The sequence below is a fragment of the Janthinobacterium sp. SUN211 genome (assembly GCF_030587315.1).
Lineage (GTDB): Bacteria > Pseudomonadota > Gammaproteobacteria > Burkholderiales > Burkholderiaceae_D > Janthinobacterium > Janthinobacterium kumbetense.
Map to the genome: position 1 here is coordinate 456774 of NZ_JAPWIC010000005.1, position 57671 is coordinate 514444.

Sequence of the window (57671 nt, forward strand, 5' to 3'; positions counted from 1 at the left end):
GGTGAGCCGCGAATTGATACGCGACCAGGACATGCGCACCCTGGCCGACGCCATGCGCTACATGCCGGGCGTGGGCACGGCCGCAGGCGAGGGCAACCGCGATACGGCCGTGATGCGCGGCAACAGCTCGACCTCGGATTTCTATCTGGACGGCATGCGCGACGACGTGCAGTACTACCGCGATTTCTACAATATCGAAGCGGTCGAGGCCATCAAGGGGCCGAACGCCCTGGTCTTCGGCCATGGCGGCGGCGGTGGCGTGATCAACCGGGCCACCAAGCAGCCGCAGTGGGTCAATGGCGGCGAAGCAACGCTGAGCCTGGGCGCCTGGCGCAACGGGCGCGCCGCCATCGATCTGCAACAGGTCATGAAAGGCGACGTGGCCGTGCGCGTCAACGCCATGGCGGAAAACAGCGGCTCGTTTCGCCAGGGCGTCAAGGTGCGCCGCAGCGCCGTCAACCCCGTCGTGGCCTGGCGCCTGTCGCCGCGCACCACCGTGCAAGCCAGCTATGAACATTTTCGCGACGACCGCGTGACCGACCGGGGCCTGCCGTCGTACCGAGGCCGGCCGTTCGACACGGACCCGTCCACGTTTTTCGGCATCGCCGGCAGCAGCCCGTCGTGGGCTTACATCGACGCGCTGGGCGTGACCATCGAGCATGCGTTCGCCGGCGGTGCGGTCTTGCGCAACCGCACGCGCCTGGCCGATTACGACAAGCTGTACCAGAATGCCTTTCCCGGCCCCGTCAGCGCGGATGGGGCCAGCGTGACGGTGCTGGCGTACAACAGCGCCACCTTGCGGCGCAACCTGTTCAACCAGACGGACGTGGAGTGGACGGTCAGCAGCGGCGCCGTGCGGCACCGCCTGACGGCGGGCGGGGAACTGGGCCGCCAGACGACGGACAATCTGCGCAACACCGGCTATTTCACCACCCTGGGCGAGGGCGTGACGCACATCAGCCTGCCCACTTCGCACCCCGTGACGGACTTGCCCGTGACCTTCCGTCCCAGCGCCACGGATGCCGACAACCACGGCGTGGCCGACACGGCTGCCCTGTACCTGCAGGACCAGGTCCGCTTCAGCCCGCAATGGCAGGCGATTGCCGGCCTGCGCTACGAGCGCTTCGCCGTCGATTTCGTCAACCGCCGCAATGGCGCGCGCATCGCCCGCACGGATGCGCCGTGGTCGCCGCGCGCGGCCCTGATCTATCAGCCCGTGCCCGCGCTGTCGCTGTATGCCAGCGTCAGCCAATCGTTCTTGCCGCGCGCGGGCGAACAGCTGGCGTCATTGACGCCCAGCAACGCCGTGTTTGAACCTGAACGTTTTCGCAATGTGGAAGCGGGCGTGAAATGGGAAGCCACGCCGGACCTGTCGGCCAGCGCGGCCCTGTACCGTTTGACGCGCAGCAAGGTCGCCGTCACCGACCCGAATGACGCCACGCGGGCCATGCTGGTCGATGGCCAGCGCAGCGAGGGGCTGGAACTGGAAGTGAAAGGCAAGGTCCAACCCGGGTGGAACATCGCCGGCGGCTATGCCTGGCAGCGGGCCGTGCTGACGGCCACGCAATCGGCCACGGCATTCGAGGGGGCCACGGTGGCCCATGTGCCCCGGCACAGCCTGTCGCTGTGGAACCGCTACGATTTTTCGCCTGCCTGGGGCGCGGCGCTGGGCATCATTGCCCGCAGCGCCGTGTATGCGTCCGTGTCGAATACGGTGGCGCTGCCGGGATTTGCCCGCGTCGACGGCGCCGTCTACTTCAAGCCGCAAGGAAATTTTCAGCTGCAGCTGAATGTGGAAAACCTGTTCAACAGAAAATATTTTGCCTCCTCCCACAGCAACGACAACATCGCGCCCGGCTCGCCCCGGGCGTTGCGCATGACGGCGCTGTGGCGGTTCTAGTTTTGTCGTACCCAAGCAATCAACGAGCCAGCCAGGCGCCACGGCGCAGTAGCCAGCCATAATTTAATCCATCCGATAGAGTGAAAGATAGCGATGACATTGAAAGACCAAGCGGGCGCCGCCAAGCCGGCAGCCCTCATCCGCAGCCGCAAGCACCACACCACTTCCGCGCCACGCATGCATGGCACGGCCCTGGCCGCGTTTGCCACCCTGGCCATGCCGCTGGCGCTGCACGCGCAAACGGTGGACAAGCCGCAGCAGTTGCAGGAAGTCAAGGTCGTGGGCACGGCTGACCGCCTGATCCAGGCGCCCGTCAAATCGGCCAACGACAAGCTGACGGCGCCGCTGCTGGACACGCCGAAATCCGTCACCGTGATTCCTGCCGAAATCATTTCGCAAACGGGCGCCGTCTCGCTGACGGATGCGCTGCGCACCGTGCCGGGCATCACCATCGGCGCCGGCGAAGGCGGCAACCCTGTGGGCGACAACCTGTTCATCCGCGGCTACAACGCGCAAACGGATACGTATATCGACGGCATCCGCGACACGGGTTCCCAATCGCGTGAAATCTTTGCGCTGGAACAAATCGAAGTCGTCAAGGGCCCGAACTCGGCCTACGGTGGACGTTCGTCCGCGGGCGGCGGCGTCAACCTGATCAGCAAGACGCCGAAAGTCGACAATTTCACCAACGCCACCGTGGGCCTGGGCAGCGCCAAGTACCGCCGCGCCACGGCCGACGTGAACCGCGTCATCAGCGACGACGTGGCCGTGCGCCTGAACGTGATGGCGCATGACGCCCACGTGGCCGGCCGCGACTACATCAATGGCGACCGCTGGGGCATCGCGCCATCGATCACCTTCGGCCTGAAATCGGCCACGCAGGCGACCCTCAGCTACTACCACATGCAGTCGAGCGAATTGCCGGACACCGGCTTGCCGTTCAACAACCCGTTCTCGTCGGGTGCGAATGTATCGAAAAACGGCAACGGCACCCCCGTCAACGTGCCGCGCGACACCTTCTATGGCCTGGTCAACCGCGATTTCCGCGACACGCAAAGCGATATCGGCACCATCGACGTGCGCCACGACTTCGGCAACAAGTTGATTTTGCGCAACGTAACCCGTTACGGCAAGACCAGCAATGACTACGTGTGGACCCAGCCCGACGATTCCAAGGGCAACACCATGCTGTACGGCACCGTCTGGCGCCGCGCCAACACGCGCACGACCGATACGGACGCGCTGGCCAATGCGACCAGCCTGGGCGGCGAATTCCTGGCCGGCGGCGTGAAACACACCTACACGGTGGGCCTGGAAATCGGCCGCGAGGAAACGGATCGCAGCTCCTATATGTTCAGCCCGGGGACGAACAACCCGCTGGAAAAAGTCGGTTCCAACTGCCCGACCTATGGCGCGGCCACCCTGTACAACTGTGCACCGTTGCTCAACCCGAACGCCAACGACCCATGGGTCTACACACGCACTGTGTCGCCGGCACGCACGAACATCGTCACCAACACGCGTTCCGTGTACGGCTTCGACACCATCGAGTTCACGCCGCAATGGCTGCTCAACGTGGGCATCCGCTGGGATGACTACAAGAGTTCGCTGAACACGCCGCAATACACGCTCGACGGCAAGACCACCGCCGCCACCAGCGCCAAGGTGCACGCCACCTTCGCCAGCTACCAGGCGGGTCTGGTGTACAAGCCATCGACCAACAGCAGCGTGTATGTTTCCTACGGCACCTCGTCCACGCCACCGGGCAATGACGGCGGCGACGGCATCGACGGCTTGACGGTCGCCATCCAGAACCTGAAGCCGCAGGAAAGCAAGAGCTTCGAGCTGGGCACGAAATGGGAAGTGCTGCCGGGTGGCCGCCTGTCCGTGAGCGGCGCCTATTTCCAGAGCGACATGAGCAATGCACGCGTGACGGCACCGGACGGCAGCACGCAAAACGTGGGCGACAAGCAAGTCAAGGGTATCGAGCTGGGCGTGAGCGGCAATATCACCAAGGAATGGTCGGTCTTCGGCGGCTATACGCACCTGAACGCCATCGTGGAAAACAATGGCTACGTCAATACGGGCACGACGGCGGTACCCGTGTATGCACCGTCGCCATACAACGGCAACCAGTTCCCCACGACGCCGAAAAACAGCGCCTCGCTGTGGACCTCCTACCTGGTCACGCCCGCCATCACGGTGGGCGGCGGCGTGAACTACGTCGACAAGGTCTATGCGAACGTGGCCAACAACAAGTTTGCCCCGGCCTACACGCGCTTCGACGCCATGGCCAGCTATGTGGTCAACCGCAACGTGACCCTGCAGCTGAACATCCAGAACCTGACGAACAAGCTGTACTTCGACAAGGTTTCCTCGCCGCATTACGCTGGCGTGGCACCGGGCCGCTCGGCAACCCTGACGGCCAACATGAAGTTCTGATGGTTGCCGGTTTGAGGTAGCGCAAGGCGCCGTTCCAGTAGTCGGGAACGGCGCTTTTTTTCATTTCCCGGTTCCCTTTTGCGCTTCTCGCTTGGCAATGTCAGTAGAGCAGAACGCACAAGCGGAGAATCCCATGCAAGACATTCAATACCAGGGCGATGGCCGCGTGTTCGAGCGCTTGCGCGCCGTGCGCCTGCGCCCGACCAGCGCGCGCATCTGCATCTTGCAAGTGCTGGCCGGCACGCAGCGACAAGCGATGAATGCGGAAAGCATTTATCAGCAACTGCTGCACATCGGCATTGCCGTCAGCCTGGGCACGATTTACCGCGTGCTCAAGGAAATGGAGCTGGCCGGCTTGCTGCTGCGCGAGCGCGAGGCTAGCGCCAGCGGCAACAAGGCGCGCTACCTGATCAAGCCGGACCAGGTGGAAACGGACAGTTGCTACCTCGTGTGCCGCGTGTGCGAACGCAGCGTGCTGGTGCAGAATGCGCCGCTGGTGGAGCAGCTGCGCCAGGCGGCGCTGGCGCACGGCATGGACATCGGCGCCAACGTGATTTCCGTGCAGATGCGCTGCAGCCAGTGCGCCGGGGAAGCGCAAGCGGGGCGGGGCAAGCCCCTGCGGGCCGCCTGACGGCGCCGCCTTTTGATGCGGCGCAACATTGCTGCAAGGCCATCCGCCGCCTCGCCGCGCGCATTAGGCGCTACAATAGGGAATCTCTTTATTCTCCCTGACTCGTCTTCTGCTGCCATGACCACTTCCACACCGAATCTCGTCGTCACCCCATCCGCCCACCCCCTGTCCGACGCCGAACGCGCCGCGCGCATGGTCAATCCCGCCTTCGGCCGCATCTTCACCGACCACATGGTGGTGATTCCTTACCGCGACGGTAAATGGCAGCAGGGCGAACTGAAGGCTTACGGCCCTTTGATGCTGGACCCGTCCGCGTCGTCGCTGCACTACGGCCAGGCCATCTTCGAAGGTTATAAGGCGTTCGCGCAGCCCGATGGCAGCATCAAGACTTTCCGTCCGGAACAAAACGCGGAACGCTTCAACCGCAGCGCCGCGCGCCTGGCCATGCCGGCCATTCCCGTCGAGCTGTTCCTGGAAGCGGGCGACGCGCTGATTGCGCAAGACCGCAACTGGGTGCCGAAGAACACGGGCGAGAGCCTGTACATGCGTCCGCTGATGATCGCCACCGACCCTTACCTGGGCGTGCGTCCATCGGAAGAATACCTGTTCGTGCTGTTCGCCTCGCCGGCCGGCGCCTATTTCCCGAAAGGCGTGAAACCCGTCACCGTGTGGATCAGCGAAGACTTCGTGCGCGCCGCGCCGGGCGGCACGGGTGAAGCCAAGTGCGCGGGCAACTACGCGGCCAGCCTGATGGCCCAGTCGCAAGCGCAAGAGAAGGGCTGCGATCAGGTCGTCTGGCTGGACGCCGTGCACCGCGAATTCATCGAAGAAATGGGCGGCATGAACCTCTTCTTCGTGTATAAAGATGGCGAGAAAGTCACCGTCGTGACGCCGGAATTGACGGGCACCTTGCTGCCAGGCATCACCCGCCGCAGCCTGCTGGAAATGGCGAAAGACCTCGGCTATGCAACGGAAGAGCGTAAATTGTCTGTCCAGCAATGGCGCGACGACATCGCCTCGGGCCGCATGACCGAAGTGTTCGCCTGCGGCACGGCCGCCGTCATCACGCCGGTGGGCGTGGCCAAGGCCAATGGCTTTGAAATGACGATCAACAACAATGAAAACGGCGCCGTCACGCTGGCCCTGCGCGAAGCGCTGCTGGGCTTGCAGCATGGCACGGCACCGGACACGCATGGCTGGATGCACAAGGTTTGCTGATCAACTTGTTTGATTGATACCGCGCCGGCACTCAGTTGCCGGCGTTTTATATTCTGAAAGGGAAACCCGATGCAATTGAGAACTGTCTTGCCCGCGCTGGCCGCCGTGTTCCTCAGCCTGTCTGCCGGCGCCGTCCACGCGGCCGACGCCAGCTGCGCCATTCCCCGCAACGTCAGCTACTACGATTACGACGTCAAGCCGTCCGACGAGAAAAACACGTGCTACAAGCAAAGCACCAACGTGCCCACCGATTACTTCATGTTGGCGCTGTCGTGGTCGCCAGGCTTTTGCGACAGCCAGCGCCGCCGTGGCGCCGTGTCGAAGAAGGCTGCCTTCCAGTGCGCCGATAGCAACCACTTCGGCTGGATCGTGCATGGCCTGTGGGCACAGTCGAACAACCCGGCCAGCTGCGACGACATTTCCGTGACGCCGCCACGCAAGACGGAGTTGCATCCGCGTTACTGCAAGGGCAATTTGCCGAAGCTGGCGCCGTCCGAGATCCTGCCCTATATGTGCATGCAGCCGGGCGAAGCCTTGCTGCAGGGCGAATGGGAAAAGCATGGCGCTTGCGATTTCGATACGGCCAAGCAGTATTTCGAGAAGGAACGCGAGCTGTTCCAGGCCTTGAAGTTGCCGGACTCCAGCATGCCCAAGAATGAGTTGTTCCAGTGGATGAAGCAGCATAATCCGCAATTGAAGGGCCGCTGGCTCGGCTATGAAAAGCATTCGGGCGAGTTGCGCATCTGCTACTCGAAAGATTTCAAGGTCATCGATTGCCAGAAATAAGCTGGCCTGTCCTGCAGGTTTCTTACATACATGTTAGTGTATTGGCCGGATCAGCAAGATGAACAGGTAGTGTATGCAGCAGTCTATGCGGCAGCAAACGCAAGCCGTGATGGTGGGCGAGGATGGCTTGCCGCCCGGCGCCCGTGTATGGGCCATGCTGGCGCTGGCCATCGGCGTGGGCATGGCTTCGCTCGATACGGCGATCGCCAACACGGCCTTGCCGGCCATCGCCGGCGAGCTGCACACGACGCCGGCCGCTTCCGTCTGGATCGTCAACGTGTATCAGCTGGCCATGGTGGCGACCCTGCTGCCGTTTTCCGCGCTGGGCGAAATCGCCGGCTACCGGCGCGTGTTTATCTCCGGCATGTTCCTGTTTACGTTGGCCTCGCTCGCGTGCGCGCTGGCTTGGTCCTTGCCGTCGCTGGTGGTGGCGCGTTTGTTCCAGGGCGTCGGCGCCAGCGCCATGATGAGCGTCAATACGGCCCTGCTGCGCGCCCTGTACCCTAAACACTTGCTGGGCCGCGCGTTCGGCAACAACGCGCTGGTGGTGGCCGTCGCGTTCGCCATCGGGCCCACGGCCGCCTCCTTGATCCTGGCGACGGCGTCGTGGCCATGGCTGTTCGCCATCAACGTGCCGCTGGGCGTGGCCGGCTTCTTCCTCGCCAGCCGCATGCTGCCGGCCACCAAGTTGTCCGGGCATACCCTCGATGCGCGCACGGCGCTGTACAACGTGGGCGCCTTCGGCTTGCTGATCCTGTTGTTTGGCGACGCGGCCCACCACGCGGCGCTGTCGACCCTGCTGCCGGAACTGGTGGCGGTGGTGGTGTTCTTTATTTTGCTGCTGCGCCGCCAGGCCGGGCATGCGGCGCCCATGCTGCCGATCGACCTGTTCCGCCGTCCCCTGTTCTTGCTGTCGTCGCTGACGGCCATCTGCACGTTTGCCGCGCAGGGGCTGGCCTTCGTCTCGCTGCCATTCTATTTTGAAGTCACCCTGGGCCGTTCACCCGTCGAGACGGGCTTTTTGATGACGCCGTGGGCCGTGCTGGTGGCCGTGATGGCGCCCGTCGCCGGACGGCTCAGCGACCGCTATTCGCCTGGCGTGCTGGGCGGCATCGGCTTGGCGGCGCTGGCCGGCGGCTTGCTGACACTCGTGTGGATACCGGCCCACCCCAGCGTGTTCGACATCGGCTGGCGCATGGCCCTGTGCGGCATCGGTTTCGGTTTCTTCCAGGCGCCCAATCTGAAAGCCATCATGGGCAGCGCGCCGCCCGAGCGGGCAGGCGGCGCCAGCGGCGTGGTGGCCACGTCGCGCCTGATCGGGCAAGCGACGGGCGCGGCGCTGGTCGCGTATTGCTTCACGGTTTCCGCCAGCCGGGGCACGACGTATGCGCTGTGCCTGGCGGCAGGCTTCGCCGCCGTGGCCAGCATCGCCAGCTTCTCGCGCCTGGTGGTGGCGCAGCCGGCGTGGCTGACAGGCAAGGGCGGCTAAGCCTAGACGTCGATGGCCTTGTCCGACTGCATGCGCTTGCGCAATTCGAACTTCTGGATCTTGCCCGTCGACGTGCGGGGCAGGGGACCGAAATAAATGGCTTTCGGCACCTTGAATCCGGCCAGGTTATTCTTGCAGAAGGCGATCAATTCCGCTTCCGTCACCGTGCCGCCTTCGCGCAGCTCGACAAATGCGCACGGCGTCTCGCCCCATTTTTCGTCCGGCTGGGCGATGACGGCGGCGGCCAGCACTTGCGGGTGGTGGTACAGCGCGTCTTCCACTTCCACGCTGGAAATGTTTTCTCCGCCGGAAATGATGATGTCCTTGCTGCGGTCCTTCAGCTTGATGTAGCCGTCCGGATACATGACACCCAGGTCGCCCGTGTGGAACCAGCCGCCCGCAAACGCTTCCTGCGTCGCCTTTTCATTCTTTAAATAACCCTTCATGCAGATATTGCCGCGGAACATGATTTCGCCGATCTGTTCGCCGTCGGCCGCCACGTGCTGCATGGTTTCCGGGTCGATCACGGCCACGGCGCTTTGCAAGTGGTAGCGCACGCCCTGGCGCGATTTGAGTACGGCGCGTTCTTCCTGCGACAGGGCCGCCCACTCGTCCTGCTCGGCGCAGATGGCGGCCGGGCCATACACTTCCGTCAAGCCATACGAGTGGATCAAGTCGAAACCCATGGCTTCGATCTTCGCCACCATGGCCGCCGGCGGCGGCGCGCCGGCCACCATGCCGCGCACGGTCCAGTCGATGCCGTCGCGCCAGTTGGCGGGCGCGTTGGCCAGCGCCGCGTGCACGATGGGCGCGGCGCAATAGTGGGTGATGCGCAATTCGCGCATCAGGTCGAACACGAGCTTCGGCTCGAACTTGCGCAGGCACACGTTGACGCCGGCGCGCGCGGCCACCGTCCACGGGAAGCACCAGCCGTTGCAGTGGAACATCGGTAACGTCCATAAATACACGGCATGCTTGGGCATGTCCCACTCTAATATGTTCGACAGGGCGTTCAGGGCCGCGCCGCGGTGGTGATAGACGACGCCTTTCGGGTCGCCCGTGGTGCCGGACGTGTAGTTCAGGGCGATGGCGTCCCACTCGTCGGCGGGCGGCTGCCAGTCGTAATCGGGGTCGCCGCTGGCCAGCAAGCTTTCGTAGTCGAGGTCGGAAAAGGCGTCCACTTCCGGTCCCAGCACGTCGTTGACCTGGATCACGCGCAAGCCGGGAATCTGCGCCGCCATCTGGCGTGCCAGCTCGGCAAATTCCGTATCGGCCAGCAAGACTTTCGCCTGGCCGTGGCGCAGCATGAAGGTCAGCGAGGCCAGGTCGAGGCGGATGTTCAGGGCGTTGAGGACGGCGCCGGCCATCGGGACGCCGAAGCTCGCTTCCACCATGGCGGGCGTGTTCGGCAACATCACGGCGACCGTGTCGCCCGTGCCCACGCCCAGTTTGATGAGACCGGATGCCAGGCGGCGCGTGCGCGCATACGTTTCGCGCCACGTCTGGCGCACGGCGCCATGTGCAATTGCCAGGCGATTGCCATATACTGCCGCTGCCCTGGCGATATAGTCGAGCGGGGTGAGGGCGGCGTAGTTGGCGCTGTTTTTGCCGAGGCCGGTATTGAAATCAGGTGTCATGCTTGTCTCCTGGTAAATAAAATTCTATAGCTCCCTGTTTCGGGATTGATACCGGTTAGCATAGCACCGGTGCTGGAAAATCACTGTCATCTTAGTGACAACTGAAGGGTGGAATGGATAGCAACGATAGTGTAGGCCTTGCCGTGCCAGAACTCGACAGCCATGACTGGTTCACGGCCCTCGACGCGCGGCATCAGACCCTGTTGCGCGCCGACAGCGTGCTGCGGCATTACGAGGCGGGCGCCTTCATCACGCGGCGCGGCGAACCGTCGGCGCACTGGATCGGCGTGCACACGGGCTTGATCAAGCTGGCCGTCTACAACGCCGACGGGCGCGGTGCCACGTTTTCCGGCGTGCCGGCCGGCGGCTGGTGCGGCGAGGGCAGCGTGCTCAAGCGCGAACTGCGCCGTTACGACGTGGTGGCCGTGCGCGCATCGAGCATCCTCCTCGTGCCGGTGGACCTGTTTCACCTGTTGCTGGCCGAGAGCCTGTCCTTCAATGCCTTCGTCATCCGCCAGTTGAACGAGCGCATGGGCCAATTCATCGCCACCATCCAGAACCAGCGCCTGCTGGCCGTCGACGCGCAAGTGGCGCAAGCCATCGCGCAATTGTTCCACCCCATGTTATATCCGCGCACGTCCAGCGTGCTTGAGCTGTCGCAGGAAGAAATCGGCTTGTTGACGGGCATTTCGCGCCAGCGCGTGAACCAGGCGCTGGGCCATCTGGCCGAACTGAACTTGATCAGCATTGCCTACCAATCCATCCGCGTCGTCGACCTCGACGGCTTGCGCCGCTACGGCGTGGCGTCACTGTGATGACAGACCCGGCGCGCGATGTGTGGCATGCTGGCGGCTCGTTCACCACCTTGACCTGACGCATGGCCCTCGTTTCCGATCATCCCTTGCACTTGCTGGGCTTGCGCTTTCCGCTCCGGCTGCGCGTTACCGTGCGCCAGGGTTTTGTGACTTTGCACAATGAAATCGCCACCAAGAAACTGGCCAGCGGCGACAGTTTCGTCGTGCCCGCCTTCTTGCGCTTTGCCTGCGACGTGATGCCGGGGCGGGGCAAGCCGGCCGTGTTCACCCTGGCGCTGGAAGGCGAGGAGGCGGAGGGCGGCCACGGCGGCGGCAAGCGCTGGAGCCAGGCGCTGGCGCAGCACATCTTTGATACGCCGCAAGGCAAGTGGACGGCGGCCCGCCTGGCGGCCCTGTGGCAAGTGACGCCGCACAAGGCGCGGGCGCGCCTGTTTGCCGAGGGCGAGGCACTGCTCAGTCTGGTGCGCGAACAGCGCCTGGCGCACGCGCTGCACACGGCGGCGCAAGCGGATGCCGACGGCGAAGACGGCGAACGCGACCTGGCGCAAGTGGCGGCCGGTTCCGGCTTTGCCTCGATCCCCGCGTTTTGCGACGCCTGCGTGGACGTGGCGGGCGTGCGTCCCAGCCTGTTCCTGCGCGGCCAGGCGCCCGGATAGCCAGACTCCGTTATAATCGGGGCCATGGGATCATTATTGAAGCGCAAACAGTGGCATATGTGGTTCGCCTGCCTGGCGATACTGCTCAATGCGCTGTCGCCATCCCTGTCGTATGCGTTTGCCTCGCGGCACGCCAACGCGAACAATGCGGCCGTCGAGATCTGCTCGGCCAGCGGCGCCGTCTACACGCAAGCGGACCTGGCGCCGGCCGCCAAGTCCACCACCGATTCCGTGCTGCACCACATCGAACATTGCCCGTTCTGCATGAGCCATGCGGGCAGCGTGGGCTTGCCGCCGCCGTCGTCATCGACGCTGCCCGTCATCACGGGCCACGATCTGTATCCGCCCCTGTTTTACCAGGCGCCGCGGGCTCCGTTCGCGTGGCTGGCCGCCAGCCCGCGCGGCCCCCCTGCGGCTGCCTGAACGCAGCCGTCACGCTTTCCACGTCTTAACTGTATCCACTACGCCCATCGGGCCAGAATGCCATGAAACGTCGTCTTTTCCTTCTCGCCGGCACGGCGGGATTGCTTACGCTTGCCGCTTGCGAACAAGCGCCCAAACCCCATTACAACGGTCTCGACTTGACGGGAGGCGATTACAAGCCCGACTTCAAATTGAGCGGCCCCGACGGCAAGGTCTACACCCTGGCCGACTTCAAGGGCAAGTATGTGATGGTTTTCTTTGGCTTTACGCAATGTCCGGACGTGTGCCCGACGGCCCTGTCGCGCGCGCTGGAAATCCGCCAGAAGCTGGGCGCCGATGCCGACAAGCTGCAAGTGATCTTCATCAGCATCGACCCCGAGCGCGATACGCCCGAGTTGCTGGGCGAATACATGCGCGCCTTCGACCCCAGCTTCCTCGGCTTGCGCACGGACCCGCAGGCGACGGCGCAGACGGCCTTCAATTACAAGGTCTTCTACCGCCGCGTGCCCAGCGGCAGCTCGTACACGATGGACCATACGGCCATCAGCTATGTGCTCGATAACGAGGGGCGCATGCGCCTGGGCTTGAAGCACCAGTTGACGGGCGACGAGTGCGTGCAAGACATCAAGACCTTGATGAAATCGAAATACACCTTGTAACTATCACGAAAGGAATAATCATGACCCATGTCAAAACCCTGCTGGCCGCGGCCCTGACCGTGCTGTCCTTCTCCGCCGTTGCCCAGACTTCCGTGCAAATCACCGACCCGTGGGTGCGCGCCACCGTGCCGCAGCAAAAAGCCACGGGCGCCTTCATGCAGATCACGGCGCCGAAAGCCATGCGCCTGCTGGAAGTGCGCTCGCCCGTGGCGGGCGTGGCGGAAATCCACGAAATGAGCATGACGGACAATATGATGCGCATGCGCCAGGTCAAGGAAATCGCCTTGCCAGCCGGCAAAGCCGTCGAATTGAAGCCGGGCGGCTACCACGTCATGCTGCTGGAACTCAAAGGACAGGTGAAGGCGGGCGACAAGATTCCGCTGACCCTCGTCGTCGAAGGCGAGGACAAGCGCCGCGAAACCATCGAAGTCAATGCCGTGGCCCGTCCGCTGGGCGCCGCCTCGGCCCCGATGCCGGCCATGAAGCATTAAGCTGCCGATACGCCCTTGAAAAGCCCGGTTCGCCGGGCTTTTTTGCGACCGCCTGAAAGTTAAACGGCTGTTTGATATAATTCCATACTGTATTAAACAGCTGTTTAAACGATGGGAATGGCATGACGGAAGAAAAGAGAAGCGAGCAGGAAACGGAACCGGCCCGCGCGCGCATCCTGCAGGTGGCGGTGCAGCTGTTTGCCGACGAAGGCTACCGGCTCGCGTCCGTGCGCCGGATTTGCGAAGCGGCCCACGTCAACGTGGCGATGGTCAATTATTACTTTCATGGCAAGGAAGAGCTGTACCTGGCCGCCTTCGACCATGCGCGCGCGCTGGCGCGTGCCTCGGCCGCTGCCGCGCCGGACGCCGGCACTGCGGCAGCCGTGGCGCCCGTGGAACAGTTGCGCCTGGCGATACAATCGATGGTATTCGACATGCTGCGTCCGGGACCGGCTTCGCTGTTCAGCCGCCTGGTGGCGCGCGAACTGATCGAGCCGACGGCCGCCATCCACATGCTGGCAGACCGCGATGTGCGTGCGCACCATGCGCTGTTTACGGGCTTGATCCGTGGCGTGGTGGGGCAGGCCATGCCGGCGGACGTGGTGCAGAAATGCGTGTTCAGCGTGATCGGCCAGGCCGTGTTCTACGCCCGTTCGCGCATCGTGCATGAACTGGTGGCGCCGGAAATCACCTATGACGAGGCGGGCACGGCCAGCATCGCGCAGCATGTCGCCGCGTTCTCGCTGGCCGCCCTCGATGGCTTGCGCCGTCAGCATGCCGCGCAGGCGCTCGCATGAAGGCGCGCAACCTGACCCTGGTGCTGGCGGGGCTGGCCATGCTGGGCCCGTTCGCCACGGATACCTTCCTGCCGTCGTTTCCCGCGATCGGCACGCATTTCGACGTCAGCAGCGTGCTGGTGCAGCAGACCCTGAGCGTCTACCTGGCCGCGTATGCCTTCATGACCTTGTTCTACGGCACTTTGTCCGACTCCTTCGGCCGCCGTCCCGTGATCCTCGCCTCGCTGCTGATCTTTGCCGTCGGCTCCATCGGCGCCGCCTTCGCGCCCAGCTTTGGCTGGCTGTTGTTCTTCCGCGGCATGCAGGGCGCCTCGGCGGGGGCGGGCCGGGTGATCGGGCAAGCCATCGTGCGCGACAGCTTGTCGGGCGCGGCCGCGCAAAAGATGCTGGCCAATATCATGATGGTGTTCGGCATCGCGCCCGCCATCGCGCCCATCATCGGCGGCTGGCTGCACGTGGCGTATGGCTGGCAATCGACGTTCGTCTTCACGTTTTCCGTCACGGTGCTGCTGGCGCTCGCCTGCCTGAAAGGCTTGCCGGAAAGTCTAGCCGTCGAGCAACGCCAATCCTTCCACCCAGGCAACATCGCGCGCAATTACTGGCTGGCCTTGCGCCACCGCGCTTTCCTGCTGCGTTCGCTGGCCGTGGCCTTCGCGTTTGGCGGCTTTGCCCTGTACATCGCGTCCGCGCCGCATTTCATCCTGGAATTGCTGCGCTTGCCGGAAACGGCGTTCGGCTGGATGTTCATCCCCATGGTGGCGGGCCTGGTGGGCGGCTCGGCGCTGTCGGGCAAGCTCGCCCATGCGGTGAAAAGCACCGTGCTGGTGCGCTGGGGCTTGCTGGCCATGGTCGCCACGGGAGCGCTCAACATTGCATATAACCATTGGTTCGCGGCCAGCATCCCGTTCGCCGTCGTGCCCGTGATGCTGTACGCGTTCGGCATGTCGCTGGCCTTGCCGGGCATGACCATGTCGACGCTCGACATCTTCCCGCAGATGCGGGGCCTTGCCGCCTCGTTGCAAAACTTCGTGCAAATGCTCGTGTTTGCGCTGGTGTCCGGTTTTGTCGCACCGTTGCTGTTCGACAGCGCATTGAAATTGGCGCTGGGACAGGCTTCGGCCGTGGCGCTGGCCGCGTTTTTCTGGTGGCTGGGCACGCGCCAGGACGCGGCGCAGGGCGTCGCTGGGAGTTGCCAAAACAGCATGAGCGGAGTTTGAAAAGGATGGCATGCTTTCTGCTTTGTTACACTGTGACAATCAGACCCGCGAGGGTCTAAGCAGTTTTGCAACTTTACCTTTGGCTATCATGCACTTGATTAACTCCAGTTTGAACCACGCCTTGCGCGTGCCGCTGGCCGCGGAAATCCACTCGCGGCCATTCTTGCAGCTCGACGCCCCCGAGCTGATCACCCATCTGGCCGTGTATAAAGATGACAGCGCGGCGCCGGGTGCGTCGAATATGGCGGCCCAGCACGCCACCCTGGCGGCCCTGTGCACGCATTTCGGCGTCACGCCGCCAAGCACCGAAGCCAAGTATTTTTATTACGACTTCGGCCGCTTCCGCCTGAAATGGGAATGCCACACGGAATTTGCCACGTTCACCTTCGCCGAGCATCCCGGTAGCGCCTTGCCCCTGGAGCAGGCGTTCGAGCGCATGCCTTTGGCGCAATTGCCGCAGCAATGGCTGGCGGGCTTGAAGGGCAAGCTGATGGTGGCGGCGCACGTGGTGCTGGAGCAGGCGACCGAGCCGGCCGAGATTTTCATGCAGGGCTTGTCGCGCGTGTTCGAAGGCAATACCCTGGCCGGCAGCAAGGTGCTGCAGGGCGGCGAATTGTGGACGGATTTCACCATCCAGTCCGACGGCTTCAGCCGTTTCGTCATCCGCGATGCGGGCATGCGTTCGCAGCAGTCGGGCCGCTTGGTGCAGCGCGTGCTGGAAATCGAAACCTACCGCATGATGGCCTTGTTGGGCTTGCCTTACGCCATGCAGGCGGCGCCATCCTTGAATGCCATCGAGAACGAATTGGCGACCCTGGCGGCCGCCATGGTCGATACGGACGACGCGCCGGGCCTGGTCAAGGCCGACGAAGGCGTGGCCGAACAAACCTTGCTCGACCGCATCACGCGTTTGGCGGCCCGCATTGAAAAGCTGTCGCTCGACAATAGCTACCGTTTTTCCGCCTCGAAAGCCTACATGGGCCTCGTCAAGGCGCGCATCGACGAGTTGCGCGAAGTGCGCATCGAAGGCATCCCCACGGTCGAGGAATTCATGGACCGCCGTTTGACGCCCGCCATGAATACGTGCGCTGCGATGGCCAGCCGCCAGGAAGCGATGGCGCAGCGCATCGCCAACACGAATGACTTGCTGCGCACGCGCGTGGGCATCGTGCAGGAATTGCAGAACCGGCAAATCCTGCAATCGATGAACGCCCGCGCGGCGCAGCAGCTGCGCCTGCAGCAAGCGGTGGAAGGCTTGTCCGTGGCCGCCATTTCGTATTACGTGATCGGCCTGTTCAGCTACACGGGCAAGGCGGCCAAGGTGCTGGGCTTGCCCGTGAATCCGGAAATCCTCGTCGGCGCGCTGGTGCCGTTCGTGGCGGCCGCCGTGTGGCTGGGACTGCGCCGCATGCACCACAAGCTGCACGCGGACTGAACAGGACGACATCGCGCTGTCATTTTTGCTATCTTTCAACATTCGACCGTCAGGTGTTTTGAAAAGGAAGTTGCGTGCTAGCGAATGTTGGAGATGTTTACAGTGTGTTTTCGCCCGAGCTGCAGCAGTATGTGGCTTGCCAGGTCACCCGCATCAAGGATGCATCCTCGTCCAGGCCGGTAGCTGCCGTGCTGGAGCTGGACTGGACCGGCGACGCCTTGCCCGATGCGGCGGCCGTGCAAGCCATGCGGCCGCTGCTGTGCGATTATTTCTTCTGGAACAATCGCCACGATCACTGCTATGCCACGGCGAACGTGCCGCCTGGCTATACGCTCGTTGGCAATATCGCGCCGCTGGTGGATGTGGAAGTGAACAGCTACCGCAGCGCCTGGTACGTGGGCGACAGCGTGCTGCGCCAGCGCAACTGGGAGCGCATCGATCCGCTGCGGCGCCAGCAGTTCAAGGCCGCGTCGGACAAGCGTGAAGTGACCTTGGGCGGCCAGGTCTTCCGGCAAGACGCGACGAAAATCAATGACAGCGTCTTGCAGGCGCTGGGCGACGTGTCCGAGCTGGAGCAACTGCCTTGCCTGATGTCGATCGAGACTGGCAATGGCACGCAAGCCTTGATGGAGTTTATCCAAGGCAACCCCTTCATCAATGAGCTGGACTGGCAATCATCGACGGTGCATGCGCTCGATTTCAGCGGCAGCGGCCTGGAACGCCTGATCCTGCAGCCCGATGGCGTCACCAGCCTCGTCTTGAACGAAGGCTTGAACCTTCTCGCGCTGGACAGCGCGCCATCGCCGGCGCTGCGCATCGAAGATGGCGCAGATGGCCGCCACCTGACACTGCAGTGCAAGCACGCGCTGCCGCCGTTCCACGGTCTCGGCCAGCTGGGCGGCCTGTCGCTGATCGGCATGAAGGAAATTGATCTGGCGCAAGTGGCGCGGCGTTTTCCCCATCTGACATCCTTGCGCATCTGGGGTAAACCGGGAATGGCGTCGCAGATGGCCAGCCTTGCGCAGCTGGCCCGGCTGCGGACGTTCACCGCCTATGACTTGTTCGGCTTCACGGAGGAGGAGTTCCCATCGGCCGCGCAATTGCCGCAGCTGTCCGCCTTGTGGCTGACCAGCTTGCCAGCCGATGTCGCCAAGGCCATCAAGGCCGGCTACAAGAAAGCGGCGGCGCAGGGACTGGACTTATCGGTCACCAAGGCGCGCAAGCCGGAATGGCTGGCTGAAAACCTGCTCAACCCATTCCGCGACTGGGATGGCCGCGAGCAAATTTCCCCTGCGTATGCGAAAAAGGCGGCGCTGGCCTACAAGAACATGCTGGCCGTGACGCGCAGCCTCGATGCGGCCATGGCGGAGACGGCCGCCGCCGCCGCGCTGGAAGCGATGGTCGCCGCCTATGTGGAGGCATTCAACAAGATCGAGCGGCGCGCCAGCATCATCGAGACGGTCGAGCGCGAGGAAATCTACACGGTGCTGGCGGAATTGCTGGCCCAGCTGCGGCAGCAATTGCAGCAAGCGGGCGGGCAGGGGGCCGCGCTCGTCGACGAGGCGGCCTTGCTGGACTTGTTCGACCGCTTGCGCGAATTCTAGGCTTGCCGGCAATCTAGAAAAAAAGTTCTAGACAGGACGTTCTAGACTGGGTATTCTAGCGTCATGCTAAAAAATACCTCCACTCCCCATCCCACGGCCGCCGAACTGGACCTGCTGCGCATCCTGTGGCAGCGCGGTCCGTCCGACGCCCGCGCCGTGTATGACGCCCTGGCCGCGGAGCGTGCCGACGCCAGCTACGCCACCGTGCTGCGCCAGTTGCAATTGATGCATGGCAAGGGTTTGCTGAGCCGCGATGAAAGCCAGCGGCCGCAGCTGTATGCCGCCGTCGAAGCGCAGGAAAAACTGCAGACCAGCCTGCTCAAGGACTTGATCGGCAAGGTGTTTTCCGGTTCCGGCAAGGCGCTCGTGCTGACGGCGCTGCGCGAGCACGTGAGCGACGCGGAACGCCTGGAAATTGAAAAAATTCTGAGCAGCAAGGATGGCAAGGCGCCATGAACGTGGACATGCACCTCGGCATCGATGTGGGCAACCTTGTCCCCGCGCTGGGCTGGGTCTTGCTGTATTTCGTCTGGCAGGGCTTGATCGTCGGCGCCGTATCTGCCGTAGTGCTCCGGCTGCTGCGCCACGCCAGCGCGCGCTGGCGCTATGCCGTCTGCGCGCTGGCGTTGCTGTTGTGCCTGTGTATTCCCTTTGTGCACCTGCTGTCTCTGTTGTCGGGCGTCTCGCCGGCCCGGCTGCCGGTGGACGCGCCGCCCGCCTGGCGCGCCGCGCTGCAAGCGTGGATGCCGGCCCTGGTGCTGGCCTGGAGCGCGGGCGTTGGCCTGATGAGCTTGCGCCTGTGCCTGGGCCTGGCCTGGGTCGGCAAGCTGCGCCGCCAGGCGGTGGCCGCACCGTCCATCTGGCAGGCGCGCGTCGATGCGCTGGCGCAGCGCATGGGCTTGCACCGCAGCCGCCAGGTGCCGCTCAAGCTGCATGCGGGCTTGTCCAGCCCCGTGACGGTGGGGTTCTGGCGCCCCGTCATCCTGCTGCCGGCCGCCTTGCTGAGCGGCATGCCCGTCGCCTTGCTGGAAGCGCTGCTGGCGCATGAGCTGGCCCACGTGCGGCGCTGGGATTATCTGGTCAACCTGTTGCAAAGCGTGGCCGAGGCGCTGCTGTTTTTTCACCCCGTCGTCTGGTGGCTGTCGGCGCGCATGCGGGCCGAACGGGAGCAGGTGGCCGACGCCCTGGCGGCGCAAGCGCTGCAAGACCCGCAGCAGCTGGCCACGGCGCTGCATGCGCTGTCCCTGCACGCTGCCGCGCCGCATCATTCCGGCTTGCTGATGTCGGCACGGGGTGGAGCCTTGCTGACGCGCATAGAACGCCTGATGGCGCCCGGCCCGGACACGGCCGGCTGGAAACTGGCCGTGCCCGCCTTGCTGCTGGCTTGCGCCACCTTGCTGCTGCAGGTGCAGGGCAAGCCCGCCGTCAACGGGGCGACCCTGGCCGAGGCCGCCTCCGGCATGCTGGCCTTGCCCGTCAGCGCGAAACACATGCTGGTGTTCGATGACGCCAGCGGCAAGGTGCTGATGGCGAAGGATGCGGACACCGTCGTGCCCATCGCCTCGATCACCAAGTTGATGACGGCCATGGTGGTGCTCGATGCGGGCCTCGACCCGGAGGAACAGCTGCGCATCGTGCGCGCCGATGGCGACGCTTCCATGCAGCGCCACAGCCTGCTGGCCGAGGGCGTGGCCGTGTCGCGCGGCGCGCTGTTGCAACTGGCGCTGCTGCCATCCGAAAACCGCGCCGCCGCCGCGCTGGCGCGCACTTATCCGGGCGGCGGCGCGGCGTTCCATCAAGCCTTGCAGGCGAAGATACGCCAGCTGGGCTTGCGCCGCACCACCTTGACGGACCCGGTCGGCAGTTCGCCGGCGAATACGTCCACGGCCAGCGAAGTGGCGAAAATCGTCGCGGCGGCCGCGCGCTATCCGGACATCGCACGCATCACCAGCCACCCGCAGGCGAGCGTGGCCGTCAATGGCAGGACGCGCACCTTGCACAATACCAACCCGCTGGTGGGCGGCAAGGGCTGGGACATCTTGCTGTCGAAGACGGGCAGCAGCAACGCGGCGGGCAGCTGCCTGACGATGCGCATGCGCAGCGGCGGCAAGCACGTCACCGTGGTGCTGCTGGACGCCGCCGGCGCGCAGCGGCGCTCGCTCGACGCCGGACACATCCGCGACACCCTGGCCGACAGGACCGGCCGCATGCATTGATACCCCCCCCGGGCGCGCCAGTGCGGGCGCCCTTCTTTTTGACACTCTGGAGATGAAGATGACACTATTGGCGAAGTTGATGCTGGCTACGGTTGCGACCATGGCGGCTGGCACGGTGCAGGCGAAGACGCCCGCACCGGTGCAGGACAAACCTGTTAATTGCGACAATTGCAAGGAATGGAACGCGCCCGTCAAGCCGTTCAATGTCTTTGGCAATACCTGGTATGTGGGCACGGCCGGCCTGTCCGCAGTGCTGGTGACGAGTCCGCAGGGCCATATCCTGCTCGACGGCGCGCTGCCGCAATCGGCGCCCCTGATCATCGCGAATATCCAGGCGCTGGGCTTTCGCATCGAGGACGTGAAAGTCATCCTCAATTCGCATGCCCATTGGGACCATGCGGGCGGCATTGCCGCGTTGCAACGGGCCAGCGGCGCCACCGTGATGGCCAGCGCCTCGGGCGCCCTTGGCCTGCAAAGCGGCACGAATGGCAAGGACGATCCGCAGTACCAGGCCAATCCCGTCGTGCACGTCGCCAAGGTGCGCAAGGTCAGCCTGGTGGGCGAGGGCGATACCGTCAAGGTCGGACCGTTGACTTTGACGGCCCACATGACGCCGGGCCACACGCCAGGCGGCACGACGTGGACGTGGACCTCGTGCGAAGGCGACCGTTGCCTGGACGTCGTGTATGCGGACAGCCTGAACCCGTATGCGAGCGGCGATTTCACGTACACGGGCAAAGGCAAGGGAAGTTCGCCAGATATTTCGGCTTCGTTCGAAGCGAGCATCGCCAAGGTGGCGGCCTTGCCATGCGACATCATCATCCCCGTGCATCCGGGCACGACGGACGTGCTGGGCAAGGCCTCCAGACGCAGCGGCACAGACAATCCCCTGATCGACGCCAGCGCCTGCCGCGCCTATGCGGCCGAAGCGGGCGGCTTGCTGGCCAAGCGCCTGGCGAAGGAGCGGGGCGAAACGCTGCCTGCGGAGGCCAAGGGCGCGGCGCACGCGCACTAAGCCGTTTTTACTGTGCCGCCTGCTGCTGTTTTTGCAGGCGTTTCAGGAATACCGTCATTTCCTTGACGGCTTGCAAGTCGCCTTGCTGCTGGGCCACCGTCATACCGGTGGTCCAGGCGGCTTGCGCGTCATCCAGCCGGCCCAGCTGGTGCAAGGCCTTGCCCAGCAGCTTCCAGGCGGCGGAATAGCCCGGTTGCTGCGCGGTGGCTTGCGCCAGGTGCAGGGCCGCTTGCTGTGCGTCATGCTCTTTCAGGCAGGCATCTCCCAGACCAAAGCGCAGCAGCGCGTTGTCGCGCCCCTGCGCCAGGAGTTTTTCCAGTTTTTCACGCATGCCCAGCCTCATTAATATGCAAGTATACCCTTGTATATTAACGCTTCCGCGTGCCTGTAACAAGCCGACGCGTTCACTCGTGCAAGCGTTCGTGGATTTTCTGGCGCAGATCTTCCATGGCCGGCACGCATCCGAGACTTCGCTGTGTTACCATAAATGAGAATTATTCTCATATGGAGTAGGGCGTGGTATCGACTGTGTGGACGCGGCAACTGTCTTCCGAACTGACCTTGTCGGCCGGTTCCGTGCTGTCACCCACTCCCATCACCGTCAATACGCCCGTGTTCGAGGGTTTGCAAGTCATCGTCTCGCTGAACGGCAAGTTGAGCGGCAGCGTGGATGGCCGCGCGCCGTTCGCCATTACCGATGCGGGCGTCTACCTGGTGCTGGCGCGGGGCCGCCACGAAGGCTGCGACCGCTTTGAAGCGAATACCCTGCAGCGCTACGTGAAAGTGGGACTCGACGCCGGCCATGCGCAGCGCAGCGGTTTCGACCTGGAACGCCTGGCCGTCACGGGCGGCCAGCAGCTGCACCGTGATGGCGTGCTGGTGATGCGCCAGGTGTTGACGCCGGCCCTGCGGGCCATCGCCACGCAGATCCTGATGTGCCCCTTCGACGGCGCCGTGCGCGACATGTATATGGCGGGCAAGGCGCTGGAGATGGCGGCCGTGGCCAGCGACCGGGTACTGGGACGGTCGCGGGGCGGCGCTGGCGGCGCGGATTTGAGCGCCTTCGAGATTGAGCGCCTGCAGCAGGCGCGCGAGCTGGCCGAGCAGCATTTCCAGCAACCGCTGGGTTTGCCTGAAATAGCCAGATTGAGCGGCTTGAACGTGAAGAAGCTGACGGCCGGCTTTCGCCAGCTGTTTGGCGTCAGCGTGTTCGAGCATGTGCAGGATTACCGTCTGCAGGAAGCCTATCGCATGCTCAGTGCGGGCGGTTATACGGTGACCCAGGTGGCGTGCTTTGTCGGCTATGCCATTCCGCATTTTTCCACCTTGTTTCGCAAGCGTTTCGGCATGCCGCCCAGCCAGCTGGCGCGCGCATAGCCGGCTGCATCTTTTCCGTTTTTCGTAAGCCGAAGGCCCGATAACGAAAGCAGCCGGTGCTTCCAGATTTTATGATGAATGATATTCATTCTCATTTAAAGCCTGGAAGGACACACCGTATGTCACGCTCGCAGTCCCACCGTTTGCCGCGCCTTGTGCGCGCCGTTCCCATTCCTCTCGTGCTGGTCCTGGCTTGCCGCGCCGCCTATGCCGCCGCAGCGCCGGAGGCGCCGCAAGCCATGCAAGGCGTGACGATCGAAGCGCAGCGCTTGAAAATCGCCACGCAAAGCACGACATCGAGCAAGACGGATACGGCGCTGATCGAAACGCCCGCTTCCGTTTCCGTCATCACGCGCGACCAGATGGATGCCCAGGGCATCCAGTCTGTCGGCGAGGCGCTGCGTTATTCGGCCGGCGTGCTGGCCAGTCCGTCGATGGCTGCGTCGCAGCGCTATGATCGTTTCGATAACGTCAAGATCCGCGGCTTCGACGTGGGCAGCAACGGCATGCTGCGCGACGGCTTGCGCGGCACCACAGTGCAAGCCTGGCCCAAGGTCGAGCCGTATGGCCTGGAAGCGGTGGAAGTGTTGCGGGGACCCAGTTCCGTGCTGTATGGCCAGAATTCGCCGGGCGGCATCGTCAACCAGATCAGCAAACAGCCGCTGTTTCAGCCATACCGGGAGCTGCAATTGCAGACGGGCAACTTCCACCGCAAGCAGGTGCAGGGCGATGTGAGCGGCCCCGTGGGCGAGGGCGGCGACTGGGCTTACCGCATGACGGGCTTGCTGCGCGATAGCGATTCCCAATTCACAGGCGTGCCGGACGACAAGGTATATTTCGCGCCCGCACTTGCCTGGCGCCCCAGCGCGGCCACCAGCCTGACCTTGCTGGCCGATTACACGCGCGACAAGTTCGGTCCGCCCGCCGTGGTGGCGCCCATCCAGGGCACCCTGTTGCCAAACCGCCATGGCCGCCTTCCCTACAACCAGATGCTCAACGAAAAGGGCCTGGACAATCACCGCGTGCAATACTCGCTGGCCTATCTGCTTGAGCACCGCATCGACGACGTGTGGAGCGTGCATTCCAAGGCCCGCTACGGGCGGGTCAATCTGATCACGGAAACCATCCAGGGCCGCCTGCTGGCCGACCAGCGCACCTTGCGCCGCACGCCATATTTCTTCGATATCGATGGCGAGAGTTGGTCGCTGGATAACAATGCCAAGGCCAGCTGGCGCAGCGGCGGCGCCGAATTCGAAACCCTGGTGGGCCTCGACTATCGCCACACGAAAGAGGATTATGTGCTCAATGGCGGCCCGGCCGGCGCCGAGATTGATATATATCAGCCTGTCTACCTGGGCCATATGCTGCCCACGCCGGAGCGCTATGCCAGCACCGTGCAAAGCTCGGACCAGTACGGCCTGTACGCGCAGCAACAGATCAAGCTGGCGCGGCAATGGGTGCTCAGCGCTGGACTGCGCAAGGATTGGTCGGACACGTCCACGCGCGACCGCCTGGACGGCGTCACGCCGCCGTCGCAAAAGGATGACGCGCTGACGTGGAAGGCGGGCGCCGTCTATCTGGCCGAGAATGGCCTGGCACCTTATGTCAGCCTGATGACCTCGTTCAATCCCGTGCTGGGCAACGATTTCTATGGCAAATCCTACGACCCCACCAAGGGCAAGCAGGCGGAAGTGGGCGTGAAATACCAGCCGCCCGGTTTCGACGGATTTTTCACGGCATCCGTGTTTGATTTGCGTCAGGAAAACGTGCAGACCCTGGACCCGAACAATTCGCTGAACCGTTTGCAGACGGGCGAAATCAAATCGCATGGCGTGGAACTGGATGCGCTGGCCAATCTCACGCGCAATTTCAACGTGGCGGCCAACGTCACGTGGAACCGCCTGGAAGTGAGTAAAAGCAATAACGTCAATGAAGTGGGCAAGCGTCCCGTCGGCATGCCGGAGACCATGGCCAGCGTATGGGGCAAGTACAAACTGGTGCAAGGCCCGCTGGCGGGACTGGGCATAGGCCTGGGCTTGCGCTACACGGGCGCCACCAAGGCCGACGTCGCCAACCGTATCGACGTGCCCTCCTACCTGCTGACGGACCTGGCGCTGGACCTGGATCTGCTGCGGCTGTCGCCGTCCCTGCGGGGCACGCAGCTGGCGTTGAACGTGACGAATCTGAGCAACAAGCATTATTACGACAGTTGTTCATCGAGCAATTGCAGCACGGGCGATGCGCGCCGCTTGCTGCTGACCGTCAAGCATGCGTGGTGATGCCATGAGAAAAATCGTATCCATGCTGGCCGCCGCGTTGTTGTCCTGCATCAGTTTGTCGGTTGAAGCCGTCACCGTCACCGACCTGGCGGGACGCACGGTGAACGTACCCGACAAGGTGCAACGCGTCGTGCTGGGTGAGGGCCGCCTGATCTACACCTTGTCCATCTTGGAAGGAAAAAATCCCTTTGCCCGCCTGGCGGGCTGGCAGGGCGATTTCCGCCACCTGGATGTGCAGGGCTACGCGGCCTACCGCAAGGTCTTTCCGCAAGCGGAGCAGGTGCCCCTGGTGGGCGCCACGTCGGCCGACAGTTTTAGCGTGGAAAAAGCGCTGTCCTTGCGGCCCGACCTGGCCATCCTGGCCCTGTCGGGCGGTCACGGCCCCGCGCCGGGCAGCGATGCCGTGCGCCAGTTGGAAGCGGCCGGCGTGCCCGTGATCTTTGTCGACTTCAGCAACCATCCGCTGGCAAATACCGTGCCCAGCATGCGCCTGATGGGCAAGGCGCTGGACCGCCAGGCGCAGGCCGCCGCCTTCATCGCTTTTTACGAAGAGCAGGTGGGGCAAGTGGCGCGCGCCGTGCAAGCGGCGCAGGCCAGACCGGGCTTTCGCCGTCCCGGCATCTTTGTCGACATGCTGGCGGGCTTGCAGGGCTGTTGCGGCTCTCCCGGCACGGGCAATTTCGGCGAGATGATCGCCCTGGCCGGTGGCGAGAATATCGGCGCCGGCAAGATTCCCGGCCCCATCGGCACCCTGAACCCGGAATACATCCTGTCGCGCGATCCCGACGTGTATGTGGCGACGGGCGTGTTCGCCAGCGGGCAGGGCGGCGTGACCCTCGGTTACCAGGCCACCTTGCCGCAGGCGCGCAGCAGCCTGCGCGCCGTGGCCTCGCGCACGGAAACGGCCCAACTGAGCGCCGTGCGCGAAAAAAATGGCAGGCGCTCGCACGGCCTGTGGCATGTGTTCTACGACTCGCCCGAACACCTGGTGGCGGTGCAGGCGCTGGCCAAGTGGCTGCATCCTGAGCTGTTTGCGAACCTGGACCCGGCCCGCACGCGCCTTGAAATGTATCGCCGCTTCATGCCGATTCCCGCCACGGGCGTGCTGTTCGTGGACATGCAGCCGTGAGCGCGGTGCTGACACAAGCGCCGCCTGCCATGGCGGCGGGCGTGGCGTACCGCCAGCGCCATGTGCGCCGCGTCATGCTGGTGGGCGCGCTGCTGTGCGCGCTGGCCGTCTCGCTGGCGCTGGACATCGCCACGGGACCGTCCGGCATGGGCATCACCCGCCTGTTCCAGGTGCTGCTGCAGCCCGATGGCGTGCCGCGCATGGAGCAGGTCATCGTGTGGGATGTGCGCCTGCCATATGCGCTGATGGCCGTGCTGGTGGGCGCCGCGCTGGCGCTGGCGGGCGCCGAGATGCAGACCATCCTCGTCAATCCGCTGGCCAGCCCGTTCACCCTGGGCGTGTCGGCCGCCGCCTCGTTCGGCGCCGCGCTGGCCATCGTCCTGAACTGGAGCTTGCCCGGGGTGCCGCCCCAGTACGTGGTGTCGGCGAATGCCTTCCTGTTTGCCTTTGCGTCGGTCGGCCTGCTGCACCTGCTGACGCGCTGGCGGGGCTTCGGCGTGGAAAGCCTGGTGCTGTTCGGCATTGCGCTGGTGTTTGCCTTCAATGCGCTGGTGGCCCTGCTGCAGTTTGTCGCCAGCCAGGACAGCTTGCAGCAACTGGTGTTCTGGACCATGGGCAGCCTGTCGCGCTCTTCCTGGGACAAGATCGCCATCCTGGCCGCGGCGCTTGCCGTGATCGCGCCCTGGGCCGTGCGCGACAGCTGGGCCATGACGGCGCTGACCATGGGCGAGGACCGCGCGCGCAGCTTCGGCGTCGATGTGCGCCGCTTGCGCATGCTGTCCCTGCTGCGTATCAGCCTGCTGTCGGCGCTGGCCGTGTCCTTTGTCGGCACCATCGGTTTCGTCGGCCTGGTGGCGCCGCATATCGCGCGCCTGCTGGTGGGCGAGGACCACCGCCTGCTGTTGCCCGCGTCCGCGCTGGCCGGCGCGCTGATCCTGTCGCTGGCCTCGATTTGCAGCAAGACGCTGATCGACGGCGTGCTGATCCCCGTCGGCATCGTCACGGCGCTGGTCGGCATCCCGTTTTTCATGGCCATCGTCATGCGCCAGCGGGGAGGTGCGGCATGAGTGGCTTGCTGGTGCGCAATGCCTGCGTGGCGTATGGACGGCGCGACGTGCTGCTCGGCGTCAGCCTGCCGCCCTTGTTGCCGGGCAGCGTGACTGCCCTGATCGGCCCGAACGGGGCCGGAAAATCGACCCTGTTGCGCGGCATTGCCGGCTTGCAGGCGATGCAGGGCGCCGTGCTGCTCGATGGCGTGGACCTGGCCAGCGGGCCGCAAGCCCGGCGCGCGCAAAGCATGGTGTACCTGCCGCAAAGCCTGCCCTCGCGCACGCGGCTGGGCGTGTTCGAGGCTGTGCTCAGCGCTGCGATGGCGGGGCGCAGCGAAGGCTGGCTGGGGGCGAAGGTCGATGCGGGCGCCGTGGCCAGGGTGGAGGCCGTGCTGGCGCGCCTCGACTTGCTGCCCCTGGCCAGCCGCCAGGTCGAGGCGCTGTCGGGCGGCCAGCGTCAACTGGTGGGCCTGGCCCAGGCATTGGTGCGCCAGCCCAAGGTGCTGCTGCTGGACGAGCCCACCAGCGCGCTGGACCTGTATCACCAGTTCCAGGTGATCGAGGCGATAGGGCGCGCCACGCGCGAACATGGCTTGATTACCGTCATCGTCCTGCACGACATCAACCTGGCGCTGGGCTGCGCCGACCAGGTGATGGTGCTGCACGATGGCGTGCTGGCGGCGTCCGGCGCGCCGCATGCCGTGATTGACGCTGCCCTGATCGCTCGCGTCTACCGGGTACGAGCCAGGGTACGCCAGCTCGACGCGGGTGCCGTCGTCTGCGTGGAGGGGACGCTGTGAGCGATTGGCGCGAGTTATCGGCCTTGCTGGCGCCCGTGCGGGGCCGCTTGCTGGGCGCTGGCGCGCTGCAGGCGCTGGCCGCCCTGTGCGGCGTACTGCCATATATTGCCATGGCGCAATTGGGCGCCTTGTTATTGGCATCGGATGTCGATGCTGGCCGCGCCCGGAATATGCTGTGGCTGGCACTGGCGGCGCTGTGCCTGCGTCAGCTGACGACGGTGCTGGGGCTGCACCTGACGCACCTGGCCGATGCGGACTTGCAGTGCCAGTTGCGCCTGCGACTGGCGCGGCAGTTGTCCAGGGTGCCGCTGGGCTGGTACGCGGGCAGCAATGCGGCCAGGGTCAACGAAATCGTGCACGGTGACGTGGCTGCGCTGCACCGCCTGGTGGCGCATGCACCGTCCGACCTGGCCGCCGTGGTCGTCGCTCCCGTGGCATGCCTGGCCTGGCTGCTGCATGCGGACTGGCGCATGACGGCCATCACCTTGATCGCGCCAGCCCTGGCCTGGTGGCGCTATTGGGGCATGGCCGCGCCAGCCTTCCGCGAGGGGCTGGCGCAGTTGCAGCGCACGGGTGGCGAGCTGGCGGCGGCGATGGTGGAGCTGGTGCAGGGCATGGCTGTCTTCAAGACGTATGCGCGGCAGACATTGCCGCAAGCACGCTTTGATGCGGTGGCGGGACGCCATGCGCGGCAGTTTCTGGCCTGGGTGCGGCGCTGGGGCGGCATGGGCGCGCTGGTCGATGTGCTGCTGTCGCCGCCCGTCGTGCTGGCTTTTGTCGTGAGCGGCGCCTGGCTGGGTGCGCAAACCTGGGCGATGGCGCCCGCGCAGATGCTGCCGTTTGCCTTGCTGGGCATGGCCTTGTGTGCGCCCGTGGCCGCGCTGGGACACGGCGCCGATGGCTTGAAGGGCGGTTTGGCGGCGGCGCGCAGGATAGGCGCCTTGCTGGCCGAGGCGCCCATGCCGCAGGCGCAGACGCCGTTGCTGCCCGCCGGCGACGATGTGTGTTTTGAACAGCTGCGTTTTGCCTATCCGGGCGGTACCGAGGTGTTGCACGGCATCGATTTATGCCTGCCTGCGGGCAGCGTGACAGCCCTGGTGGGGCCGTCGGGCGGCGGCAAGTCGACCCTGGCCATGCTGTTGCCGCGCCTGTGGGACGCGACGGCCGGCGCCGTGCGCGTCGGCGGCGTCGATGTGCGCCAGATCGATCCCTCCGTATTGTATGCGCGTGTGGGGTTTGTCTTGCAGCACACGCAAGTGCTGCGCCTGTCCGCGCGCGACAACATCCGCCTGGGCCGGCCGGAGGCGAGCGACGCCCAGGTGGAAGCGGCGGCGCGCGCCGCGCACATCCATGCCCGCATCACCGCCTTGCCGCAAGGGTATGACACCTTGCTGGGCGAAGGCATGGCGCTGTCGGGTGGCGAGGCGCAGCGCCTGGCGATCGCCCGCACCCTGCTGGCCGATCCCCGTATCGTCGTGCTGGACGAGGCGATGGCGGCCCTCGACCCCGAGTCGGAAGCGCAGGTGCAGGCTGGCCTGTCGGCCTTGCTGGCGGGACGCACGGTGCTGGTGGTGGCGCACCGGCTGCAGACCATCGTGCAGGCCGACCAGATCGCATTGCTCGACGGCGGCCGCCTGTGTGAGCTGGGCACGCATGCGCAGCTGCTGGCCGCGCGGGGCGCGTATGCGGCCCTGTGGGCGGCGCAAAGCCGGGTTGACGAGGTGGCGGCATGATCGCCGCCGTGCGTTTGCTGTTGCGCCTGCTTGATGGCGCGGCCGCCGGCAAGTTGCGCCTTGCGCTGGCGCTGATGGGGGCCAACAGTATCCTGAGTGCGCTGGCCCTGTGCATGCTGCTGCCGCTGCTGCGCGCCTGGCTGGCGCCGCAGCCGGGGCAGGCGCAAGGTGCATGGCTGGTCCTCTTTCTGCTGTTGGCAACGGCCAGCGCCGCGCTGCGCCATGTCACGCGCTTGAAAGGCTACGCGGCCGGCGCCCACTGCGCGCATGCGCTGCACCGGCGCCTGGCCGATAAAATCGTGCGCCTGCCGCTGGCCTGGTGCACGCCGCGCCGCGCCGGCGATATGCGCCAGCTGGCCTCTGGCGGCGTGATGACCGTGATGGGCGCGCCCGCGCATTTGCTGCAGCCGCTGTTCGATGCCGTGCTGGCGCCGCTGGTGGTCGGCTTGCTCTGGCTGGCCGTCGACTGGCGCCTGGGTGCGGTGCTGCTGCTGGCCATGCCGCCCTTGCTGTTCGTGTATCGCTGGGCGCTGGCCTGCGGCAGCCGGGCCGAGACGGCGCTGGCGGCCAGCAGCGCCGAGGCGAACGGCCGCGTGCTGGAATATATCGCGGCGCAACCCGTGCTGCGCGCTACGGGCCGGTCCGGGCTGGGCAGCGCCATGCTGGAACAGTCGCTCATGGCGCAGCGCCAGGCGGAAAGGCGTTCCCAGCGTTTGCTGTTCCCCGCCGCCCTCGGGTTTACCGTGGCGGCGCAGCTGGCGTATGCGCTGTTGCTGGCCATCGGCTTGCGCCAGGTGTTGGCCGGCGCCCTCGATGTGCCGGCGCTGCTGGCGACATTGATCGTCGCCACCGTGCTGGCCGAGGCGATGGCCGCCGTCGTGCACACGGGCGCTGCCCTGCAACAGGTGGCCCACGCCCTGCGCCAGTTCGATGGCGTGCTGGCGGAGCGGGAATTGCCCGTGCTGGCCTTGCCCGGCCGCGCGCCGGAACATGGCGCGCCAGTCGTCCAGGCGCGCCATGTCTGCGTGCGGCGCGGCGGACGTCCTATCGTCGACGCCGTCTCGCTGGAGATTGCTCCGCGTTCCCTGACGGTGCTGGCGGGCGCCTCCGGCTCGGGCAAGACGACCTTGCTGCAATTGCTGTGCCGCCAGCTGGATCCCGATAGCGGCGTGCTGCTGGCCGGCGGCGTCGATATGCGGACCAAGGACGACGCCGCGCTGGCCAAACTGGCGACACCGATGTTCCAGCATGCCTGGCTGCTGCCGGCCAGCTTGCGCGACAATCTGCGCCTGGGCCGGCAGATCGCGGCGCAGGATCTGCTGGCGGCGCTGTCGGCGGCCGGCCTGGCATCGCTGGCGCAGTCCTTGCCGCAGGGCCTGGACACGGTGGTGGGCGAGGGCGGCTGGACCTTGTCGGGCGGGGAGCGCCAGCGGCTGGCGTTCGCCCGCGCCTTGTTGAAACCCGCGCCGCTGATGCTGTTCGACGAACCGCTGTCGGCGCTTGACGCCATCAGCGAACGGCGCGCCATCGCCACCCTGGCTGGCTTGGCGCGTACCCATGCCGTGGTGGTCGCCACGCACCGGCTGGCGATTGCCGCGCAGGCGGACCAGATCCTGGTGATGCAGGCGGGGCGCATTGTCGAGCGGGGCACGCATGCGCAATTGCTGCGGCAGGGCGGCGTGTACAGCGGCATGCTTCGCCAGGCGGGCCAGGCACGGGGCTGGCATCTGGGAGTCTAGGTCTTTATTGAGAGTGAATTATCATTTATAATGCAATTCATTTGCATGTAATTTTCTTTCAGGAATCCCCATGTGCCTCTTTTTACAGCGTCCGATGGCGCTGCTGCTGGCCGCTGCCAGTCCGCTGGCCCTGGCGGACGGACCCGCTGGGCAGGATGTCGTCACCGTCAGCGCGGAGCGCCAGCATTACCGCAGCCTGTCGGCCACGGGTGCCACCAAGACGGATGCCTTGCTGATGGATTTGCCGCAAAGCGTGCGCGTGCTGACCGGCGACTTGCTGCGCGACGCGGGCGTGACGACCCTGGCTGGCGCGCTGGACCTGGCCAGCGGCATTGCGAAGCAAAGTCCGCTTGGCGGCCTGTGGGACAGCTATGCCATGCGCGGTTTCACGGGCGACCCGAATTTCGGTTCCGACTACATGGTCAACGGTTTCAGTTCCAGCCGCGGCTACAACGGCATGCGCGACGGCGGCAATACGCAGGCGGTGGAGGTGCTGAAAGGCCCCGCTTCGGCCCTGTACGGCAGGGGCGAGCCGGGCGGCACGGTGAACATCACGACGAAAAAACCGAAATTCGCGCCCGAATATGGCGCGGATTTTTCACTCGGCAGTTTCCAGACGCGCCGCGCCGCCGCCGACTTGACGGGGCCTTTGAGCGGCACCGTCGCCTACCGCCTCAACGCGGCGCATGAAGAAGGGCACAGCTTCCGCGATACCGTGAAGGTCGAGCGCAGCCTGTTTTCGCCTTCCTTCCTCTGGCTGCTGGGCGAACACACGACCGTGTCGTATGAAATCGAAGCGGTGCGGCAGCGCGCGCCGTTCGACCGGGGCGTGGTGGCCGTCAATGGCCAGCTGGGTCTTGTCCCCGTCTCGCGCTTCCTGGGCGAACCGGGCGACGGCCCCATGACGGTCAAGTCGCTGGGACAGCAACTGTTCATCCACCACGCGCTGTCCGACGACTGGACGGTGCAGGCGGGTGCTTCTTACCGCGACAGCGAATTGACCGGCTATTCGACCGAGGCGAACAAGCTGCTGGCCGATGGCCGCACCTTGAACCGCCAGCGCCGCCACCGCGATTTTTCGGCCACCGACGCGTCGGCCCGCGTCGAGCTGCTGGGCAAGTTCAGGACGGGGGCCCTGGAGCACGAGGTGCTGGCCGGTGTCGACGCCTATCATTTCGACGACCACCGGGTGCAGCTGCGGCGCAATCCGTCCGCCGCCAACGCCTATGCCATCGATATCTTCCATCCCGCGTATGGCGGCAAGGCCGATCCGCTGGCCCTGTCCATCTATACGCAGGAAGGGCAACGGGCGCGCGGCCTGTATGCGCAGGATCAGGTCGACCTGGGTGCGCAGTGGAAGGCGCTGGTCGGTGTGCGCCACGATACGTACACGCAGGACGTGACGAACAGGCGCCTGAATGTCAGCAACCGCCAGTCGCTGTCGGCCACCAGCCCCCGCGTGGGCCTCGTCTACCAGCCGACGAAGGCATGGTCGCTGTATGCGAGCGCGGCGAAGGGCTTTCGGCCCAACAGCGGCATCAGCATCGCCAACCAGGCTTTCCCGGCCGAGCGCAGCCGCTCGTATGAACTGGGCGCGAAGCTGGAAACGGGCAAGCTGACAGGTACCGTGGCCGTGTACGACATCCGCAAGCGCAATGTGCTGACGACAAATCCCGCCAACACGGACTTCGCCATCGCAGCGGGCGAGGTGGGCAGCCGTGGCCTGGAGCTCGACGTGTCGGGCGAAGTGGTGCGCGGCTTGCGCGTTTCGGGCGCCTATGCTTATACGGACGCCAGCGTCACGCGCGGCGACAATACGATCGTGACGGGCAGCCGCTTCGCCAACGTGCCGCGCCACAGCGCCAATGTCCTCGCCACGCAGCAGTTCGCGCTGGGTACGGGCACGGCCAGCGTGGGCGGCGGCGTGCAGTACGTGGGCGAGCGCCTGGGCGACGTCGCCGTCAGCAGCAGTTTTACCTTGCCGGCCTACACGACGGCCAAATTGCTGGCCTCGTATTCGCCCAACGCCAAACTGCGCCTGGCGGTGAATGTGGAAAACCTCTTCAACCGCAGCTACTATGCGAGTTCCTATAGTCAGCTGTGGGTGGCGCCGGGGGCCGAGCGCACGCTGACCCTGAATGCGCATTACCGTTTTTAAGCTATCACCATGACATCGACTTCTTCTGCTACCCTGCGCGCCCGCATCGCCGTCATCGACGTATTGCGCGGCCTCGTCATGCTGATCATGCTGTTCGACCATGTGCGCGAAACGGTCTTCCTGCACCACCAGGTGAGCGACCCGATGGATGCTGCCAGCGTCGATCCGGCCCTGTTCTTCACGCGCCTGGCGGCCCACGTGTGCGCACCCATGTTCGTCTTCCTGACGGGTTTGTCCGCCTGGCTGTACGCGCATCCGGCGGCCGGGTCCCGCAGCGCCAGCGGTTTCCTGTTCAAGCGGGGCTTGCTGCTGGTGCTGCTGGAACTGGTGTTCGTCAACTTCGCCTGGAGCGGGGCGTTTCCACCGGCCGTGCTGTATCTGCAGGTGATCTGGGTCATCGGCCTGGCCATGATGGCGCTGGCCGTGCTGCACCGGCTGCCATTGAAAGTGCTGGCGCTGCTGGGCGTGGCGATCATCGCGGGCCAGCATCTGTTGACCGGCTTGCGCGCGGAAGAGGGCAGCTTTGCCTATTATCTGCTGACGGTGCTGCTGCAACGGGGCTACCTGGTGGCCGACGGCGTCATGAAAATCAAGGTCAGCTACCCGCTGCTGCCATGGATAGGCGTGATCGTGCTCGGCTATGCGGCCGGGCCCCTGTATGCGCGCGGCCGGTCCGCCGAAGGACGGCGCCGCCTGTTGCTGGCGCTGGGCGGCGGCAGTTTGCTGCTCTTGGGCCTGCTGCGCGGTTTGAATATCTATGGCGAAACCTTGCCGTGGGTGGCGGGCGACACTGCCTTGCGCACGGCCATGAGCGTGCTGAACTTCACCAAGTATCCGCCATCGCTGGATTTCCTGCTGTTCACCCTGGGCCTGGGCCTGCTGGGCCTGGCCTGGCTGGAAAGCGTCGACAACTGGTTCACGCGGGCATGCGCCACCTTTGGCGGCGCGCCCATGTTTTACTATCTGCTGCATTTATACCTGCTGCTGGCCATCGGCCTCGCCTTGACGGCCGTGCTGGGCGCCAACCACGGTGCCCGGTATGGCGTCGAGCATGTCTGGCAAGTGTGGCTGATCGCGCTGGCTCTGATGCCCTTGCTGTACTTTCCCTGTCGCGCGTTTGCCCACTACAAGCGCACCTCGCAACGGGCGTGGGTGCGCTATTTCTGAAGCATGCCTACTTGCAGTACAGCCTGTCGATGCTGTGGCTGGACGCCAGATAATGCCGCGTCTGCCACGAAATCGCCACGCGGTAGGCGCATGGCGGATCGAGCGCCACGTTGACGGGGAAGCCGCCATTGTTGCCCGATAAATGCGGTCCGCCCGCACCGCCGCGGAACAGATAGTTGCTCGGTGGCGGCGGTGGGGTAAAGCTGGCGGCCGGCAGCGGTGGCGGCGGATGCTGGATGCCGTTGTTGTTGGAAATTGTGATATTGAAAAAGCGCAAATGCGGATGGTCGATCGTGTACAGGATATGCACGAGGCCGCCCGCGATGGGGTTGCAGGCATTGCTGCGCAGCTCTTCCAGATCCAGCGCCACGATGACGGGGGAGTTGTCGAAGACGATGGAGTCGAGCCCGTCCGTCGCCACCTGCGCAAGGCTGATGCCGTCGCGCACTTCGAAGCCCAGGCGGTAGCGGCGTATCGGTTCGCTCTCGGCCGCCGTCAGGCTGCGGCCTGCATCGAGGATGGGCAAGCCGCCCGGCAACTTGGCCGGATGCAGGCTGGTGATGGCCGGCGTATTCACCGTCAGTAGATCAAACGTGCGCAGGAAGATGTTGGGCGCCACGTTGACGACGGCCGTCGTGCCATCGCGCATGTCCACCGTGACGGGCTTGCCGTCCACCCGTATCCAGCCGCCCGCTTGCAGATCGCCCGCGTCGATGATGACGGGCGCCGAATCGGCGAGGCCCAGTCCGTTTGTATAAAACACATAGCCGACGTGCGTGCCCAGGATTTGCGTCAACGGCGCCAGGCTGGCCGGCGCCACCGTGGGCAGCGCCGTGGGATCGTCCGTGCCGCCGGGCCAGGACCATTCGCCGATCAGGAAGCGGTATTCGAGCGGGTTGGCGGGGATGGCGCTGTTGCGCAGCGGACAATTGCCCTTCAGGGTGACGCCGCCGGCGAAGACATACGAGGCGCCCGCGCCGCCCGCATAGCCTTGCGGGGAAAAGCCCGCCAGCGAGGGAAACGGGTGGATGTCGAAGATTTCCACCTGTTGCCAATGGGGCACGCCTTCCACGTCGGGCGGCAAGACTTCTTTCGAGCACAATTCGACGCAGAAACAGTGGCCCACGTTTTCGCGGCCCGGCTGGCGGCCGTTGGCCTGCGTTTCCGACAGGATGGTCACGCTGCCCAGCTGCGCCGTGAAATACACGTCGGGGCCGCTGGCGAACTCCACGTTGATGAAGGGCGAGAAGGGCGTCAAGGTGAAGTCGGACGTCAGGTAATCGATGCGGAAGCGTCCGCCGGCATCGGTGATCGCCTGGCCCAGCGCGTCGTCCTGCAGCCAGTCGGCGTCGAACGCCCGCACGGTGGCGCCGGCGATCGGCGCATGCGGCGCATCGCAGGTGCGCAGCCGGCCGCAGATGGTCCAGGCGCCGAAGCGGGCGCGCACCAGGCACCAGAAGCGTTGCGGCAGGCAATAGTCCCAGACGGCGAGGAAATCATTGTCGGCCTGGCGCCAGCGTGGCTGGAGCGTGGTGATGGAAAACTGCAGCGGCACGGGGTCTTTCGGCCCCGGTTTCAGATGCGGCACGGTAGGGCACAGGATGTCGACTTCGACGGCCTCGCCCTGGTAATCGCCTGCCAGGGTAAAACTGTAGTTGCCATCGTCGTCCGTGCGCGTTTCGGCCAGCAGAAAGGGGGCCTTGGCCTGCACTTCGTCATCGGTGAGGATGGCGAAGGTTTCCTTGGCGCTGGCCACGGCCAGGGCCGTGACGTTTTGCGACGCGCGCGGCCGGTACAGGCGCACGATGACGTGGGATAAGGCTTCAGGACACTCGGCGCAGATCAAGCCGCACAGCTTGCCTCGCAGGATATAGGCCATGATGGTTCCCTTGCTGAGATGGACGGCGCGCCGCTCGCAATGGCGGCGCTGTTACCAAGCTAGCAAATGGGCCGCCGAAGGGCTTGATCTGGCTTAAACCTCGCGTATTATTTAATTAACGCCAGCACTTCGCGGAAACGCGGATGCTTGCAGTCGCGCAACCACTCGAAGGCCAGCATCTCGACCGTCACCAGGTGGGCGCCCAGCTTGTCCAGGCGGGCCAGCGCCGCGTCGCGGCTGGCGGCCTGGCGCGAACCGACGGCGTCGATGGCGATGCTCACGTCATAGCCGCGTTCCAGCAGGCCGATGGCCGTCTGCAGCATGCACACATGGGCTTCGCAACCGGTGACGACGATCTGCCTGCGCCCGGCGGGTAGCATGTCCTGCAAGTCATCAAAACAGGCGCCGAAATGCGTCTTGTGCAAGGTCCGTTCGCACAGGGCGGCGATCTCTTCCACGTTCGGCCCCAGCCCCTGGCGGTTCTGTTCCGTGCCCAGCACGGGCACGTCGAGCAGGCGGGCGATCTTCGCCAGGCGCAGGTTTTGTGCCAGCACCAGGCCGGCATCGTGGATGGCCGGCATCAAGCGGCCTTGCAGGTCGACAATGACCAAAACGGCCTGGTTTGCATCCATCAGCATGGCGTTCTCCCTTATTCATTTGTGGCGACAGTGTAGCGCGCAGTCAGCTTGGCCAACTGGGCGTGGCCGTTTCGCCCATCAGGTAGGCGTGATTGAGGTCGATGGCGATGCGCAGGTAGTTCCACAGGGCGCTGACCCGGGCGATATTGCGCCGCTCGCTGGGCGAGATCATCCAGAAGGCGCGCAGCAGGTCGATCTCGCCGTCGAGCACGGGCACCAGTTCGTTCGACTGCTGCGCCACGAAGCATGGCAGGATGGCCAGCGCCTGTCCCGCGCGCGCCGCGTGGTACTGGGCAATGACGCTGGTGCTGCGAAACGCGCGCAGGGAATCGGGCGCCACGTTATCCATGTAGCGCAGCTCCGCGCTGAAGACCAGGTCGTCCACGTAGCCGATGATCGGGTGCAGCGCCAGCTGCGCCACGCTGGTGATTGGCGCGTGGCGCGCCAGGTAGCCTGGCGTGGCGTACAGTTTCAGGCGGTAGTCGGACAGCTTGGTCACGACATACGGCCCGGACAGGGGGCGCTCGATGGAGATGGCCACGTCCGCTTCGCGCTTGGACAGGCTGACGAAACGGGGCACGGCGATCAGGTCCACGCTGATGTGCGGGTATCTGCCGCAAAACTGCGCCAGGTGGGGCGCCAGCACGATGGCGCCGAAGCCCTCGGTAGCGCCCAGGCGCACCTGGCCCGACAGCAGGCGATTGTGTTCGCCCAGTTCCTCGGTGGCGGCAAACACCGTGCTTTCCATGGTTTCCGCGTATTCCATCAGGCGGTGGCCTTCGGGCGTCAGCTGGTAGCCCACGTAGTTGCGGTCGAACAGTTGCGTGCCCACTTGCTCCTCGAACTTGCGCATGCGCCGCGACACGGTGGAATGGTCGATGCCCAGCTTTTTCGCCGCATCGACGAGGCCGGCGCTGCGCGTCAGTTCCAGGAAGACCCGTACATTGTCCCAATCGAGCATGGCAAACCCTCTCTGTGCATTTTTGCAAAGGAATTATGCATTAATTTCACTTGAGTGCATATTTTTACACATGCAGAATGCAGATATACATATAAGAAAACCCATCCACCTGGAGACACGCATGAAAAAAACCGTTCTGGCCATGGGCGCGCTGGCGCTTTCCCTGTCGTTCACCGGCGCGCACGCGCAGATTTCCGATGGCGTCGTCAAGGTCGGCATCCTGACCGACATGTCCGGCCCGTATTCGGCCATGGGCGGGCGCGGCTCCGTCGTCGCCAGCCAGATGGCCGTCGAGGATTGTTTAAAAGCCGAATGCAAGGGCATGAAGATCGAGATACTCTCGGCCGACCACTTGAACAAGGCCGACATCGCCGCTTCCAAGGCGCGCGAATGGATAGACCGCGACAAGGTCGACGCCATCGCCGATCTGACCAATTCCTCGGTGGCCCTGTCCGTGCAAAAGCTGATGAAAGAGAAGGGCGGCATCGCCATGTTCAGCGGCCCCGCCACGGGGCGTCTGACGAACGAGGATTGCTCGCCGAACGGCTTCCACTGGATGTTCGACACCTATTCGCAGGCGGCCGGCACGGCAGCGGCGCTGACAAAACTGGGGCAGAAATCGTGGTACTTCGTCACCGTCGATTACGCGTTCGGCCATTCGCTGGAAAAGGATGCCAGCGAAGTCGTCAAGCGCAACGGCGGCACGGTGCTGGGCGCCGTGCGTCATCCGCTGAACGCGTCCGACTTTTCGTCCTTCCTGGTGCAGGCGCAAGGGTCAAAAGCGCAGGTGATCGGCCTGGCCAACGGCGGCGCCGACACGGTATCGGCCATCAAGCAGGCGCGCGAGTTCCGCATCGGCAGCGGCAAGGACCAGCGCCTGGCCGCCTTGCTGGTGTTCCTCTCGGACGTGCACGCGCTGGGGCTGGAAACGGCCCAGGGCCTCGTCTACGCGGACGGCTTTTACTGGGATTACGATGACCGCAGCCGCGCGTTTGCGAAACGCTTTGAAGCGCTCAACAAGGGCGCCAAGCCGACCATGGTGCAGGCGGGCGTGTATTCCAGCGTCTACCACTACCTGAAATCGGTGGCAGCCGCGAAGAGCGACGACTCGAAGGTCGTCGCCCAGAAGATGCGCGAGCTGCCCATCAAGGATGCCGTCATGAACAACGCTTCCATCCGCCCCGACGGCCGCGTGATCCACGACATGTATCTGGTGCAGGTCAAAACCCCGGCCGAATCCAAAGGCGCGTGGGATTACCTGAAGGTGCTGTCGACCATCCCCGCCGACCAGGCCTTCAAGCCGATGGATGCGGCGGCGTGCAACCTGGTCAAGAAATAATTTTCGGCGGATCAGCAGAGTGCCGGGGTCAGACCCGCCGGGTCTGACCCCAGATTTCCGCTGCTGTGACGCGACTTTCGCGTATCGAATTAATGGAGCCTCACATGAACCAAGCCCTCACTCACGCAGTCACCCCGGTCCCCGCCGTCCCCCTGCACATCGGCGGCAAGCACCATGCGTCCAGCAGCAGCGAATGGCGCGACGTCGTCAACCCGGCGACGCAGGAAATCGTCGCCAAGGTGCCGTTTTCCACGCCCGACGAAGTCAACCTGGCCGTCGCCACGGCCAAGGAAGCCTTTAAAACCTGGCGCAATACCCCGCTGGCGGCGCGCATGCGCATCATGCTCAAGTACCAGCACCTGATCCGCGAAAACATAGTCGCCCTGGCCGAACTGATCACGCGCGAACATGGCAAGACCTTGCCCGACGCGGAAGGGGAGGTCATGCGCGGCCTGGAAGTGGTGGAGCACGCGTGCTCAATCGCCACCCTGCAGCTGGGCGAAATCGCGGAAAACGCGGCCACGGGTGTCGATGTCTACAATATCTACCAGCCGCTGGGCGTGGGCGCCGGCATCACGGCCTTCAACTTCCCCGTCATGCTGCCGTGCTTCATGTTCCCGATTGCCATCGCCTGCGGCAATACGTTTGTCCTGAAACCGTCCGAGCAAGACCCGTCCTCGACCATGTACCTGGTCGAACTGATGTACCAGGCGGGCTTGCCGGCCGGCGTGCTGAACGTCGTGCATGGCGGCGCCGACGTCGTCAACATGCTGTGCGACCATCCCGACATCAAGGCCGTCTCCTTCATCGGTTCCACCCACGTGGGCACGCATGTGTACCGCCGCGCCAGCGAATCGGGCAAGCGTGCGCAATCGATGATGGGCGCGAAAAACCATTGCGTGGTGCTGGCCGACGCCAACAAGGAACAGGCGATCAATAACCTGATCGGCGCCGCCTTCGGCGCGGCCGGCCAGCGCTGCATGGCCAATTCCGTCGTGGTGCTGGTGGGCGAGGCCCGTTCCTGGCTGCCGGAAATCGTCGCCCGTTCGCAGGCCCTGAAAGTGGGGCCGGGCAGCGACCGCGATGCGGACCTGGGGCCGATGGTGTCGAAAGCGGCCATGCAGCGCGCGGAAAAGCTGATCCAGGCAGGCGTGGACGAAGGCGCGCAATTGCTGCTCGACGGCCGCGGCCACAAGGTGGCCGGCTACGAGGGCGGCAATTTCATGGGACCGACGATTTTCTCGAAGGTGGCAGCGTCGAATTCCGTCTACACGCAGGAAATCTTCGGCCCCGCCATGTGCGTGGTGGAGACGGACACCCTGGACCAGGCCATCGCCTTCATCAACGCCAACCCGAACGGCAACGGCACCTCGATCTTCACCTCGTCCGGCTGGGCGGGGCGCAAATTCCAGAACGAGATCGACGTGGGGCAGGTGGGCATCAACGTGGCCATTCCCGTACCCGTCGCGTATTTCAGTTTTACGGGGTCGCGCGCGTCGAAGCTGGGAGACCTGGGCCCGAACGGCAAACAGGCCCTGTACTTCTGGACGCAGACCAAGACCGTCACGGCGCGCTGGTTCGCCCCGGACGACGGCGGCAGCGGCGTCAATACCACCATCTCGATGAAGTAAGGAGGCGGCGATGAGCACCAATATCGTTTTCATCGGCCTGGGCAACATGGGCTTGCCCATGGCGCAGAACCTCGTGCGGGCCGGCCATGCGGTGACGGGTTTCGACTTGCTGCCGGCCAGCGTGCGGCAATTCGCCGATGGCGGTGGTCTGGTCTCCGATGACCAGGCGGCGGCGATAGGCCAGGCCGACATCGTCATCACGATGCTGCCGGCCAGCCGCCACGTGCTGGGTGCTTATTTGGGTAACCCTTTGGGGGACTCTGGCATCCTGGCGCAGGCGCGGCCCGGCACCCTGCTGATCGACTGTTCGACGATTTCCACCGAAGCGGCGCGCCAGGTGGGCCGCGCGGCGCAGGACAAGGGCATGCCGATGCTGGACGCGCCCGTGTCGGGCGGCACGGCGGGCGCCACCAACGGCACCCTGACCTTCATGGTGGGCGGTGAAGAAGCCGCGCTGGCGGCGGCGCGGCCTTACCTGGACGTCATGGGCAAGGCGATTTTTCACGCGGGCGGCTCAGGTTGCGGCCAGACGGTCAAGATCTGTAACAACATGCTGCTGGGGATACTCATGATCGGCACCAGCGAAGCGATACGCCTGGGCGTGGCCAATGGTCTGGACCCGAAGGTGGTGTCGGACGTGATGGCGAAAAGCTCGGGCCGCAACTGGACCCTGGAGGTGTACAACCCATGTCCGGGCGTGGCCGAGAACGTGCCCGCGTCGCGCGGCTACACGGGCGGCTTCGGCGTCGATTTGATGCTGAAAGACCTGGGGCTGGCCGTGGAAAGCGCGCTGGCCAGCGGAGCGAGCGTGCCGCTGGGCGCCTTGTCGCGCAACCTATATAGTTTGCACAGCAAGGCAGGAGCGGGCGCGCTGGACTTTTCCAGTATTTATCAACTGCTGGGCGAGAAGGCTTAAGGCTGTTGCGCCTGCAGGGCCGCCAACTCGGCCCTGGCTTTTTCCAGCTTGCCTTCCAGCTTGGCGATCTTCTTCGGCTCCTTGTTCGCTTCCTGGGCCAGGCGCAGCGAACGCTCCGTCTGGTTCACCTTGGCTTGCGCCTTGACGATTTTCTTGTTGTGGCGCTCGATCAGGGTACTGTCGCGGCAGTGGGCGTTGACTTCGTCGAGCGCGCGCGTCAGGCCCGCGACCTTGTCGGACAGGCCCTGTTCCTGCGCCTGGTGCAATTCGCTGCGGATGCTTTCGCGCTTGGCGGCGCAGCCGGCCAGCTGGGTGTCGGCGGCGCTGGCGCCCACGGAGGCTGCGGCGAGCAGCAGGGTCAAGGCGGTTGTGGCGAGGCGGTTCATGGCATTCCTGTGTAAGTGGTGGGCTCGTGCAATGTAAGCCTGCCGGCTTGCCCTGTCAAACTTCTTGTGCAGTGCGCGCCTGTCTGGCATGGCATCGGCTACCATGCGTGTTTTCTTCTTCCCGACACCTTCGCATGCCCAAGAAACTCCTCTTGCTGATTCCTTTCCTGCTGCCGTTGCCGCTCCTGGCCCAGACCCCGCCCACCTTGCTCGACCTGCAGCTGCTCGCCATCAAGGTCAGGGCGGATGCGGCTAGTCATAGCCCGGAAAGCATCGCCGAATTTGAGCAGGCACGGCGCGTGGCGGAAACGGGCGACGTGGAGGCGCAGCTGGACCTGGCGCGCATGCTGCAGCTGGGCGTCGGCACGCCGCAAGATACGGCACAGTCGATGGCCTGGATACGCAAGTCGGCCGAAGGCGGCTATGCGCCGGCGCAGGCGGCCATGGGGGTGGCCTACACCTTGGGCGGCAAGGTGCCCATCGACCGCGTGCAGGGCGAATACTGGCTACGCCGGGGCGTGGCGCAGGGCGATGCAGAGGCGCAAACCATCCTGGCGATGGAATACATCGATGGCGACAGCAGTGCCGAAGAGCAGGCGCTGGCCATCACCTGGCTGAAGGCGGCGGCGAACGAACAGCACTTTGTGCCCGCCTACAATGCGCTGGGCGAGCACCTGATGCGCGCAGCCGTCGATGAACAAGATCGCGGCGAGGCTTTCCACTGGTATTACAGATCGGCGCGTGAAAAGGAGCCGGCTGGCATGCGCAACCTGGCCCGCGCACATGAACTGGGCCTGGGCGTGGCGCAGTCGGACAAGTGGGCCCTGGTCTGGTACGAGCGGGCCGGATGGAGCGGCGACTTGCCCGCCATGCGGCGCATGATCGAGGTATATGTCAAAGGCGAACTGGGAGAACAGGCGAATGCCGAAGACGCGGCCGAATGGCGCGCCAAGCTGGCAGAGAAGGAAAACAAATGAAGACCATCCTGTTGATATTGAGCGTGGCCCTGGCGCAGAGCGTGCTGGCGCAGCCAGCGTCCACGAACGCACCGCGCCAGCATCCGGCGCTGGCCGAATTCGATATGTCCGGCCTCGATGACATGCGCGCAAGGGTGCGGGCCGTGGTCGACCGTCCCGCCGACCTGTCGCCGGACAAGGTCGCCGCCTTCGGGAAGGCGCGCCTGGCCGCGGAAGGGGGAGATACGGCCGCCCAGCTGGAGTTGTCGCAGATGCTGCACGGCGGCGAAGGCACGCCGCGCGACCGCGACCTGGGCCTGGCGTGGCTGAAGAAGGCTGCCGAAGGCGGCAACGGTCCCGCGCAGGCTTTCCTGGGCGTCGCTTATACGCTGGGGCAGGGCATGGCCATCGACCGCAAGCTGGGCGAATACTGGTCGCGCAAGGGCGCCGCGCAAGGCGTGGAGCTGGCCAACTTCACGGTGGCCATGCACTTTGAAAATATCCGCAGCAGCCCGGAAGAACAGGCGCATGCGCTGCACTGGCTGAAATATTATGCGGAAAACGGCTTCATCCCCGCCTACAATGAAATCGGCTACCGCCTGATGATGACGGCGCAGGACGAGGCGCAGCGCAAGCAGGCATTCACCTGGTACATGCGGGCGGCCAAGGCGCTCGATCCCTCCGGCTTGAACAATGTGGCGTACTCGTATGAAGTGGGGCAGGGCGCGCCGCAGAGCGACGAGGCGGCCCTGGGCTGGTATGAAATGGCGGCCATCGCCAAAAGTCCGCCCGGCCAGACGGGTTTCGCGCGGCTGCTGGAGCAGGGCCGGGGCGGCCCGACCCGGCAAGGGCCGGCGCCCAAGCCTTTCGCGTTGTACCTGCTGGCGGCGAAGCAGGGCGACCTGGAAGCCATCGAACGGCTGGTCAAGGTGTACGATAAGGGCGAGCTGGAACAGGCGGCCGACCCCGCGCAGGCGGCACTGTGGCGCGAAAAGCTCAGGCTGGCCAAGACTCCCTGAGCGGGCATGACGGAGCCAAGACGGCATGCTATCATCATTGTTATCGATAACAATATCATGAGAGACCCATGAATCCCGATTTCCGCTCCAGGGACATGCTCGAAAAGCATATCCAGCACACGATGCACTTTTATCACCCGCGCGCGTTTGACCCGAGCGGCGGCTTTTATCACTTCTTCCTCGATGACGGCACGGTGTACGACGCCAGTACGCGTCACCTGGTCAGCAGCACGCGCTTCATCTTCAATTACGCCATGGCGTACCGCCACTTCGGCGATGACGCTTACCAGGCGGCCCTGCGCCACGGCGTGGCCTTCCTGCGCGACGTGCACCGCGACCCGGCCACGGGCGGCTACGCCTGGCAACTGTCCTGGAAAGACGGCGTCAAAACGGTGGAAGACGGCGCCAATCACTGCTACGGCCTGGCTTTCGTGCTGCTGGCCTATGCGCACGCCTTGCAAGCTGGCGTGACGGAAGCGCGCGCGTATCTGGACGAGACCTTCGAATTGATGGAGCAGCGCTTCTGGCTGCCCGAACACGGCCTGTATGCGGACGTGGCCAGCGCCGACTGGTCCACCCTGGACGGCTACCGGGGCCAGAACGCCAATATGCACGCTTGCGAAGCCATGCTGGCAGCGTTCGAGGCGACGGGCGAAGCGAGATATCTGCACCGCGCCGAAACTCTGGCGCACAACATCACGGTCCGTCAGGCGGGCCTGGCGAACGGCATGATCTGGGAGCACTACAAGCCCGACTGGTCGATCGACTGGGACTACAACCTGCACGACAAGAGCAATATCTTCCGTCCGTGGGGCTACCAGCCCGGCCATTTCACGGAATGGGCCAAGCTGCTGTTGATCATGGAGCGCCACAGCCGGTTCATGGCCGGCCCGTCGGACTGGCTGCTGCCGCGCGCGCGCGCCCTGTACGACACGGCGTTGGCCAAGGCCTGGGATGGCGCGCATGGGGGCATCCACTACGGTTTCGGTCCGCAGGATGAGATCTGCGACGGCGACAAATACTTCTGGGTGCAGGCGGAAAGCTTCGCGGCGGCCGCCGTGCTGGCCGCGCGCACGGGCGACGAGGCTTACTGGCATAGCTACGACAAGATCTGGGACTACAGTTGGACGCACTTCGTCGACCACGAACACGGCGCCTGGTACCGCATCCTGACGCCTGAAAATCAAAAAATCAGCAACGAGAAAAGCCCGGCCGGCAAGACCGATTACCACACCATGGGCGCCTGCTATGAAGTGCTGAACGTGATCGGCGGTGCCGCATGAGCGCCGCCAATTTCCCACGCTTTGTGTCGGCCGGCGAAGCGCTGACGGACATGCTGCGCACGGGCGCCGACTCCTGGAACAGCCAGGTGGGCGGCTCGACCTGGAACGTGGCGCGCGTGATGGCGCGCCTGGGCGTGCCCAGCGCCTTTGCGGGCGGCGTCAGCCTGGACGTCTTCGGCGATGCGCTGGCCGCTGCCACCGGGGCGGCGGGCCTGGACATGCGCTTCCTGCAGCGCCATGCGAAGTCGCCGCTGCTGGCCATCGTGCATGAACTGCATCCGCCTACCTATTACTTCATCGGCGACGACAGCGCCGACCTGCATTTCGACGCGTCGCTCCTGCCGGCCGACTGGATGCAGGGGGCGCAGTGGGTGCATTTCGGCGGCATCAGCCTGGCGCGCGAACCGCTGGCGGGCAAGCTGGTGGCGCTGGCGCAGGAGCTGAAGGCGGCTGGCGTGAAGATCAGCTACGACCCGAATTTCCGCATCATGATGGATGAACGCTACGACGCCACCTTGCGCCGCATGACGCAACTGGCCGACGTGATCAAAGTGTCGGACGAAGACCTGGCGGGCCTGTTCCGCCATGACGACATCGATGGTGCGTTTGCCACCCTGCGCAGCTGGAATCCGCAAGCCACGTATTTGTATACGCGCGGCGCGCAAGGCGCGGCGCTGTACCGGGGCGAGCAGACATGGCAGGCGGCGCCGCCCGTCATCGAGGTGGTCGATTCGGTGGGGGCAGGCGACGCCAGCATCGGCGGCTTGCTGTACAGCCTGATGTACCGGCCCGAGGCCGATGGCGGCCAGCATTTGCGCTTTGCCGTCGCGGCGGGCGCGGGCGCCTGCCTGGCGGCCGGTGGCGCCCCCCCTTCGGTGGAGCTGGTGGAGTCGCTGGTGCAGCGCACGGTGGTGCGCTAAGGGGCGCTCGACGGGTTGGTGGGGGCAGTCACTTTGCGACCGGAATGTGCCCTACTGGAGCACATTCCCCCGTCGACGCCCGCGCCATCAAGGTAAACGCCATCAAATGATGCGTGGCGGGCGCCGTTTCTCCGGCACGGCGCTGGCGGATTTCGTTGATGACGAGATTGACGGCGGCGCGGGCCATGTCGGCGATGGGCTGGTGGATGGTGGTCAGCTCGGGCCAGACGGTGGTGGCGACGGGCGTGTCGTCGAAGCCGCACACGCTCAATTCCGTCGGTACCTGCAAGCCCATGCCGTGCGCCACGGCCAGGGTGGCGGCGGCCATGTCGTCGTTGCTGGCGAAGATGGCGCTGGGATGCGGTGCTTGCGCCAGCAGTTGGCGCGCCGCGTCGAGACCCGAACGATACGTAAAGTAACCTTGCGCCACCCTGTGCGGCGCTACCCGCAAACCCGCTTCCCGCATGGCGTCCTCGAAAGCCTGGCGGCGCAGCAGGGCGGGCGTGTGCGCCGGATCGCCCTCGATGAAGCCGATGTCGCGGTGGCCCAGCGCGAGCAAATGGCGCGTCATGGCCAGCGCGCCCTCGTAATCGTCGATGCGCACGGCCGAAACGCCGGGCGAGGGGCGCGCCGTGGCCACGGCGATGGCGGGGATGCCCATCTGGTTCAGCTGCGCCAGCACTTCCGGCGAATCGCACAGGGGCGGCGGCACGAGGATGCCGTCCACGCCGGCCGCCACCAGGCAATCGATGCCGGCGCGCTGGCTGTCCAGGTCTTCGCAGCGTTCCAGCAGCAACTGGCCGCCGCCCTGGCGGCATTGATCCATGGCGCCAACTAAAAATTCGCTGAGGAAGGCCGCGCTCGGATTGCTGTACAACAGGCCGATGCGCAGGGTGCCCGTGCGGGCCGCCCTGGCCGCCAGATTGGGCTGGTAGTGCAGGCTGGCGATCGCCGCCTCGACCTTGTTGCGCGTAGCCGCGCTGACGCTGGCGCGCCCGTTAATCACGCGCGACACCGTCATGGCCGACACGCCGGCCACGCGCGCCACGTCGTGCACGGTGGCGCCGCTGGCGGCGTCGGAGGAGGTGGGGGCGGCGTGCGCCGCCTTATTCGAGGTGGCCACCGAATTTCAGCTTGCCGCTGATGCGCATGCCGTGCAATTGCCCCTCTTCCAGCTGGGCGGCGCTGGTGCGCTGCGCCGTGTCGCGCCGCGCCAGTCCCACCGACAGGATATCGAGCATCATCAGCTGCAGCAGGCGCACGATCATGGGCACGAAATTGAGGTTGCCTTCCGGGTGGTTCAAGGTCAGCAGCACGTCGGCCAGCTTGGCCAGCGGCGAACCGCTGGCCGTAATCGCCAGCACGCGCGCGCCGCAGCCTTGCGCCACCTTGACGGTGCGAAGCAGGTCGGGCAGGGCGCCGGAACGGGAAATGACCAGCGCCACGTCGCCTGGTTTCAGCATGGCGGCGCTCATTTCCTGCGCCTGCGGATCGGCAAAGAAGCTGCTGACGATGCCCAGGTTGAGCAATTTTTGCTGCATGTCGTCGGCCACCACGCGGGCGCTGCCCACGGCCAGCAATTCCACGCGCTGCGCGCCACGCAGCAGTTCGATGGCGGCCGTCAGCGCTTTGACGTCGAGCATGTCGCGCAGGGCCAGCGCGGCCGAGGCGTTATTGCCCAGCACCTTGCGCGCCAGTTCGGCGTCGGAATCCGATATCTCCACGTGGCAGTGGGCCACCGTGATGGCGCCGCCCGTCAGGCCGGACGCCAGCTTCAATTTGAAGTCGGCCAGGCCCTGCACGCCGATCGAGCGGCAAAAGCGCATCACGGTCGGCTGGCTCACGCCGACGCGCTGGGCGATTTCGGCGATCGGCAGGGTCAGCATGGCGTTCGGCTCCTTCAAGACCCAGTCGGCCACCTTGCACTCCGAGGGGCTCATCCTGCCGCGCGCCTGGCGCACGGATTCGAGCACGGGCGCGCCGGAATGGGCGCGCTTGAGCTTTTGCGCCAGGATGGCGGCGATGCCGAGGAAAGTCGGCAGTTCGGCCGTGATCAGAAAGGTGGGGATCTGCGCCAGGTATTCGTTCAGGCGGCCCTTTTGCTCGAAGCGGGCGCGGAACTGCGACTGTTCGAACAGGGGGCCCAGGCGCGGCACGATGCCCCCGCCTATATAGATGCCGCCCAGCGCGCCCAGGGTCATGGCCACGTTGCCGGCGATGGAGCCGAGGATGGCGCAGAAGCAGTCCACCGCTTCGAGGCACACGTCGCATTCATTGTTCAGGGCGCGGCTGGTGATTTCGGCGGCCAGCAGCGGCAGCGCATCTGGCTTGCCGGCGCGCTCGGACAGGGCGCGGTAGATCAGTTCCAGGCCGCGCCCGGAAGCGAGGCGTTCGGCCGAGACGTGCGACAGCTCGCGCCAGGCGAAGGACAGCACGTCCATCTCGCGCTGGTCGCAGGGCGCGAAGCTGACGTGGCCCCCTTCGCTGCCCAGCGCGATCCAGCGGTCTTCGGCGGGGATCATGCCCGACACGCCCAGGCCCGTACCCGAGCCGAGCAGGCCGATGACGCTGTCGGCGCGCGCCATGCCGCCGCCGATCTGCAGGCGCTGGTCGGGCCGCAGATAGGGCAGGGCCATGGCCAGCGCCGTGAAGTCATTCACCACCAGCAGAGTGTCGAGGCCCAGCGTGGCGCGCATGGCCTCGATCGAGAAGAACCAGTGATGGTTCATCATGCGGATATTGTCGTCGTCGATGGGATTGGCGATGGCAATGGCCGCATGGCGCACGCGCGCGGAACCGGCGGCGCGCGCCTCGCTGCTATCCATATAGGCGGTGATGGCGTCGAGCAGCGAAGCGTAGTCGTCGCAGGGCAGCACGGCGACCGCTTCCAGGTGGCCCTGGCGCGTTTCGAGCACGAAGCGGGCGTTGGTGCCGCCAATGTCGGCCAGCAAGCGCGGCCCTTCACTGAAACGCTCCGCCGGATCGCTGCCTGCTACTTCCATTTTTTCATCTATTTTCATGGCGGTGCCTAGTCTCGTCTGCGTGCGCTGTCTTGGCGGCGCACTGTCGTTATGGCAAAAACCAAGGATTTTAATTCGTATACGTGCCGCGTGCCGAAAAATGCGGGACGCCTGCGTAAATGCTTGTCCGCAGTGCCGGAAACGGGCGGCGCCGGCGGAAAAAACAGGGCAGTCAACGCGCCTGTCGGTACGCAAATAAAGTGTCGCAGAGTAGTCGTAGGATTACAACATAATATGTTGATATTTGTTCGTAGTATAGTTACTATGTCCCTGCTGGAAAGAATTCTGGCCAGTACATTCGGCCACGAATGACTAGATAAAAAATAAATTACTGAGGAGACTTACCATGCTGCATCGCACCATGTTGAAGGCCGTGTTGAAAACGCTGCCAGCTGCCATCGTCTTAGCCATCGCCAGCGGTTCCGCTGCCGCCGACCCGATGTACCCATCCGACTCCGAAGGCTTCCACGGCTACCTGCGCGCCGGCGCCGGCAGCAATACGTCGGGCGGCGGCGGTTCGCAAGGCTGCTTCGGCCTGGGTGGCAATACCATGAAATACCGTCTGGGCAATGAGTGCGACGCCTACACGGAATTCGGCTACACAAAATCCGTCGCCAAGTCCGGCGGCGTGAACTACCTGGCCACCATCTGGGTCAACGCTTATGCGCCAAACTCGGATTTCGGCGACAACAAGCTGGGCATCGTCAAGGCCTACGTCGAAGCGCAGGGACTCGATTTCCTGAACGGCGGCACGGCCTGGATCGGTAAACGCTTCTACTACCGTCCTGACATCCACATGCTGGACTTGCAATACATCAATATGAACGGCACGGGCGCCGGCCTGGACCGCATTCCCGCTGGCCCGGGTAAATTCTCGTATGCCTTCTTCAAGGACAACGACGTCAAGGTCGCGTTACCGAACGGCGGCGTCAACACCAAATCGGCCGTGCGCCAGAACTTCATCTACGGCGAGATTCCCGTCAATGAAAACGGCACCCTGGACCTGGCCGCGACCTACATCATCGGCGAAGGCAAGGATGACGTCGCCACTGGCAAGCGCAATAACGGCTGGCAGCTGTCGGCATTCCACCGTCAAGGTAAAGTGTTTGGCGGCGGCAATACCTTCGGCGTGCAGTACGGCGTCGGTCCCGGCACCGGCCAGGGCGCGCAGTTCGGCGCTTCGGGCGACACCAATTTCGGTTCGGACGTGAAACGCACGCGTATCTTCAATGACATGGCGATCCAGCCAATGGCCAACTTCGGCATGGAATTCGTCGCTCTGTGGCAAAAAGACGAGTCGAACGCCAAGGGTTCGTCGACCTGGACCTCGGTCGGCGTGCGCCCCGTGTACGCATTCACCGACAATTTCAAGCTGGTGGGCGAACTGGGCACGGACCGCGTGACGCAAGCGGGCGGCCTGCCGGCCAAGCGCCTGACCAAGCTGACCATCGCCCCGACGATCTCGGCCGGTCCTGGCCTGTGGTCGCGTCCTGAGCTGCGCGCTTTCGTGACCTACGGCAAATGGAACGATGCGGCCACCGCCTCGGTCAATGCGTCGAACAACGGCGGCCCGATCTACAACAACAATACCAGCGGCACCTCTTATGGTTTCCAGGTAGAAACTTGGTTCTAAACACCGAACCAAACCTGCTGCGCGGCGCGCTTTGCGGCCTGCGATGCTCACCGTGCTCTAGCACGGTTGCGCTTCTTAGCCACAAATCACTGCCGCTCGCGACGGTTTTGTTCAGTGTTGATGTTTGTAATGCAGATCAACCTGGCGCATCCTTCGCGGATGCGTTTTTGGCGCCGTCCCGTGATATAAATGCAATGTAGTCGTTTCATGGATCACGGCGCCGTCTTTACACCAAGATGATGCCCGTTTGCAAGCGGGTCTGAGCACAAGAGCGCCGGTACAGGCGCAGATTTCACCTTTTTCGGCCCCCGTATGCCGAAGCCCCCTAAAAGCTTGATCAAAAAAGGAATGTGGAGATGAAACTGAAATTCAAGATTACCCAACTGGCCGCGTTGACCACCCTGGCATTTGCCGGCAGCGCCTTTGCGACCGACGTGGAAGTGTTGCACTACTGGACCTCCGGCGGCGAAGCGAAATCCGTGGGCCAGTTGCAGCAAATCGTGAAGGAAAGCGGCTTCGGCTGGAAAGACTTCGCCGTGGCCGGTGGCGCTGGCGAAAACGCCGCGACCGCGCTGAAAACCCGCGTCATTTCCGGCAACCCGCCAACGGCCGCCCAGATCAAGGGCCCGTCGATCCAGGAGTGGGGCGCGGAAGGCGTGCTGGCCAATATCGATGATGCCGCCATTCCAGGCAAATGGGATGCCGTGCTGCCGAAAGTCGTCGCCGACATCATGAAATACAAGGGCCACTACGTTGCCGCCCCTGTCAACGTCCACCGCGTCAACTGGATGTGGGTCAACCCGGAAGTGTTGAAAAAAGCCGGCGTGGCCACCACCCCGACCACCTGGGATGCATTCTTCGACGCGGCCGAGAAAATCAAGAAATCGGGCGGCATCGCGATTGCCCACGGCGGCCAGCCATGGCAGGACGCCACCGTGTTTGAATCCGTCGCGCTGGGCGTGGGCGGCACGGAATTCTACAAGAAGGCCATCCTCAAGCTGGACCAGAAGGAATTGACCGGCCCGACCATGCTCAAGGTGTTCGACACCCTGGGCAAGGTGAAGACCTACATCGACAAGGATGCGGCAGGCCGCGACTGGAATCTGGCCACCGCCATGGTCATCAACAACAAGGCCGGCTTCCAGTTCATGGGCGACTGGGCCAAGGGCGAGTTCACGGCAGCCGGCAAGGTGCCGGGCAAGGACTACCTGTGCGTGGCCGCTCCTGGCACGGACAAGGCCTACACCTTCAACATCGATTCGTTTGCCATGTTCACGCAAAAGGATGCGAATGCGAAGAAAGGGCAGATCGCCCTGGCCAACGCCATCATGAATCCGAAGTTCCAGTCGATCTTCAACCTGAACAAGGGTTCCATCCCCGTGCGTTCCGGCGTATCGAAGGACAAGTTTGACGCTTGCGCCCTGAAATCGATGGAAGACATGGACGCCACCAACAAGAACGGCGGCCTGGTGCCATCGTTCGCCCACGGCATGGCGCTGGCATCGGCCACGCAAGGCGCTGTGACCGACGTCATCGCCAAGTTCATGAACACCAACATGAGCTCGAAAGACGCGGTTGCTGCATTGGCCAAAGCGGCAAAAGTGAAGTAATCACGACGGCGCCGGCACTCCCGCCGGCGCCCTCTGCATCGCATGCATCGCAGGCGTCCGCCCTGGCATTCGTCCAGGCCGGCGCCACACGCAGTTCTACTTCTACGGCTGTCCTATGTCCATACGCAAGCAATTCGACCGATGGATACCGCAGATGGTGCTGGGCCCCACGCTCATCGCCAGCTTGGTATTCGTCTATGGTTTTATCTTTTTGACCGGTTGGCTGTCGCTGACCGAATCGCGGCTGATGCCGAACTACGAGTTCGCCGGCTTGGTGCAATACGTCGAGCTGTTCGACAACGAGCGCTGGTGGACCTCGCTCAAGAACCTCGGCATCTTCGGTGTCCTGTTCATCGGTTGCAGCATCGCCATCGGCCTGTTCCTGGCCATCCTGCTGGACCAGAAAATCCGCGCCGAAGGCGCGCTGCGCGCCATCTACCTGTATCCGATGGCGCTGTCCTTCATCGTCACCGGCACGGCGTGGAAATGGATGCTCAATCCCAGCCTGGGCCTGGAAAAGGTCATGCACGACTGGGGCTGGACCTCGTTTACCTTCGACTGGCTGGTCAATTCCGACATGGCCATCTACACGGTGGTGATCGCCGGCGTGTGGCAATCGTCGGGCTTCGTCATGGCGCTGTTCCTGGCGGGCCTGCGCGGCATCGATGATGAAATCATCAAGGCGGCGCAAGTCGATGGCGCATCCCTGCCGACGATCTACTGGCGCATCGTGATTCCCGCCATGCGACCCGTGTTCTTCAGCGTGCTGCTGATCCTCGCGCATATCGCCATCAAGAGCTTCGACCTGGTCATCGCACTGACGGCTGGCGGACCTGGCAATTCGTCGTCCGTGCCGGCCATCTTCATGTACCAGTTTTCCTTCACCCGCGGCCAGCTGGGCCTGGGCTCGGCATCGGCAATGATGATGCTGGCCACCATCGTGGCCGTGCTCGTGCCGTTGATGTACCTGGAAACGCGCAGCGCAAAGGCGATGAGATGACACCTACACGCAATAATCGCCTCACCCTCGGACGGGTGGTTGTATATCTGCTGCTGATCCTGTTTGCGGTGTACTACATCGTGCCCCTGTACGTGACCCTGTCGACGTCGTTCAAGTCGCTCGACGAGATCCGCAGCGGTAACCTGCTGGCACTGCCGCATGTGTGGCAGTTCGACTCCTGGTCCAAGGCCTGGTCCTCGGCCTGCACGGGCGTCACCTGCGACGGCATGCAGCCGTTCTTCTGGAACTCGATCAAGATGGTGGTTCCCGCCGTGCTGATCTCGACCTTCCTGGGCGCCTTCAACGGCTACGTGTTCGCGCACTGGCGCTTCCGCGGTTCGGAAATCCTGTTTGCCGCCTTGCTGGTGGGCTGCTTCATTCCGTTTCAGGTGGTGATCCTGCCGATGGCGCGTTTGCTGGGCGAATTCGGCCTGGCCAACACCACTACCGGCCTGGTCTTCGTCCACGTGGTGTATGGCACGGCGTTCACGACCCTGTTCTTCCGTAACTACTATATCGGCGTGCCGGAAGAATTGATCAAGGCGGCCCGCATCGACGGCGCCGGCTTCTTCTTGATCTTCCGCAAGATCGTGCTGCCGATTTCGGGTCCGATTTTCGTCGTCTGCATCATCTGGCAATTCACGCAGATCTGGAACGACTTCCTGTTCGGCATCGTCTTCGCCAGCGGCGATTCGCAGCCGATCACGGTGGGCTTGAACAACCTGGTCAACACGTCCACGGGCGTGAAGGAATACAACGTCAACATGGCGGCCGCGGTGATTGCCGCGCTGCCGACCCTGCTGGTCTATCTGGTCGCAGGCCGTTATTTTGTGCGCGGTCTGACCGCAGGCGCAGTCAAAGGTTAAGGAAAGAATATGTCCAGTTTATCGATACGCAGCATCCGCAAGGTGTACACGAATGGCGTCGAAGTCCTCAAGGGCATCGACATCGAGATCAAGGATGGCCAGTTCCTGATCCTCGTCGGCGGCTCCGGCTCCGGCAAATCGACCTTGCTCAATATGGTGGCCGGCCTGGAAAGCGTCACCTCGGGCGAAATCCTCATCGACGGCAAGGTGGTCAACGACCTGCCGCCGAAGGACCGCGACATCGCCATGGTGTTCCAGTCGTATGCGCTGTACCCGTCGATGACGGTGCGCGAAAATATCGCGTTCGGCTTGAACGTGAAAAAGGTGCCGAAGGCGGAGCAGGAGGAAATCGTCGCCCGCGTCGCCGAAACCCTGCAGATCACGCATTTGCTGGACCGCCGCCCGGCGCAGCTGTCCGGTGGCCAGCGCCAACGGGTCGCCATGGGCCGCGCCATTTCGCGCAAGCCGTCGCTGTTCCTGTTCGACGAACCGCTGTCGAACCTGGACGCCAAGCTGCGCGTGGAAATGCGCGCCGAGATCAAGCTGCTGCACCAGCGCCTGAAGGCCACCATCGTCTACGTCACGCATGACCAGATCGAGGCGATGACCATGGGCGATTTGATCGCCGTCATGAAGGATGGGGTGGTGCAGCAACTGGGCACGCCGCAGGAAATCTACGACAATCCGGCGAATCTGTTCGTGGCCGGCTTCATCGGTTCGCCATCGATGAACTTCATCACCGTCAAGCCTGTCGTCGAAGGCAACGAGGTGTTTGTCGCCATCGAGAACGCAGGCAAGAGCATGCGCCTGGCCTTGCCGTTCGCCGCTGACAAGCTGCGCAGCTATGCGGGCCGCGACGTGATCCTGGGCGTGCGCCCGGAGCAGATCACGGACATGAGCAGCGCGCACGGCGACGTGGGCCAGGAACTGGGTTGCCTGATCGACCTGGTCGAGCCGACCGGCCCGGATACCCTGCTGACGACGCGCCTGAACGGCGCCGCCGTGACTTGCCGTACGCATCCGCGTGAAGCCGTGCTGCCAGGACAGACGATGCAGCTGTCGTTCAACCTGTCGAAAGCGGCCCTGTTCGATCCGGAGAATGGTGAACGCATCGCGTAAGCGACGTTGCCCATGAAAACGGCCCGCCTGTCAGCTGACAGGCGGGCCGTTGTCGTTTGCGCCGCCGAGATTATTTCGGCAGCGCTTTCTTGTAGGCGATGGAGTAGCTCAGCTTGCCCGTCGGCGTGACCAGGTCGTCCAGCGCCGCCTGGCTGAAGACGCCCGTCCAGCCCAGGGTTTGCGCCGTCACGCCGCGGCTGACGATATCGTTCGCCTTCAGGCCCGCCATCGCCGTCGATGCGCTCTTGATGGTGGCCATGTAGCTGGCAACGTCGCGCGTGTCCGTCTTGGCCAGGTCGATGCCGGGCTGCGTGCGCAGCCAGTCGGCCCAGTAGAATTCGAGGAATTCCGTGGCCGTCGACGGCACCACGTAGCCGGCGTCGCGCGTAAAGTAGACGAGCGAGCGGTACGGGTCGTTACCCAGCGACTTCAAACCGATGGACGCGGGCAGCTGGCTGGTGGCGATGGCCTTGTTGCCGCCATCCTTCAGCCAGACCTTGTTGACCTTCTTCATCTGCGCCCAGAAATCGTATTCACTGAGCTTGCTGAAATTGTCCGTCACCTTGACCCACACTTTCAACTGCAGGTTCTGGCCATTGTCGGCATCCCGGAAGGCGCTGAACGTGTGGTGGCCGTCCGTCAGGTACAGGGTGCCGTTCGGGCCGATGACGACCGTCTTCATGTCGCCCGGCTTGGTGCCCACGGCGGACTTGCACTGGAACGTGGCCGGTGGATTGCTCAGGGTGGCGCCGGCCACGTTGGCCGTCTTGCTCACCACGTCGTCCTGGCCGTTGGCTTCGCACAGTTCGGCGAATTTCTTCGGCTTGTTGGTCTTGGCCATGACCAGGTCTTCCGCGCCGTAGCGGCCCAGCTTGTAGTAGATCTGGTCGTAGCCGACGGCTGGCTGCGTGGGATGCAGTTCGTCGAGCGACACTTGCAGGAAGACGGGCGCCGCATCGGTGCCGGCAACCGTGGCGGCCAGTACTTGCTGGCGCGCGCTGAGCACGGGCGGCGTTTCCAGCACGCTCTTGCCGGTGGCGAGCGGCGCGCCGCCATCGATGATCTGCGCGACGATGCTGCCGCTGGCATTGACGATGTCGATATCCGTGCCGCTCTGTTTCACCTGCAGGTTGTCGAGCAGGACGTCGGCCGGGTCCTTGCTGTTCGGCGTCAGGGCGCCATTGACGAAATCGTAGTTGGCCGCCATGCCCAGGGTTTGCAGGGGCGCCGCCAGGGCCGTGCCCAGCTGCGTCTGCGCCGTTTGCAGTCTGGCCGCATCGATGGCGGCCAGGCTGGCGGGGGACGCGCTTGAGGGGATGCTGCCCAGCAGCTGCATGGCGATGACGGAGGTGAGCGGCGTCAGGTTGACGGCGCTTTCCTTCAGCGACAGCGCGTACAGGGTGGTGCCGCCTGCCGGCGTGACGGAGACGAGGAAGGGAGCCTTCGCCGCGGCAGCCAGGGTGATGGCCACTTTGCCTGTCGCGTCCGTGGTGCCGCTGCCGACGACATTCTTGCCGGCGTCGAGCACGGAGACGGAAGCATTCGCCACGGCCTTGCCGGTGGCTGCAACCACGTTCAGGATGCGTGCCGGGGTGACGGGGTTCACCGGGGCGACGGGCGCCGTGGTGTCGCG

At 64.5% G+C, this 57671-nt stretch carries 48 protein-coding genes (2 of these 48 cut by a window edge); 39 read left to right on the forward strand and 9 right to left on the reverse strand.

All coding sequences use genetic code 11. The features are described 5' to 3' along the window. From O3301_RS19470 to O3301_RS19495, 6 genes are all read left to right on the forward strand, one after another. Positions 1-1900, forward strand: partial view of a TonB-dependent siderophore receptor gene (locus O3301_RS19470; protein WP_305057205.1) — the 3' portion only. Its footprint begins 506 nt before the window's first position; 1900 of the gene's 2406 nt are visible here — the last part of the coding sequence; its start codon lies off the left edge, out of view; the stop codon is at positions 1898-1900. 93 nt (positions 1901-1993) lie between these two features. Beyond that, a complete protein-coding gene (locus O3301_RS19475; RefSeq protein WP_305057206.1) occupies positions 1994-4342 on the forward strand; it encodes a TonB-dependent siderophore receptor in 2349 nt (782 codons plus the stop codon). 133 nt (positions 4343-4475) lie between these two features. Further along, a complete protein-coding gene (locus O3301_RS19480) occupies positions 4476-4973 on the forward strand; it encodes a Fur family transcriptional regulator (protein WP_305057207.1) in 498 nt (165 codons plus the stop codon). 117 nt (positions 4974-5090) lie between these two features. Next, a complete protein-coding gene (locus O3301_RS19485) occupies positions 5091-6191 on the forward strand; it encodes a branched-chain amino acid aminotransferase (RefSeq protein WP_099664470.1) in 1101 nt (366 codons plus the stop codon). 69 nt (positions 6192-6260) lie between these two features. Then, the gene (locus O3301_RS19490) at positions 6261-6977 is read left to right on the forward strand and encodes a hypothetical protein (protein ID WP_305057208.1); all 717 of its coding nucleotides are present in this window, start codon (positions 6261-6263) and stop codon (positions 6975-6977) included. A 73-nt stretch (positions 6978-7050) separates the two neighbouring features. Further along, on the forward strand, positions 7051-8466 hold the full coding sequence (locus O3301_RS19495; protein ID WP_099664469.1) for an MFS transporter: 1416 nt from the start codon (positions 7051-7053) through the stop codon (positions 8464-8466). A gap of 2 nt (positions 8467-8468) precedes the next feature. Here the strand turns inward: O3301_RS19495 and O3301_RS19500 are convergent, their stop codons facing one another. After that, the gene (locus O3301_RS19500) at positions 8469-10103 is read right to left on the reverse strand and encodes an acyl-CoA synthetase (protein ID WP_289898928.1); all 1635 of its coding nucleotides are present in this window, start codon (positions 10101-10103) and stop codon (positions 8469-8471) included. A 113-nt stretch (positions 10104-10216) separates the two neighbouring features. Between O3301_RS19500 and O3301_RS19505 the strand changes: the two genes are divergently transcribed. From O3301_RS19505 to bla, 12 genes are all read left to right on the forward strand, one after another. Then, complete coding sequence (locus O3301_RS19505; protein WP_251351247.1) at positions 10217-10918, forward strand: Crp/Fnr family transcriptional regulator; 702 nt, start codon at positions 10217-10219, stop codon at positions 10916-10918. Positions 10919-10980: 62 nt separating this feature from the next. Beyond that, entirely contained in the window at positions 10981-11574 is a 594-nt protein-coding gene (locus O3301_RS19510; protein WP_289915723.1) for a hypothetical protein, read from the forward strand. A 57-nt stretch (positions 11575-11631) separates the two neighbouring features. Then, the gene (locus tag O3301_RS19515; RefSeq protein ID WP_305057209.1) at positions 11632-11997 is read left to right on the forward strand and encodes a DUF2946 domain-containing protein; all 366 of its coding nucleotides are present in this window, start codon (positions 11632-11634) and stop codon (positions 11995-11997) included. A gap of 62 nt (positions 11998-12059) precedes the next feature. Further along, positions 12060-12656, forward strand: coding sequence for an SCO family protein (locus O3301_RS19520; protein ID WP_251351250.1), 597 nt, complete (start codon positions 12060-12062; stop codon positions 12654-12656). Positions 12657-12676: 20 nt separating this feature from the next. Further along, positions 12677-13147, forward strand: a complete 471-nt coding sequence (locus O3301_RS19525; RefSeq protein WP_099664464.1) for a copper chaperone PCu(A)C — start codon at positions 12677-12679, stop codon at positions 13145-13147. Positions 13148-13269: 122 nt separating this feature from the next. Continuing rightward, complete coding sequence (locus tag O3301_RS19530) at positions 13270-13944, forward strand: CerR family C-terminal domain-containing protein (protein ID WP_305057210.1); 675 nt, start codon at positions 13270-13272, stop codon at positions 13942-13944. Then, positions 13941-15161: a multidrug effflux MFS transporter gene (locus tag O3301_RS19535; protein ID WP_305057211.1), complete on the forward strand. Its 1221-nt coding sequence runs from the start codon at positions 13941-13943 to the stop codon at positions 15159-15161. Before O3301_RS19530 ends, O3301_RS19535 begins: the two co-directional genes overlap by 4 nt. A gap of 88 nt (positions 15162-15249) precedes the next feature. Then, complete coding sequence (locus O3301_RS19540) at positions 15250-16596, forward strand: DUF3422 family protein (RefSeq protein ID WP_289915713.1); 1347 nt, start codon at positions 15250-15252, stop codon at positions 16594-16596. Positions 16597-16700: 104 nt separating this feature from the next. Then, positions 16701-18200, forward strand: a complete 1500-nt coding sequence (locus tag O3301_RS19545; protein ID WP_305057212.1) for a hypothetical protein — start codon at positions 16701-16703, stop codon at positions 18198-18200. 63 nt (positions 18201-18263) lie between these two features. Continuing rightward, positions 18264-18656 (forward strand): BlaI/MecI/CopY family transcriptional regulator, encoded by a 393-nt coding sequence (locus tag O3301_RS19550; protein ID WP_099664459.1) that lies wholly within the window; start codon positions 18264-18266, stop codon positions 18654-18656. Next, the gene (locus O3301_RS19555) at positions 18653-20416 is read left to right on the forward strand and encodes a M56 family metallopeptidase (RefSeq protein WP_305057213.1); all 1764 of its coding nucleotides are present in this window, start codon (positions 18653-18655) and stop codon (positions 20414-20416) included. Before O3301_RS19550 ends, O3301_RS19555 begins: the two co-directional genes overlap by 4 nt. A gap of 58 nt (positions 20417-20474) precedes the next feature. Then, positions 20475-21431, forward strand: a complete 957-nt coding sequence (gene bla / locus O3301_RS19560; RefSeq protein ID WP_305057214.1) for a subclass B3 metallo-beta-lactamase — start codon at positions 20475-20477, stop codon at positions 21429-21431. A gap of 7 nt (positions 21432-21438) precedes the next feature. Here bla and O3301_RS19565 read toward each other — a convergent pair whose 3' ends face one another. Further along, on the reverse strand, positions 21439-21762 hold the full coding sequence (locus O3301_RS19565; protein WP_305057215.1) for a tetratricopeptide repeat protein: 324 nt from the start codon (positions 21760-21762) through the stop codon (positions 21439-21441). Positions 21763-21947: 185 nt separating this feature from the next. Here O3301_RS19565 and O3301_RS19570 point away from each other — a divergent pair, with 185 nt between their 5' ends. From O3301_RS19570 to O3301_RS19610, 9 genes are all read left to right on the forward strand, one after another. Then, complete coding sequence (locus tag O3301_RS19570; protein ID WP_289911521.1) at positions 21948-22808, forward strand: AraC family transcriptional regulator; 861 nt, start codon at positions 21948-21950, stop codon at positions 22806-22808. A gap of 119 nt (positions 22809-22927) precedes the next feature. Further along, complete coding sequence (locus O3301_RS19575; RefSeq protein WP_305057216.1) at positions 22928-25087, forward strand: TonB-dependent siderophore receptor; 2160 nt, start codon at positions 22928-22930, stop codon at positions 25085-25087. Positions 25088-25091: 4 nt separating this feature from the next. After that, entirely contained in the window at positions 25092-26216 is a 1125-nt protein-coding gene (locus tag O3301_RS19580; protein ID WP_305057217.1) for an ABC transporter substrate-binding protein, read from the forward strand. Between the two features lie 29 nt (positions 26217-26245). After that, positions 26246-27283 carry a FecCD family ABC transporter permease gene (locus O3301_RS19585; RefSeq protein ID WP_369812213.1) on the forward strand — a complete coding sequence of 346 codons (1038 nt, stop codon included), beginning with the start codon at positions 26246-26248 and terminating at the stop codon, positions 27281-27283. Further along, entirely contained in the window at positions 27280-28065 is a 786-nt protein-coding gene (locus O3301_RS19590; RefSeq protein ID WP_305057218.1) for an ABC transporter ATP-binding protein, read from the forward strand. Before O3301_RS19585 ends, O3301_RS19590 begins: the two co-directional genes overlap by 4 nt. Next, a complete protein-coding gene (locus tag O3301_RS19595) occupies positions 28062-29798 on the forward strand; it encodes an ABC transporter ATP-binding protein (protein WP_305057219.1) in 1737 nt (578 codons plus the stop codon). The genes O3301_RS19590 and O3301_RS19595 overlap by 4 nt, the downstream gene beginning before the upstream one ends. After that, complete coding sequence (locus O3301_RS19600) at positions 29795-31537, forward strand: ABC transporter ATP-binding protein (protein WP_305057220.1); 1743 nt, start codon at positions 29795-29797, stop codon at positions 31535-31537. Before O3301_RS19595 ends, O3301_RS19600 begins: the two co-directional genes overlap by 4 nt. A 70-nt stretch (positions 31538-31607) precedes the next feature. Then, positions 31608-33695 carry a TonB-dependent siderophore receptor gene (locus tag O3301_RS19605; protein WP_305057221.1) on the forward strand — a complete coding sequence of 696 codons (2088 nt, stop codon included), beginning with the start codon at positions 31608-31610 and terminating at the stop codon, positions 33693-33695. 9 nt (positions 33696-33704) lie between these two features. Further along, positions 33705-34862, forward strand: a complete 1158-nt coding sequence (locus O3301_RS19610) for a DUF1624 domain-containing protein (RefSeq protein ID WP_305057222.1) — start codon at positions 33705-33707, stop codon at positions 34860-34862. 7 nt (positions 34863-34869) lie between these two features. Here the strand turns inward: O3301_RS19610 and O3301_RS19615 are convergent, their stop codons facing one another. From O3301_RS19615 to O3301_RS19625, 3 genes are all read right to left on the reverse strand, one after another. Continuing rightward, a complete protein-coding gene (locus O3301_RS19615) occupies positions 34870-36741 on the reverse strand; it encodes a hypothetical protein (RefSeq protein WP_305057223.1) in 1872 nt (623 codons plus the stop codon). A 107-nt stretch (positions 36742-36848) separates the two neighbouring features. Next, entirely contained in the window at positions 36849-37379 is a 531-nt protein-coding gene (locus tag O3301_RS19620) for an isochorismatase family protein (protein WP_305057224.1), read from the reverse strand. Between the two features lie 43 nt (positions 37380-37422). Then, positions 37423-38340 (reverse strand): LysR family transcriptional regulator, encoded by a 918-nt coding sequence (locus tag O3301_RS19625; RefSeq protein WP_289915689.1) that lies wholly within the window; start codon positions 38338-38340, stop codon positions 37423-37425. A gap of 142 nt (positions 38341-38482) precedes the next feature. Here O3301_RS19625 and O3301_RS19630 point away from each other — a divergent pair, with 142 nt between their 5' ends. From O3301_RS19630 to mmsB, 3 genes are all read left to right on the forward strand, one after another. Beyond that, the gene (locus tag O3301_RS19630) at positions 38483-39679 is read left to right on the forward strand and encodes an ABC transporter substrate-binding protein (RefSeq protein ID WP_369812214.1); all 1197 of its coding nucleotides are present in this window, start codon (positions 38483-38485) and stop codon (positions 39677-39679) included. Positions 39680-39783: 104 nt separating this feature from the next. Beyond that, positions 39784-41310, forward strand: coding sequence for a CoA-acylating methylmalonate-semialdehyde dehydrogenase (locus O3301_RS19635; protein WP_305057225.1), 1527 nt, complete (start codon positions 39784-39786; stop codon positions 41308-41310). Between the two features lie 10 nt (positions 41311-41320). Continuing rightward, positions 41321-42226, forward strand: coding sequence for a 3-hydroxyisobutyrate dehydrogenase (gene mmsB / locus O3301_RS19640; protein ID WP_305057226.1), 906 nt, complete (start codon positions 41321-41323; stop codon positions 42224-42226). On the opposite strand, the gene O3301_RS19645 is transcribed toward mmsB, so the two are convergent. After that, a complete protein-coding gene (locus O3301_RS19645; protein ID WP_180278561.1) occupies positions 42223-42612 on the reverse strand; it encodes a DUF1090 family protein in 390 nt (129 codons plus the stop codon). The two genes, mmsB and O3301_RS19645, sit on opposite strands and share 4 nt — an antisense overlap. A gap of 134 nt (positions 42613-42746) precedes the next feature. On the opposite strand from O3301_RS19645, the gene O3301_RS19650 reads away from it, so the two are divergent. The 4 genes from O3301_RS19650 to O3301_RS19665 all read left to right on the forward strand — a co-directional run bounded on the left by O3301_RS19650 (position 42747) and on the right by O3301_RS19665 (position 46790). Beyond that, a complete protein-coding gene (locus tag O3301_RS19650; RefSeq protein WP_289911504.1) occupies positions 42747-43589 on the forward strand; it encodes a tetratricopeptide repeat protein in 843 nt (280 codons plus the stop codon). Further along, positions 43586-44587, forward strand: a complete 1002-nt coding sequence (locus O3301_RS19655) for a tetratricopeptide repeat protein (protein ID WP_305057227.1) — start codon at positions 43586-43588, stop codon at positions 44585-44587. Before O3301_RS19650 ends, O3301_RS19655 begins: the two co-directional genes overlap by 4 nt. A 68-nt stretch (positions 44588-44655) precedes the next feature. Then, positions 44656-45870, forward strand: a complete 1215-nt coding sequence (locus O3301_RS19660) for an AGE family epimerase/isomerase (protein WP_305057228.1) — start codon at positions 44656-44658, stop codon at positions 45868-45870. Further along, on the forward strand, positions 45867-46790 hold the full coding sequence (locus O3301_RS19665) for a carbohydrate kinase (RefSeq protein WP_305057229.1): 924 nt from the start codon (positions 45867-45869) through the stop codon (positions 46788-46790). Before O3301_RS19660 ends, O3301_RS19665 begins: the two co-directional genes overlap by 4 nt. Positions 46791-46818: 28 nt before the next feature. Here O3301_RS19665 and O3301_RS19670 read toward each other — a convergent pair whose 3' ends face one another. Both O3301_RS19670 and O3301_RS19675 read right to left on the reverse strand, forming a co-directional pair. Continuing rightward, positions 46819-47913, reverse strand: coding sequence for a LacI family DNA-binding transcriptional regulator (locus tag O3301_RS19670; protein WP_305057230.1), 1095 nt, complete (start codon positions 47911-47913; stop codon positions 46819-46821). Next, the gene (locus O3301_RS19675) at positions 47897-49810 is read right to left on the reverse strand and encodes a glucokinase (protein ID WP_305057231.1); all 1914 of its coding nucleotides are present in this window, start codon (positions 49808-49810) and stop codon (positions 47897-47899) included. Before O3301_RS19675 ends, O3301_RS19670 begins: the two co-directional genes overlap by 17 nt. Positions 49811-50156: 346 nt before the next feature. Here O3301_RS19675 and O3301_RS19680 point away from each other — a divergent pair, with 346 nt between their 5' ends. From O3301_RS19680 to O3301_RS19700, 5 genes are all read left to right on the forward strand, one after another. After that, complete coding sequence (locus O3301_RS19680) at positions 50157-51443, forward strand: carbohydrate porin (protein ID WP_305057232.1); 1287 nt, start codon at positions 50157-50159, stop codon at positions 51441-51443. 356 nt (positions 51444-51799) lie between these two features. After that, positions 51800-53053, forward strand: a complete 1254-nt coding sequence (locus O3301_RS19685) for an ABC transporter substrate-binding protein (RefSeq protein ID WP_099664439.1) — start codon at positions 51800-51802, stop codon at positions 53051-53053. 115 nt (positions 53054-53168) lie between these two features. Then, positions 53169-54053 carry a carbohydrate ABC transporter permease gene (locus O3301_RS19690; RefSeq protein WP_010397323.1) on the forward strand — a complete coding sequence of 295 codons (885 nt, stop codon included), beginning with the start codon at positions 53169-53171 and terminating at the stop codon, positions 54051-54053. After that, positions 54050-54919, forward strand: coding sequence for a carbohydrate ABC transporter permease (locus O3301_RS19695; RefSeq protein ID WP_305057233.1), 870 nt, complete (start codon positions 54050-54052; stop codon positions 54917-54919). Before O3301_RS19690 ends, O3301_RS19695 begins: the two co-directional genes overlap by 4 nt. Positions 54920-54928: 9 nt before the next feature. Next, positions 54929-56038: an ABC transporter ATP-binding protein gene (locus O3301_RS19700; protein ID WP_305057234.1), complete on the forward strand. Its 1110-nt coding sequence runs from the start codon at positions 54929-54931 to the stop codon at positions 56036-56038. Positions 56039-56108: 70 nt separating this feature from the next. Here O3301_RS19700 and O3301_RS19705 read toward each other — a convergent pair whose 3' ends face one another. Then, positions 56109-57671, reverse strand: partial view of a ParB-like protein gene (locus O3301_RS19705; RefSeq protein ID WP_305057235.1) — the 3' portion only. It continues 93 nt past the right edge of the window; only the last 1563 of its 1656 coding nucleotides appear in the window; the start codon falls outside the window, past its right edge; its stop codon occupies positions 56109-56111.

Bases quoted from the DNA above. Each gene is read 5' to 3' on its own strand.
- O3301_RS19475 (WP_305057206.1), top strand. From the start codon at position 1,994: ATGACATTGAAAGACCAAGCGGGCGCCGCCAAGCCGGCAGCCCTCATC.
- O3301_RS19480 (WP_305057207.1), top strand. From the start codon at position 4,476: ATGCAAGACATTCAATACCAGGGCGATGGCCGCGTGTTCGAGCGCTTG.
- O3301_RS19485 (WP_099664470.1), top strand. From the start codon at position 5,091: ATGACCACTTCCACACCGAATCTCGTCGTCACCCCATCCGCCCACCCC.
- O3301_RS19490 (WP_305057208.1), top strand. From the start codon at position 6,261: ATGCAATTGAGAACTGTCTTGCCCGCGCTGGCCGCCGTGTTCCTCAGC.
- O3301_RS19495 (WP_099664469.1), top strand. From the start codon at position 7,051: ATGCAGCAGTCTATGCGGCAGCAAACGCAAGCCGTGATGGTGGGCGAG.
- O3301_RS19500 (WP_289898928.1), bottom strand. From the start codon at position 10,103: ATGACACCTGATTTCAATACCGGCCTCGGCAAAAACAGCGCCAACTAC.
- O3301_RS19505 (WP_251351247.1), top strand. From the start codon at position 10,217: ATGGATAGCAACGATAGTGTAGGCCTTGCCGTGCCAGAACTCGACAGC.
- O3301_RS19510 (WP_289915723.1), top strand. From the start codon at position 10,981: ATGGCCCTCGTTTCCGATCATCCCTTGCACTTGCTGGGCTTGCGCTTT.
- O3301_RS19515 (WP_305057209.1), top strand. From the start codon at position 11,632: ATGTGGTTCGCCTGCCTGGCGATACTGCTCAATGCGCTGTCGCCATCC.
- O3301_RS19520 (WP_251351250.1), top strand. From the start codon at position 12,060: ATGAAACGTCGTCTTTTCCTTCTCGCCGGCACGGCGGGATTGCTTACG.
- O3301_RS19525 (WP_099664464.1), top strand. From the start codon at position 12,677: ATGACCCATGTCAAAACCCTGCTGGCCGCGGCCCTGACCGTGCTGTCC.
- O3301_RS19530 (WP_305057210.1), top strand. From the start codon at position 13,270: ATGACGGAAGAAAAGAGAAGCGAGCAGGAAACGGAACCGGCCCGCGCG.
- O3301_RS19535 (WP_305057211.1), top strand. From the start codon at position 13,941: ATGAAGGCGCGCAACCTGACCCTGGTGCTGGCGGGGCTGGCCATGCTG.
- O3301_RS19540 (WP_289915713.1), top strand. From the start codon at position 15,250: ATGCACTTGATTAACTCCAGTTTGAACCACGCCTTGCGCGTGCCGCTG.
- O3301_RS19550 (WP_099664459.1), top strand. From the start codon at position 18,264: ATGCTAAAAAATACCTCCACTCCCCATCCCACGGCCGCCGAACTGGAC.
- O3301_RS19555 (WP_305057213.1), top strand. From the start codon at position 18,653: ATGAACGTGGACATGCACCTCGGCATCGATGTGGGCAACCTTGTCCCC.
- bla (WP_305057214.1), top strand. From the start codon at position 20,475: ATGACACTATTGGCGAAGTTGATGCTGGCTACGGTTGCGACCATGGCG.
- O3301_RS19565 (WP_305057215.1), bottom strand. From the start codon at position 21,762: ATGCGTGAAAAACTGGAAAAACTCCTGGCGCAGGGGCGCGACAACGCG.
- O3301_RS19575 (WP_305057216.1), top strand. From the start codon at position 22,928: ATGTCACGCTCGCAGTCCCACCGTTTGCCGCGCCTTGTGCGCGCCGTT.
- O3301_RS19580 (WP_305057217.1), top strand. From the start codon at position 25,092: ATGAGAAAAATCGTATCCATGCTGGCCGCCGCGTTGTTGTCCTGCATC.
- O3301_RS19585 (WP_369812213.1), top strand. From the start codon at position 26,246: ATGGCGGCGGGCGTGGCGTACCGCCAGCGCCATGTGCGCCGCGTCATG.
- O3301_RS19590 (WP_305057218.1), top strand. From the start codon at position 27,280: ATGAGTGGCTTGCTGGTGCGCAATGCCTGCGTGGCGTATGGACGGCGC.
- O3301_RS19600 (WP_305057220.1), top strand. From the start codon at position 29,795: ATGATCGCCGCCGTGCGTTTGCTGTTGCGCCTGCTTGATGGCGCGGCC.
- O3301_RS19605 (WP_305057221.1), top strand. From the start codon at position 31,608: ATGTGCCTCTTTTTACAGCGTCCGATGGCGCTGCTGCTGGCCGCTGCC.
- O3301_RS19610 (WP_305057222.1), top strand. From the start codon at position 33,705: ATGACATCGACTTCTTCTGCTACCCTGCGCGCCCGCATCGCCGTCATC.
- O3301_RS19615 (WP_305057223.1), bottom strand. From the start codon at position 36,741: ATGGCCTATATCCTGCGAGGCAAGCTGTGCGGCTTGATCTGCGCCGAG.
- O3301_RS19620 (WP_305057224.1), bottom strand. From the start codon at position 37,379: ATGCTGATGGATGCAAACCAGGCCGTTTTGGTCATTGTCGACCTGCAA.
- O3301_RS19625 (WP_289915689.1), bottom strand. From the start codon at position 38,340: ATGCTCGATTGGGACAATGTACGGGTCTTCCTGGAACTGACGCGCAGC.
- O3301_RS19630 (WP_369812214.1), top strand. From the start codon at position 38,483: ATGGGCGCGCTGGCGCTTTCCCTGTCGTTCACCGGCGCGCACGCGCAG.
- O3301_RS19635 (WP_305057225.1), top strand. From the start codon at position 39,784: ATGAACCAAGCCCTCACTCACGCAGTCACCCCGGTCCCCGCCGTCCCC.
- mmsB (WP_305057226.1), top strand. From the start codon at position 41,321: ATGAGCACCAATATCGTTTTCATCGGCCTGGGCAACATGGGCTTGCCC.
- O3301_RS19645 (WP_180278561.1), bottom strand. From the start codon at position 42,612: ATGAACCGCCTCGCCACAACCGCCTTGACCCTGCTGCTCGCCGCAGCC.
- O3301_RS19650 (WP_289911504.1), top strand. From the start codon at position 42,747: ATGCCCAAGAAACTCCTCTTGCTGATTCCTTTCCTGCTGCCGTTGCCG.
- O3301_RS19655 (WP_305057227.1), top strand. From the start codon at position 43,586: ATGAAGACCATCCTGTTGATATTGAGCGTGGCCCTGGCGCAGAGCGTG.
- O3301_RS19660 (WP_305057228.1), top strand. From the start codon at position 44,656: ATGAATCCCGATTTCCGCTCCAGGGACATGCTCGAAAAGCATATCCAG.
- O3301_RS19665 (WP_305057229.1), top strand. From the start codon at position 45,867: ATGAGCGCCGCCAATTTCCCACGCTTTGTGTCGGCCGGCGAAGCGCTG.
- O3301_RS19675 (WP_305057231.1), bottom strand. From the start codon at position 49,810: ATGAAAATAGATGAAAAAATGGAAGTAGCAGGCAGCGATCCGGCGGAG.
- O3301_RS19680 (WP_305057232.1), top strand. From the start codon at position 50,157: ATGCTGCATCGCACCATGTTGAAGGCCGTGTTGAAAACGCTGCCAGCT.
- O3301_RS19685 (WP_099664439.1), top strand. From the start codon at position 51,800: ATGAAACTGAAATTCAAGATTACCCAACTGGCCGCGTTGACCACCCTG.
- O3301_RS19690 (WP_010397323.1), top strand. From the start codon at position 53,169: ATGTCCATACGCAAGCAATTCGACCGATGGATACCGCAGATGGTGCTG.
- O3301_RS19695 (WP_305057233.1), top strand. From the start codon at position 54,050: ATGACACCTACACGCAATAATCGCCTCACCCTCGGACGGGTGGTTGTA.
- O3301_RS19700 (WP_305057234.1), top strand. From the start codon at position 54,929: ATGTCCAGTTTATCGATACGCAGCATCCGCAAGGTGTACACGAATGGC.